Here is a 57671-nt window from a genome sequence, read left to right as displayed (position 1 = left end):
TCGCCGAGCGGTTCGGCTCCTCGGTGATCACGGCCGACGGCGCGCTCGACCGTCCCGCGCTCGGAGCGATCGTGTTCTCCGACCCCGCGGCACGCAAGGACCTCGAGGCGATAACCCACCCCGAGGTCTGGCGGCTCGCCCAGCGTGCCTTCGACGCGGCTGAGGCCGTCGACCCGGACGCGGTCGTCGTGTACGACGTGCCCCTGCTCGCCGAGGCCCGCGGATCCCGCCCGCTCCGGTTCGATGCGGTCGTGGTCGTGGACGCCCCCGCTGCGCAGCGCATCGAGCGGCTGGTGGAGCACCGTGCCATGGAACGCGACGAGGCCGAGCGCCGGGTGGCCGCACAGGCGAGCGACGCCGACCGACTCGCACTCGCCAACCACGTCGTCGACGCGACGGGCACCCTCGACCAGACGATCCGATCGGCCGACGAGGTGTGGTCGCGGATCACCTCGTGAAGCACCGTCTGCTGCTCGTCCTCGCCGCGATCGTGCTCGTCGCGATCGGCGGCGGTGCGCTGGTGGCAGCGAACCTGCTCGGTGCGCAGCGCATCGAGGACGAGGGCCGCGTCCCCACGATCGACCGCTCGCACGCCGACGAGCCACCGTCGGGCGACGAGCGCGGACCCGAGGGGGAGTTCCACCGCTTCCGGCTCGGCACCGTGGGCGGCGAGCGGCTCACCCCGAACCGCGACGACTTCGCCGCCCGCACCTCGGCGGACGGCCCCCTGCTGCTGTTCCTGCCCGCGACGAGGTCGCGCCCGGCGGAGTACCAGCGGTTCCTCGGGCAGGCCCTGGCGGACGGGTACCACGTGCTCGGGCTGGACTACTGGAACCTCGGTCGCACCCTGTCCGGCACGTGCGAGTCCGACGCCCGCTGCTACGGCATGGTGCAGCGCAACCGGTTCGACGGCACCCGTCAGTCCGAGCTCAGTTCGGTGACGCCCGCCGGGTCGATCGTGTCGCGCTTCCGTGACGCGGTGGCCTACCTCGACGACCACGACCCCGACGGCGGGTGGGGCCGCTTCGTGCAGGGTGACGACGACATCGCCTGGCAGGACATCGTCGTGGCCGGACACTCCCAGGGCGGCGGCGAGGCGGCGTACATCGCGCACATCCGGTCCGTCCGCGGCGCGCTGATGTTCTCGTCGCCCGTCGAGTCACGGGGGCCGTCGCACGCGGCGTGGATGAACCGTCCCGGCAAGACCCCCGTGGCCCGGATGTACGCCGTCGACGACGTCCGCGACACCTTCGGCCCGCGGATCACCGGGTCGTGGCGGGTCCTCGGGCTCGACGGCGTCGACGGCCCGTTCCGGACGGACACCGATCCACCGCTCGCCGGCGCGGACCCGCACGCGATCCTGACCGACGTCCGGGGCCGGGGGAAGGCGCACTCGTTCATCATCAAGGACTCCACGCCGCTCGGACCGGATGGGGAACCCCGGATGACCGCGCTCTGGCAGTGGATGCTGCACCGGTTCCCCTCTGACGGCTCATAGGCTCGCGCAATAGCCTCTGCTGGTGCAGCCCGTCGACGGAGAACCCGACCTGCGCTCGCTCATCCGCGACCGCGCGGCGGAGAGCCCCGAGCGCCCCTACCTGGAGGACGCCCGTTCCGCGCGCGTCCTGACCTACCGAGCGCTCGAGGACGCCGTGACCGCCTGGTCCGCGACGTTCGACGCGATCGGCGTACCCGCCTCCGGAGCCGTCCTCGTCGACGTCGGCGATCCCCTCGCGTTCGCCGTGGTGCACCTGACCGCCGTGGCGACCGGGCGCCGTGCCGTCCCGGTGGACACCGGACAGCCGGCGACCGAGCCGGGCCGTCTCGCCGACCTGATCGGCGGGGCCTCGATCGTGGTGTCGGACCGCGCCGTGGACGGGACCGTCCCCGGAGTGCCCGCCAGCGGGATCGACGCGGCCACGTTCCTCCCGGCCGCCGTCCGTGACGGTGACGTGCCCACGCAGAGCCCGGACGCACCGGGCGAGGGGTCCGTGGTGCTCTTCACCTCCGGGTCGACCGGCGCTCCGAAGGGCGTCGAGCTGCCGGAGTCGCAGCTGCTGTTCGTCGCGCGGGCGGTCGCGCGGCACAACGGGTTGACCGGCCGCGACCGCGGGTTCAACTCGCTGCCGCTGTTCCACGTCAACGCCGAGGTCGTCGGCCTGCTGGCGACGCTCGTCGCCGGGGCGACGCTCGTGCTCGACGTGCGCTTCCGGCGGACCGGGTTCTGGGAACTGCTCGCCGAGCGGCGCATCACCTGGCTGAACGCGGTGCCGGCGATCCTCGCCGTGCTCGCGAAGACCGGGCCACTGGACTTCCCGGAGGGCCTCCGGTTCGTCCGGAGCGCTTCGGCACCGCTGCCGGACCCGGTGCGCACGGCACTCGGTGACGTCCCGCTCGTCGTGAGCTGGGGGATGACCGAAGGTGCGTCGCAGATCACCGCGACACCGCTGGACGCGCCTGCTCGCACCGGGACCGTCGGCGTGCCCGTCGGGTCCGAGGTGCAGGCACGCGACGAGGACGGCGCAGCCCTGCCCGCCGACGAGGTCGGTGCGCTGTGGGTGCGCGGCCCGGGGATCGTCGGGCGCTACCTGTTCGGGCGCGCGCCCGACCGCTTCGACGCCGACAACTGGCTGAGCACGGGAGATGTGGGGTCCGTCGCTGCGGACGGCTGGGTCTCGCTCGCCGGACGCTCCGACGACGTCATCAACCGCGGCGGCGAGAAGGTCTACCCCTCCGAGGTCGAGGACGTCCTGCTCGGCGACCCCCGGGTGCTCGAGGCCGTCGTGGTCGGGCGGCCGGACGACGTGCTCGGGGCCGTCCCGGTGGCGTACGTGATCCTGCAGCAAGACGCAGCCGACGCCGCTGGGCTCGTCGCCGACCTGACCGCGCGCGCCGAGGCCCACCTGACCCGCTTCCGCCGCCCCGTCGAGATCATCGTGGTCCCCGACCTGCCGCGCGCGCCCACCGGCAAGGTGCAGCGGGCGAAGGTGCGGACGATGGCGCAGCCGTCGTGACCGGCGCCCAGCCGCAGTCGCAGTCGCAGCCGCAGGCCCAGCCGCAGCCACAGCCACAGGTCCAGACCCCGACCCGCACCGCGGCGGGCAAGCCACGCCACCTGTACGAGGTCGACGTCCTCCGGATCCTGACCTTCGCCTGCGTCATCGGCGTGCACACCACCAGCCACACCGCCGCGTCCGACGACGTCGGCCTGAACGCGCTGCTCGCCCTGCTGCACTTCACCCGGCTCGTCTTCTTCTCGCTGACGGCGTTCGTGCTCGTCTACAGCTACACGCTGCGACCGCGGCCGATGGCGCAGTTCTGGCCGAAGCGGTTCCTGCTCGTCGGGGTGCCGTACCTGGCGTGGTCGTTCGTGTACGTCGGCTCGAGCTGGCTCCTCAGCAGCACCCGTCGGGGCGACGTGCCCGACCTGGTGCGCACCCTCGCCGAGGGCATCGTCACCGGCTCGTCCTGGTACCACCTGTACTTCCTGCTCGTGACCATGCAGGTGTACCTGTTGTTGCCGGTCATCGTGTGGCTGGTCCGGAAGACCCGCGGGCACCACGTCACGACGCTCGTCGTGGCGCTGGTGGTGCAGCTCGTCGTGTTCGCCGGGTACAAGTACTTCCCGGCGAGCGACGCCTGGCTGCACGGCTACCAGAAGCAGTTCTTCTTCTCGTACGTGTTCTTCATCGTCTCCGGGGCGATCGCCGCCGACCACGCCGACGCGTTCCTCCGGTTCATCCGGGTGCACCGCCGGGCCGTGCTCTGGGCCTTCGCCGGCGTCGGCGCACTGACGCTCGGCGTCTGGGCGCTCCAGGTCGCCCTCGGCCAGTCGCTCTACGCTGCCGGGACTCCGCTGCAACCGATCGAGGCCGTGTGGAGCACCGCGGTCTTCGTCGGCTTCCTGGCGATCGGTGCGCGCTGGGCGGATCGTCGGCGTCCTGGCAGCCCGGTCGCGCGCTTCGTCGACTACGCCTCGGACCGGTCGTTCGGGATCTTCCTGAGCCACCCGTTCCTCATCTGGATCCTGCTGTACGGCGACAGCTGGCTCGAGGCCGTGGTGCCGCGGCCGTGGCTGACGCTCGTCACGTACCTGCTCGTGGTGGCGCTGTCCGTGGCGGTCACCGAGGCGTTCCGGTGGACCCCGCTGAGCGTGCCGCTCACCGGCCGGCCGTCGCTCGCGTCCCGCGCCCAGCGTCAGGCGCGCGCCACCCGGCGCTGACCTGTCCGTTCCGGGCGTACCTGGTCGGTTCTCCCGACCAGGTACGCCCGTTCCTGCTCGCTGTGCGCGGCGGCGGATGCGCGTCGCGGCGGTGGACGCGCTGCGCGGCGGACGGGAGGCGCGGGTCGGCCTGGACCCGGGCCTCCCGTCCGGCGGTCGGGGACCACCAGGGCCGCGCGCACGCCCGCGGGTTCCGTTGCGGACAGCGGGATCGGGCGTACCTGGTCGTTCCTCTCGACCAGGTACGCCCGATCCGGCACGGCGTGCCGCTGACAGCGCGCGTCGCGGGTCAGACGGCGCGCTGCTCGGCGGCGGGGGTGCCGACCTCGAGGACGCCGTTCGTCGACGTGAGCCGCTGCGGCTTCATGAACCACGCGACGACCGCCGCGGCGCCGAGCAGCACGCACGACAGGGCGAACGGCAGCTGCCAGCCGGACGCGTCGATGAGCAGCCCGAAGACGATCGGGGAGACCACGCCGGCGATGCCGAAGCCGGTGTTCATGAAGCCGGACGCGGTGCCGGACCACTGCGGGGCGACGTCCATCGGGATCGCCCAGAGGTTCGCGTTGCAGAGCTCCAGGAAGAAGAACGACAGCGCGAGCGAGATCGTCGCGACGAGCAGGCCCTGCCCGATGACGAGCGGGATGAGGCAGACGAGCGACCCGCCGAGTCCGATCACCAGGACGGTCCGGCGGGCGTTCCGGGTGTTGCCGCCGCGGTGGATGATCCGGTCGCTGAGCATGCCGCCGACCGTGTCGCCGATGACGCCGGCGAGCAGGATGAGCGTGGTGAACAGCGCGAAGTCGCCGATCTCGAGCCCGTAGGTCGAGCTGAGGAACGTCGGCAGCCACGTGAGGAACACCCAGAGGGTCCAGCCGTAGCCGAAGTCGACGAAGGTCACCGGCAGGATCTGCCGCGCCATCTGCCGCCACGGCACCGGCGGGCGGGTCGCACGGGTCTCGACGGGCGGGAGCTCGTCGATCTCGACCTGCGTGATGCCCTTCGTGGACTCGGGCTTGTCGCGGAACCAGACGAACCAGACGATGCCCCAGGCGAAGGACAGGACCGCCGTGGCGAAGAACGCCCACCGCCAGCTGCCCGTCGAACCGATCACCCAGGCGACGAGCAGCGGGGCCAGCGCGTTGCCGAGCCGGGCCGCGGAGTGCACGACGCCCTGCGCGAAGCCGTTGCGGTCGCGGGGGATCCAGCGGGTCATGGCCTGGGTCGCGGTCGGGAACGCCGCGGCCTCGCTGAGCCCGAGGAGCGCCCGGGCCGCGAACAGGGTCCAGAAGCCGACCGCGAAGCCGGTCCACAGTGTCGCGACGCCCCACACCACGGTGATGACGAAGAGGGCCTTGCGCGGTCCGAACTTCTCGCTGATCGTGCCGCCGAAGACCTGCAGCAGCGCGTAGGGCAGTGAGAACGCGGACACGATCAGGCCCGCGGTGGCCTCGTTGAAGCCGAACTCCTCGGTGATGTGCGGCAGCGCCGTCGAGATGTTCGTCCGGTCGATGTACGAGATCGCGTACATGAAGCAGAGCAGGAGGAGCACTCGTCCGCGGATGCGACCGCGGAACGGGGTGCCCTTCGTCGGTGCGGCGGGGGTCGCCGTCGTCATGGGGCCTCTTCGGGTGTGGCTCGTGCTGGCTCGTCGGGGACGTGCGGAGCGATCGGGTTGCTGAACGGACCGGACGCTATGCCCGCTGGTTATCAGCGGACTTGGAGGCTGCTTGGCGAGGACAATACGCCGAGGGCGAGCAGGGGCGCTGGTGTCAGGGGTGCCGACTACCGTTGATGCCATGGGTGTTGCGATCGAACCGACCCGAGCGGTACGTCCGTTCGAGGTCATCAGCGAGTACACGCCGAGTGGCGACCAGCCAGCGGCCATCGCCGAGCTCGCCGGGCGCATCAACGCCGGTGAGACCGACGTCGTGCTGCTCGGTGCGACCGGTACGGGCAAGTCGGCGACGACCGCGTGGCTCATCGAGCAGGTGCAGCGGCCGACGCTCGTGCTCGCGCACAACAAGACCCTCGCCGCGCAGTTGGCGAACGAGTTCCGCAGTCTGATGCCGAACAACGCGGTCGAGTACTTCGTGTCGTACTACGACTACTACCAGCCCGAGGCGTACGTCCCGCAGACGGACACCTTCATCGAGAAGGACTCCTCGGTCAACGCCGAGGTCGAGCGGCTCCGGCACTCGACGACCAACTCGCTGCTCAGCCGGCGCGACGTCGTCGTGGTGTCGACGGTGTCCTGCATCTACGGCCTCGGCACACCCGAGCAGTACATGAACGCCTCGGTGGCCCTGCACGTCGGGCAGACGATCTCGCGCGACCAGCTCGTGCGCAAGTTCGTCTCGATGCAGTACCAGCGCAACGACGTCGACTTCGCCCGCGGTACCTTCCGCGTGCGCGGCGACACCATCGAGATCATCCCGATGTACGAAGAGCACGCCATCCGGATCGAGATGTTCGGCGACGAGGTCGAAGCGCTCTCGTCCCTGCACCCGCTCACCGGCAACGTGATCAACGACCTGCCCGCCGTGTCGATCTTCCCGGCGTCGCACTACGTCGCCGACACCGACGTCATGCACCGCGCCATCGTCGACATCAAGGCGGAGCTCGCCGAGCGCCTGGCCGAGCTCGAGGGACAGGGCAAGCTGCTCGAGGCCCAGCGGCTCCGCATGCGCACCACGTTCGACATCGAGATGATGGAGCAGATCGGCTTCTGCTCCGGCATCGAGAACTACTCGCGGCACATGGACGGCCGCGTCGCTGGCGAGGCACCGCACTGCCTCATCGACTACTTCCCCGACGACTTCCTCATCGTCATCGACGAGTCGCACGTCACCGTGCCGCAGATCGGTGCGATGTACGAAGGCGACGCCTCGCGCAAGCGCACCCTGGTCGACCACGGGTTCCGGCTGCCGAGCGCCCTCGACAACCGTCCACTGCGGTTCGAGGAGTTCCTCGACCGCGTCGGGCAGAAGGTCTTCCTGTCGGCGACGCCCGGTCGGTACGAGCTCGGCATCACTGACAGCGTCGTCGAGCAGATCATCCGTCCGACCGGCCTGGTCGACCCCGAGATCGTGGTGAAGCCGAGCGACGGCCAGATCGACGACCTGCTCGAGGAGATCAAGCAGCGCGTCGACAAGGACGAGCGCGTGCTCGTCACGACCCTGACGAAGCGCATGGCGGAAGAGTTGACCGACTTCCTCGGCAACGCCGGTGTGCGGGTGCGGTACCTGCACTCCGACGTCGACACGCTCAAGCGCGTCGAGCTCCTGACCGAACTGCGACAGGGCGTCTACGACGTGCTCGTCGGCATCAACCTGCTGCGAGAAGGCCTCGACCTACCCGAGGTGTCCCTGGTGGCCATCCTCGACGCCGACAAGGAAGGCTTCCTGCGGTCGTCCACGTCGCTCATCCAGACGATCGGTCGCGCGGCCCGCAACGTGTCGGGCCAGGTGCTCATGTACGCCGACAAGATGACCGACTCGATGAAGACCGCGATCGAGGAGACCGATCGTCGTCGCGAGAAGCAGGTCGCGTACAACCTGGAGCGCGGCATCGACCCGCAGCCGCTCCGCAAGAAGATCGCCGACATCACCGAGGTGCTGCAGCGCGAGAACGACGACACCAAGGCGCTGCTGCAGGGTCGTCCCGGTGCCGACGGTCGCCGCTCGCCCACGCCCAACCTGAAGCGCGGCGGCATCGCGGGCGAGGGCGCGACCCAGCTCGAGGCGACGATCGGCGACCTCAACGACCAGATGCTGCAGGCCGCGGCCGAGCTGAAGTTCGAGCTCGCCGCGCGACTCCGCGACGAGGTGCAGGACCTGAAGAAGGCGCTGCGGCAGATGGAGTCGGCCGGGCATGTCAGCTGACGGTCGTCGCACGGTCGTCGTAACCGGGGCGAGCGCGGGCCTCGGGTACCACGCGGCAGAGCAGCTGGCCGCGTCGGGGCACCGGGTCGTGCTCGCCACCCGCGACCGGGGTCGGGCCGCAGCGGCGGAGCAGAGCATCCGGCGGCACGTGGACGGGGCGTCGTTGGCGCACGTCCACCTCGATCTCGCCGACCTCGACTCCGTCCGTGTCGCCGCCGACGAGCTCGCGGCCCTCGAACCGGACGGCGTCGACGCGATCGTGAACAACGCCGGCGTCGTCGGGGCCTCGACCCCGAGCGCCACCGCACAGGGCACCGAGCTGCAGATCGGCACGAACCACCTGGGGCACTTCGCCTGGACGGCGCTGACGATGCCGCTGCTCGAACAGCGTGGCGGTCGCGTCGTGCACCTCGGGTCGATCGCACACCGGTGGGCCAGCCTCGACACGGGCGACCCGTTCCGCGTCGGCCACTACTCCAGCTACCGGCAGTACGGCCGCAGCAAGCTCGCGGTGATGCTGTTCGGCTTCGAACTCGCCCAGCGGTTGGCGGATGCGGGTTCGTCCGTCGCCAGCGTGGTCGCGCACCCCGGGCTGTCGCTCGACGCGCTCTCGCCGGAGCGCCCGGACGTCGCACCGTCGCGCCCGGAACCCGCGTGGACTCGTCCGGCGCAGCGGCTGTACGCCCAGGGCAAGGACGCCGGTGCCGAGCCCCTCGTGCACGCTGCGGTCGCCGCGGACGTGCGCTCGGGGGAGTACTGGGGACCGGCCGGGTGGATGCAGCTGCGCGGACCCGCAGCCGTGGTCCGTGCCGAGCCGCGCGCCCACGACCGGACCGCCGCTGCGCGTCTCTGGACGGCCAGCGAGCGTCGTTCCGGGGCCGCGTTCGCTCTCGACGCACTCGTCTGACCACCGACTCGCGGGCGGATGTCGGACCCCTTTCGTAGAATCGACGGCGATGACAATCACCTCTGACCGCGGCACCGCGACCTCGGGCCGGAACGCCTTCGGCGAGCCGACCGACCCCCACCTCCCCGGCGTGACCGTCCCGACCGGCTCCTCGACGCTCAGCGTCCGCGGGGCCCGGGTGCACAACCTCCGGAACGTCGACCTCGAGATCCCCCGTGACTCCCTCGTGGTGTTCACCGGCCTGTCCGGATCCGGCAAGTCGTCGCTGGCCTTCGACACGATCTTCGCCGAGGGCCAGCGACGCTACGTCGAGTCCCTGTCCGCGTACGCCAGGCAGTTCCTCGGCCAGGTCGACCGGCCCGACGTCGACTTCATCGAAGGGCTGTCGCCCGCGGTGTCGATCGACCAGAAGTCGACGAACCGCAACCCGCGGTCGACGGTGGGCACGATCACCGAGGTCTACGACTACATGCGTCTGCTCTGGGCGCGCATCGGGGTGCCGCACTGCCCGACGTGCGGCGAGGTCATCAGCAAGCAGACCGTGCAGCAGATCGCCGACCAGCTCATGGAGTTCGAGTCCGGCACGCGCTTCCAGGTGCTCGCCCCGGTCATCTCCAAGAAGAAGGGCGAGTTCGTCGACCTCTTCCAGGAACTCGCGGCGTCCGGCTACGCCCGCGCGATCGTCGACGGTGAGCGCATCCAGCTCAGCGAACCGCCGAAGCTCAAGAAGCAGGTCAAGCACGACATCTCGGTGATCGTCGACCGTCTGGTGTCGAACGAGGACATCCTCGGTCGGCTCACCGACTCGCTCGAGACGGCACTGCGCCTGACCGGTGGCACCGTCGGCATCGACCTGGTCGACCACGACGGACCCGGCGCCGTGCGCACCTACTCCGAGAACCTGTCCTGCCCGAACAACCACCCGCTCGCGCTGACCGAGATCGAGCCCCGCACGTTCTCGTTCAACGCGCCGTTCGGCGCCTGCCCGGAGTGCTCCGGGCTCGGCACGCGCATGTCGGTGGACCCGGACCTGGTGCTCGGCGACCCCGATGCCTCGCTGCGCGACGGCGTCCTGCTGCCCTGGACCGGAGCGAGCGGGCTGTACTCGTACTTCGAGAAGCTCCTCGCCGGCCTCGGCAAGGACCTCGGGTTCACGCTCGACACCCCGTGGAGCCAGCTCGACGCCTCGGTGCAGGCCGCGATCCTGACGGGCAAGGACTTCCAGGTGTCGGTCTCCTGGCGCAACCGCTTCGGCCGCGAGATGCGCTACACCAGCGGGTTCGAGGGCGTCATGCCCTACATCGAGCGCAAGTTCGCCGAGGCCGAGTCGGACTCGCAGCGCCAGCGCTTCCAGGGCTACCTGCGCGAGGTCCCGTGCCCGGTGTGCGAGGGCACACGCCTCAAGCCCGAGGTCCTGGCGGTCACGGTCGACGGCCGCAGCATCGCCGACGTCACCGACATGTCCCTCGACAACGCGTACGCGTTCATGGACACCCTGACGCTCACCGACCGCGAAGCGCACATCGCCGCGGCGGTCCTGCGCGAGATCCGGGCGCGCCTCGAGTTCCTGCTCGAGGTCGGCCTGAACTACCTGACCCTGGCGCGCGGCGCCGGCGGGCTCTCCGGTGGCGAAGCACAGCGCATCCGTCTCGCGACGCAGATCGGGTCCGGCCTGACCGGCGTGCTGTACGTGCTCGACGAGCCGAGCATCGGGCTGCACCAGCGGGACAACCGCCGCCTCATCGACACCCTGGTCAAGCTCAAGGACCTCGGCAACACGTTGATCGTCGTCGAGCACGACGAGGACACCATCCGCACGGCCGACTGGGTCGTCGACATCGGCCCCGGGGCCGGTGTCAACGGCGGCAACGTCGTGCACTCGGGCTCGTACGAGGGCATCATCGCGAACCGCGAGTCGGTGACGGGGGACTACCTCGCCGGCCGTCGTGCGATCGAGGTCCCCGCCGAGCGTCGCAAGGTCAACCTGAAGCGCACCATCAGCGTGCAGGGCGCACGGGCGAACAACCTCAAGACGATCGACGCCGACTTCCCGCTCGGGGTGTTCACCGCGGTGACCGGCGTGAGCGGGTCGGGCAAGTCCACCCTGGTCAACGACATCCTGTACAAGGTGCTCGCGAACCAGCTCAACGGCGCCCGGCACATCGCCGGCAAGCACACCCGCGTCAAGGGCCTCGACCAGCTGGACAAGGTCGTGCACGTCGACCAGGCCCCGATCGGCCGCACACCGCGGTCGAACCCGGCGACCTACACGGGCGTGTTCGACCGGATCCGTCAGCTGTTCGCCGAGACACCCGAGGCGAAGACCCGTGGCTACCAGCCCGGTCGGTTCAGCTTCAACGTCAAGGGCGGCCGGTGCGAGAACTGCTCCGGCGACGGCACGATCAAGATCGAGATGAACTTCCTGCCCGACGTCTACGTCGCGTGCGAGGTCTGCGGCGGCGCGCGCTACAACCGCGAGACGCTCCAGGTCCACTACAAGGGCAAGAGCATCTCCGAGGTCCTGGACATGCCGATCAGCGAGGCGGCCGAGTTCTTCGAACCGATCTCCGCGATCCACCGGTACATGGCGACGCTCGTCGACGTGGGCCTCGGGTACGTCCGTCTCGGCCAGAGCGCGACCACGCTCTCCGGCGGCGAGGCACAGCGCGTGAAGCTCGCCACCGAGCTGCAGCGCCGCTCGAACGGCCGGACCGTCTACGTGCTCGACGAGCCGACGACGGGTCTGCACTTCGAGGACGTCCGCAAGCTGCTCATCGTGCTGCAGAGCCTGGTCGACAAGGGCAACACCGTCATCACGATCGAGCACAACCTCGACGTGATCAAGTCGGCCGACTGGGTCATCGACATGGGCCCAGAGGGTGGCGCCGGCGGTGGTACGGTGCTCGCCACCGGCACCCCGGAGCACGTGGCCGACGTGCCGGAGAGCTTCACGGGCGTCTTCCTGCGGGAGATCTTCGACGCACAGGACGCCCGGGTCGGCAAGCAGCAGGCGGTGGAGGCCCGCACGGCGAGCCGACCGGGCAAGTCGACCAAGCAGAAGGCGGGTGCACGGTAGGTGGCGGACACCGTTCCGTGGCGCCCGAAGGCGGGGGAGATCCCGACCGACCCGGGCGTCTACCGCTGGCGTGACGAGGCCGGCCGGGTGCTCTACGTCGGCAAGGCGAAGAACCTCCGCGCCCGGCTGAGCAACTACTTCGCACCGCTGCCGACGCTGCACGAACGCACCCGGCGCATGGTGCTGACGGCCCGCAGCGTGGAGTGGACGACGGTCGGCTCCGAGATCGAGGCACTGCAGCTCGAGTACACCTGGATCAAGGAGTTCGACCCGCCGTTCAACGTCAAGTTCCGTGACGACAAGTCGTACCCGTACATGGCGATCACCATGGCGGACGAAGCCCCACGGGTGATGGTCACGCGGAACCGGAAGATCAAGGGCGCGAAGTACTTCGGGCCGTACCCGAAGATCTGGGCGGTGCACGACACCATCGACCTGATGATCAAGGTGTTCCCGATCCGCACCTGCTCGGACTCCTCGTACAAGCGCGCGATGCAGACGGGCAAGCCCTGCTTCCCCGGGCAGATCGGCAAGTGCGGCGGTCCCTGCTCGCAGCGCGTCACCATCGAGGAGCACCGTGCGCTCGTCGAGGAGTTCGTGCGGTTCATGAACAGCTACGACCGCCGGGTGATCACCGAGCTGCGTCAGCGCATGGGCGCCTCGGCCGACGCCATGCAGTACGAACAGGCCGCGAAGTTCCGCGACCAGGTCGAGGCGCTCGAGGCCGTGCTCGAGAAGTCCGCCGTGGTGCTCCGCGACTCGGTCGACCTCGACCTGTTCGGCATCGCCGAGGACGAACTCGCTGCCGCCGTCCAGCTGTTCTCGGTCCGTGGCGGGCGCATCCGCGGTGTCCGCGGGTGGGTCGTCGACAAGGAGCTCGACATCTCGACCGGTGACCTGGTCGAGCAGATCGTGCAGGGCGTCTACGCCGACAACGAGCTCACGCCAGCCGCCGTCGCCGAGGAACCCCCGCGCGAGGTCGTGGTGCCGACCCTGCCCGAGGACGCCGACGCACTGCAGCAGTGGCTCAGCGAACGACGGGGTGGCCGCGGCACGAAGCTCAGCACCGCGCAGCGCGGTGACCGTGCCGGCCTGGCCCGCACGGCCGCGCAGAACGCCGCCCAGGCGCTGATGCTCTACAAGACGAAGCGGTCCGCCGACTACACGACCCGCTCCGCCGCGCTGGCCGACATCCAGGACGCCCTCGGCATGACCGAGGCCCCGCTCCGCATGGAGTGCTACGACATCTCGCACCTGCAGGGCACGAACGTCGTGGCGTCGATGGTGGTGTTCGAGGACGGCCTGCCCCGCAAGGACCAGTACCGCCGCTACACGATCGCCGAGACCACCGACGACACCGACAGCATGTACCAGGTGCTCACCCGGCGTCTGGCGCGCCTCGACGAGGACGCCGACCTGCCGGACGTCCCCGACGTGACGAGCGCCGAGGTGGTCGAGGGCTCCAAGCCCTCGAAGCGGTTCGCCTACCGCCCGCAACTGCTCATCGTCGACGGTGGACAACCCCAGGTGCAGGCCGCCAAGCGCGCGCTGGACCAAGCCGGGGTGCGTGACATCGCGTTGGTCGGCATCGCGAAGCGTCTCGAGGAGCTCTGGCTGCCCGACGACGACTTCCCGGTGATCATGCCGCGCAACTCCGAGGCGCTCTTCCTCATCCAGCGCATCCGCGACGAGGCGCACCGATTCGCGATCACGCACCAGCGCACCCGCCGCAAGCGCGACGTTCGGTCCCGGCTGTCCGAGATCCCCGGGCTCGGGCCGTCGCGGGTGAACGCGCTGCTCAAGCACTTCGGGTCCGTGGCACGGCTGCGCGAGGCCACGGCCGACGAGATCAGCGAGGTCAACGGCGTCGGTCCGGCGACTGCCGCGGCGGTCGTCACGAAGCTGCAGCAGACCCCGACGAGCGCGCCGGCCACCAGCACGGCGAGTCCGACGAGCGCGCCGGACGCCGAGACGGACCCGACGGACACCGCGGACCCAGCGGACCCTGCACCGCTCCCAGGAGGGCCGGTGCGGGTCCCCGACGTGACCCACGACGGTCCGCAGCTGCCCACGTGACGCATCCCGTGCCTCCCGACACCTGTCGGGCGATACCCTGGTCCCGCAGCCGAGACCTCCCCGGGCGACGCGCCCGGGCCGCCACGACGGAGCCCACTCCCAGATGACCGACAGCGCCACAGCGACCGCGCACGCGTCGCAGCACGACATCCTCATCGTCACCGGCATGTCCGGGGCCGGGCGTTCGACGGTCGGCAAGGCCCTCGAAGACCTCGGCTGGTACGTCGTCGACAACCTGCCGACGCAGATGCTGGCACCGCTCACCGAGCTGGCCGACCGCGCCGGCGAGAAGATCCCGAAGATCGCCACGGTCGTCGACGTCCGCGGCGGACGGTTCTTCACGGACCCGGAGCACGCGGTCGAACAGGTGCGGTCGACCACGTCCGCACGGGTCCGGGTGCTGTTCCTCGAAGCCACCGACGCCGTCCTGGTGCGGCGCTTCGAGCAGGTCCGACGACCCCACCCGCTCCAGGGCGAGGACACCCTGCTCGACGGCATCGCGCGCGAGCGGACACGGTTGGCCGGTCTGCGCGAGGCATCCGACATGGTGATCGACACCTCGGACCTCAACATCCACCAGCTCGCGAACACCGTCACCGAGCAGTTCGCCGACGATCACTTCGTGGGTGTTCAGGTGACGCTCATGAGCTTCGGGTTCAAGTACGGACTGCCCGCCGACGCCGACATGGTGGCCGACGTCCGGTTCCTGCCGAACCCCTACTGGGTCCCGGAACTCCGGGCCCACACGGGCCTCGACCAGCCCGTCTCGGACTACGTCCTGGCCCAGGCCGGAGCCCGTCCGTTCGTCGATCGGTACGTCTCCGTGCTCGAGCCGGTGCTCGAGGGGTACCAGCGCGAGAACAAAAGACACGCTACGATCGCCATCGGCTGTACCGGCGGGAAGCACCGCTCGGTCGCCATCGTCGCCGAGTTGGCGAACCTCCTCCGCGGGATGCCTGGCGTCGCCGTGCGTGTGAAGAACCGAGATCTCGGCCGGGAGTGACCGTCCCTCCGGCCGCTCCCCACGTACGTGCCGCCGGAATCGCGGGACCACCAGATGAACGTTAGGAATGATGCTGTGCCGTTGACTGCCGAGGTCAAGGACGAACTGGCCAGGGTCGCCGTGAACCGCAACACGGTCCGCGCCGCCGAACTGGCCACGATCCTCCGGTTCGCGGGTGGCCTGCACGTCATCTCGGGCCGCATCGCGGTCGAGGTGGAGCTCGACACCCGGATCATCGTGCACCGGGTCCGCAAGGACCTCGCCGAGCTGTACGGCGTCCGCAGCGAGGCGTCGGTGGGCTCGTCCGCGTCGTCCCGTCGTGGCACCCGCTACCTGGTCCGCGTGCTCGAGGCGGGGGAGACCCTCGCACGCCAGACCGGTCTGATGGACGCCCGTCGTCGCCCCGTCCGCGGGCTGCCGAACCGGCTCACCACGGGCAACCGCGAGGACCTCGCCGCGATCTGGCGCGGTGCGTTCCTCGCCTCCGGCACCCTGACCGACCCGGGCCGGGCCGCAGCGCTCGAGGTCACGTGCCCCGGCAACGAGGCCGCCATGGCCCTCGTCGGCGCCGCGTCGCGTCTCGGCGTCGCCGCGAAGGGCCGCGAGGTCCGTGGCGTCCACCGCGTCGTCATCCGCGACGGCGAGGCCATCGGCCAGATGCTCACGGTGATGGGCGCCGCCCGCACCACCGCCGACTGGGAGGAGATGCGGCAGCGTCGCGAGGTCCGTGCGACCGCGAACCGCCTCGTCAACTTCGACGACGCCAACCTCCGCCGTTCGGCGCAGGCCGCCGTCGCCGCCTGCGCCCGCGTCGAGCGCGCGCTCGAGATCCTCGGCGACGAGGTCCCCGACCACCTGCAGTACGCCGGCGCGCTGCGCCTGCAGCACCGCGACGCGTCGCTCGACGAGCTCGGCCAGCACGCCGACCCGCCCATGACGAAGGACGCCATCGCCGGTCGCATCCGCCGACTCCTCGCCATGGCCGACAAGCGCGCGTCCGACCTCGGCATCCCCGGGACGGAAGCGAGCGTCCCCGAGGAGCTCGAGGGCGTCTGAGACGGGTCGTCCGACCTGCGTGACGGGAGGCGCGGTGCCAGCTGGCACCGCGCCTCCCGTCCGTTCTGTGTGGGCGCCCACGGGCCGCACCGACGTCGTTCCGGACGTTGCGGACGACCGTCCGGACGGACCGTCACACCGCACTGCCTGGCAGGGTCCGACTGCTAGGGTCGTTACGGCGACGTTACGGGGCGTATCGTCCACCACACGCGGGCCCGACAGGGCCAGCGCCCTCCGAAAGCAGCGCCCCTCGGGCGCTCCACACCCACCAGGAGATCCATTGACCGTCAAGATCGGTATCAACGGCTTCGGCCGTATCGGCCGCAACTTCTTCCGGGCCGCCCTCGCGAAGGGCTCCGACCTCGAGATCGTGGCGGTGAACGACCTCACCGACAACGCCGCGCTGGCGAACCTGCTGAAGTTCGACTCCATCACGGGTCGTCTCGGCGTCTCCGTCGAGCTCGACGGCGACAACATCGTCGTCGACGGCAAGGCCATCAAGGTCCTCGCGGAGCGCGACCCCGCCAACCTCCCCTGGGGCGAGCTGGGCGTCGACATCGTCATCGAGTCGACCGGCTTCTTCACCAAGGCCGCCGATGCGCAGAAGCACATCGACGCGGGCGCCAAGAAGGTCATCATCTCCGCCCCGGCCACCGGTGACGACGTCACCATCGTCCTCGGCGTGAACGAGGACCAGTACGACCCGGCGAACCACAACATCATCTCGAACGCGTCCTGCACCACGAACAGCCTCGCGCCGCTCGCCAAGGTGTTCAACGACAAGTTCGGCATCGAGCGTGGCCTCATGACCACGATCCACGCCTACACCGCCGACCAGAACCTGCAGGACGGCCCGCACAAGGACCCCCGTCGTGCCCGTGCGGCCGCGCTGAACATCGTCCCGACCTCGACCGGTGCCGCCAAGGCCATCGGCCAGGTCATGCCGGAGCTCGCCGGCAAGCTCGACGGCTTCGCGCTCCGCGTCCCGGTCCCGACCGGCTCGATCACCGACCTCACCCTCGAGACCAAGTCCGAGGTCACCGTCGACGAGATCAACGCCGCGTACAAGGAGGCCGCAGAGGGCCCGCTCAAGGGCATCCTGCTCTACAGCGAGGACCCGCTGGTGTCGACCGACATCACGACGGACCCGCACTCCTCGATCTACGACTCCGGCCTGACCAAGGTCATCGGCGGTCTCGTGAAGATCACCTCGTGGTACGACAACGAGTGGGGCTACTCGAACCGTCTCGTCGACCTGACCGAGTACGTCGGCGAGCGTCTGTAACACATGGCCCTCCGCACCCTCGAGGACCTCGGCGACCTCGCCGGCAAGCGCGTCGTCGTCCGTTGTGACCTGAACGTCCCGCTCAAGGACGGCACGATCACGGACGACGGCCGCGTGCGGGCGTCCCTGACGACCCTCAACACCCTCATCACCGCCGGCGCGCGCGTCATCGTGATCTCCCACCTGGGCCGCCCCGACGGGGAACCCAAGCCGGAGTTCTCGCTCGCGCCGGTCGGCCAGCGGCTCTCCGAGCTGCTCGGCAAAGAGGTCACGTTCGTCGGCGAGACCGTCGGCGACGAGGCGACCGCAGCCGCCGAGGCCCTCGAGGACGGCGACGTCCTGCTGCTCGAGAACCTCCGGTTCAACCCGGAGGAGACCTCGAAGGACGCTGCCGCGCGCTCCGCGTTCGCGGACCGCATCGCGGCACTCGGTGACGCCTTCGTCTCCGACGGCTTCGGTGTCGTGCACCGCAAGCAGGCCTCGGTCTACGAACTCGCGTCCGCGCTGCCCAGCGCAGCCGGTTCGCTCATCGAGACCGAACTGCGGGTGCTCGAGCGCCTGACCTCCTCGCCGGAACGGCCGTACACGGTCGTGCTCGGTGGCTCGAAGGTCAGCGACAAGCTCGGCGTCATCGACCACATCCTGCCCAAGGTCGACACGCTGTGCATCGGCGGCGGCATGCTCTTCACCTTCCTCGCGGCCCAGGGCCACGGGGTGGCGAAGTCGCTGCTCGAAGCCGACCAGCTCGACGTCGTCCGCGAGTACCTCTCGCGGGCGAAGGAGCTCGGCGTGACGATCGACCTGCCGACCGACGTCGTGGTCGCCTCCGGGTTCTCCGCCGACGCGGCGCACGAGACGGTGGCGGCCGACGCGATCGAGTCGTCGTCGTTCGGCACCGACGGCATCGGCCTCGACATCGGGCCGGAGACGGCGGCGCGGTTCGCGTCGGCGGTGTCCGGTTCGAAGACGGTGTTCTGGAACGGCCCGATGGGCGTGTTCGAGTTCCCGGCCTTCGCCGCCGGCACGAAGACCGTCGCCAAGGCCCTGACCGAGGTCGACGGCCTCGGTGTGGTCGGCGGTGGCGACTCCGCCGCTGCGGTCCGCTCGCTCGGCTTCTCGGACGACCAGTTCGGGCACATCTCGACCGGTGGCGGTGCGAGCCTCGAGTTCCTCGAGGGCAAGTCGCTTCCCGGTCTCGAAGCACTGGGGTGGTCCGCATGACCCGTACGCCGTTGATCGCCGGCAACTGGAAGATGAATCTCGATCATCTCCAGGCCATCGCGACTGTACAGAAGCTCGCGTGGACCCTGAAGGACGCCCGCCACGACTTCGACGACGTCGAGGTCGCGGTCTTCCCGCCCTTCACCGACCTGCGGAGCGTGCAGACGCTCATCTCGGCCGACAAGCTGCCGATCCACTTCGGTGCGCAGGACCTGTCGCAGTACGACTCCGGTGCCTACACCGGCGACGTCTCCGGCGCGTTCCTGTCGGCGCTCGACGCGCAGTACGTCATCGTCGGACACTCCGAGCGGCGCACGCTGCACGGTGAGACCGACGAGGTCGTCGCGGCCAAGACCGCCGCGGCAGTCAAGCACGGCCTCGTGCCGGTCGTCTGCGTCGGCGAGACCGGTGAGCAGCGCGAACAGCGCGGCGCCGGCGTCGTGCCGGTCGAGCAGCTCCGCGTCGTGCTCGACGCCGTGCGGCCGTCCGACATCGTCGTCGCCTACGAGCCCGTCTGGGCGATCGGTTCCGGCCAGGCGGCCACCGCCGAGCAGGCGCAGGACGAGTGCGCCGCGATCCGTCGCGGCATCGCTGCTGCCTGGGGCGACCAGGCCGCTGCCGACACGCGCGTCCTGTACGGCGGTTCGGTCAAGTCCGGCAACATCGCCGGGTTCCTCCGTGAGCCCGACATCGACGGCGCCCTCGTCGGCGGCGCATCCCTCGACGTGCAGGAGTTCGCGGCGATCGCCCGGTTCCGCCAGCACGTCGGGCTGTAGCCACACCGGCTGTCGTCGGGCTGTAGTCCGCACCACTCCCGTCCGTGTACCGGCCGTGCCCTGCGCGGCCGGTACACTGGTACGGCTGACTGACACGAAAGGTACGTCGTGGCGATACTCTCCGTCGTGCTGCAGGTCCTGCTCGCAATCACGAGCCTCCTGCTCACGCTCCTCATCCTCCTGCACAAGGGCCGCGGTGGCGGCCTCTCCGACATGTTCGGTGGCGGCGTGACGAGCAACCTCGGGGCGTCCGGCGTCGCCGAGCGCAACCTCAACCGCATCACGGTGATCCTCGGTCTGGTCTGGATCGTCTCCATCATCGTGCTCGGTCTCATCAACAAGTTCACGGCGGGGGTCTGATCCATGGCTAGCGGAGGCAGTGCAATCCGAGGGTCCCGCGTCGGCGCAGGACCGATGGGCGAGCAGGACCGTGGGGTCCAGGCCGAGCGTGTGGCGATCTCGTACTGGGACGCCCTCGGCAACGAGGTCGTGCGGTACTTCGCCGCGAACCTGCCGGACGAAGAGATCCCGGAGACGGTCGATTCGCCGTCGAGTGGGCTCCCCGCCGGGCGCGACAAGGAGAACCCTCCCGTGGTCTCCAAGACGGAGCCCTACAAGACGCACCTCGCGTACGTGAAGGAACGTCGGACTGAGGAAGAGGCAGCGCAGCTCCTCGAGGACGCGCTCCAGCAGCTCCGCGAGCGTCGCGGTACCGCCGCCAAGAAGGCGTAGCGCACACACACTGACGAAGGCCCCCGCACCGCGATGGTGTGGGGGCCTTCGTGCGGCGCGGGGGCGGGTGGCAGTGCTCACCGCGCGGGGGCTTACTCGCCGAGTGGTCACGACGCGCCGTATGCGGCTCGCGGTGGTGGCACGTTCTGTCGCTTGCGGCGCCCGCAGCCGACAGTTCTTGACCGCTCGGCGTCGTGTCGGCGGGGTGTCGCAATCGTTCGGTTGCCGATTGCCGCGCGGAGAGTCGGCTCGCCGAGTGGTCACGACATGCCGCGTGCGGTTCGCTGCGGCGGCGGGTTCTGTCGCCCGGGCCCGCGTTCAGGCGACAGTTCTTGACCGCTCGGCGCCGGCCAGCGGGTGTGGGGAGGCGGTGGGAGCGGTGGGAGCGACCACAGACGGACGGGAGGCCCGGTGCCAACTGGCACCGGGCCTCCCGTCAGGCAGGTCGAGCGTCTAGTACGTCGACGCGATGAGGTTCTCGGGGACGTCGCGCGCGGCGTCCTGGTCCACGAAGAACACGGTGCGCTTGCGGCCCTGGACGCCGCCCACGGGGACGTCCTCGACGGAGGCGCCCGCCAGGGCGAGCCCGAGGACTGACGCCTTCTCGGCACCGGACAGGATGACCCACACGCGCTGCGAGGCGTTGATCACCGGGTAGGTGACCGTCAGGCGCTGCGGCGGCGGCTTGGGGGAGTCGTCGACCGACACGACGGCGCGGTCGGTCACCGTGAGCTGCGGGAACTCGGGGAAGAGCGACGCGGTGTGCCCGTCGGGGCCGACACCGAGCAGCGTGATGTCGAAGCGCGGAGCGACGGCACCCTCGTACGCGGCGTCCTGCAGTTCGCGCTCGTACTGCAGCGCGGCCGCTTCGATGTCGATGCCGGCGTCGGACGCGGGCATCGGGTGGATGTTCGACTCCGGGATGTCGACGTGGTCGAAGAAGTCGGTCTGCGTCCCCGTGGTGTTGCGGTCGGCGTCACCGGCCGGCACCCAGCGCTCGTCGACCCACCAGACGTGGACCTTCGACCAGTCGACGCTCTCGCGCGCCGGCGACTGGCCGATCGCGGCGAGGACGAGGGACGACACCGAGCCACCGCTGATCGCGATGTCGGCACGCTCCTGCTCGTCGAGCACGTCGATGATCTTGGTGATGAAGCGTGCGGCGACCGAAGCGCCGAGGGCCTGCTTGTCCGGGTGCACGAGCACCCGCCGTTCGTTGGTCACGTGACTCCCGTGTTCGTGGCGGCCGACCGGTCGTACGACCGCCTTCGGTCCGGTCGGGCCGCCTGCACCAGACAGGCGGCCCGACCGTTGTGGGGTGCTCAGCGGGCGATGGTCTCGCGCAGCTGGGGAACCCCGTGCTTGACGACGTCTCCGAAGAGGACGTCCGGGTCGAGTCTACGGAGTTCCTCGGCCAGGCAGTCACGCAGGTTGCGGCGTGGCAGCGACAGGTCGTGCGTGGGCTGACCGGGCATCGAGAGCGTCGCGACGTCCACCAGGGAACGCTCGAGGTCGATGGTGCCCGACTCGCGCACGAGCTTGACGCCGTGGATGCCGCTCGAGCCGGTCGCACGCGGCGACGTGGTGACCGTCACCGGCACCTCGAGCTGGAGCTGCAGCCACGCGGCGAGCAGGATCGTCGACGGGCTGTCCGACGCGCCCGTCACCTCGACGCCCGTGATGGGCTCGTACGGCGGCTGGTCGAGCGCCGCGGCGAGCTGGTTCCGCCACAGGGTAAGCCGGGTCCACGCGAAGTCGGTGTCGCCCGGAACGTACGAGGCACCGAGGGCCTCGATCGCGCCGTTCGGGTCCTTCTGCGCGGCGGCGTCGGTGATCCGGCGCTGGGCGATGCGGCCCAGTGCCGAGGCCGACGGCTGCGACGGCGCGGTCTGCGGCCACCAGGCCACGACCGGGGCGTCCGGCAGGAGCAGGCCCGTGACCAGGCTCTCCTCGTCGGTCGCGGTCTCGCCGTAGGCGCGGAGGACGATGACCTCACTGGCGCCCGCGTCGCTGCCCACGCGGATCTGTGCGTCGAGACGGCCGGGCGACTTCGTGTCGCCGTCGTTCTTCGACACGATGATCACGCGCATCGGGTGCTCGCGGGACGCCTCGTTCGCCGCCTCGATCGCCTCTTCCTCGTGGCCGAGGGCCGTCGAGATGATCAGCGTCAGGACACGACCGAGGGCGACGGCGCCGCCCTCCTCGCGGATGTGGACGAGCTTCTTCTGGATCTTCGAGACCGTGGTGTTCGGCAGGTCGATCTTCATGGACGCCTCCAGGTCCGGCCGTCGCGGGCGAGCAGGGCATCGGCGGACGCCGGACCCCACGTGCCGGGACGGTACTGCTCGGGCTGGCCCTGCGTGGCCCAGAACTCCTCGATCGGGTCGAGGATCTTCCAGGACAGCTCGACCTCCTGGTGCCGCGGGAACAGCGGCGGGTCACCGAGCAGCACGTCGAGGATGAGTCGCTCGTACGCCTCGGGGGATGCCTCGGTGAAGGCGTGGCCGTAGCCGAAGTCCATCGTCACGTCGCGCACCTGGGTGCCGACGCCGGGGACCTTCGAGCCGAACCGGAGCGTGACGCCCTCGTCCGGCTGGACCCGGATCACGAGCGCGTTCTGACCGAGGGGGGACTGCGAGTTGCCGTAGACGTCCTCGGGGACGCGCTTGAAGACGATCGCGATCTCGGTCACACGGCGCCCGAGCCGCTTGCCGGCGCGCAGGTAGAACGGGACGCCCTGCCAGCGGCGGGTCGCGATGTCGAGCTTGATCGCCGCGTACGTCTCGGTGCCGGACTCGGGGTTCATCCCGGCCTCGTCGAGGAATCCGAGCACCTTCTCGCCGCCCTGCCAGCCGCCGGCGTACTGTCCACGCGCCGTGGCGGTCGACAGGTCCTCGGGCAGCCGCACGGCGGACAGCACCTTCTCCTTCTCGGCGCGCAGGTCGGCGGCCTTGAACGAGACGGGCTCCTCCATCGCGGTGAGCGCGAGGAGCTGCAGCAGGTGGTTCTGGATGACGTCGCGCGCCGCGCCGATGCCGTCGTAGTACGCGGCACGTCCCGCGACGCCGATGTCCTCGGCCATCGTGATCTGCACGTGGTCGACGTAGTTCGAGTTCCAGATGGGTTCGTACATCTGGTTCGCGAACCGGAGCGTCAGCAGGTTCTGGACGGTCTCCTTGCCGAGGTAGTGGTCGATGCGGAACACGTCGTCGGGCGCGAAGACGCTCTCGACGATCGCGTTCAGCTCACGCGCGGTGCGGAGGTCGGAGCCGAACGGCTTCTCGACGACCACGCGGCTCCACGAGCCCTCGCGCTTCGCGGTGAGGCCGGACAGCTTCAGCTGCTCGGTCACCACCGGGAACATCTTCGGCGGGATGGACAGGTAGAACGCGTGGTTGCCCAGCGTCCCGCGCTCGGCGTCCAGGTCGTCGACGGTCTGCTTGAGCTGCAGGAACGCCTCGGGGTCGTCGAACGAGCCCTGGACGAAGCGGATGCCCTGTTCGAGCTGACGCCAGACGTCCTCGTCGAACGGGGTGCGGGAGTGCTCCTTGACGGCGTCGTGCACGAGCTGGGAGAAGTCTTGGTCCTCCCAGTCGCGACGGGCGAAGCCGACGAGCGCGAACCCCGGGGGCAGGAGCCCCCGGTTGGCCAGGTCGTAGACCGCCGGCATCAGCTTCTTGCGTGACAGGTCGCCCGTCACGCCGAAGATGATGAGCGTGCTCGGTCCCGCGATCCGGTTCAGTCGACGATCCGTCGGCAGCCGGAGCGGGTTGTGCTCCGGGGTGATTGCCACCGGTGACATGAGTCGGTGAACTCCTTACGAGTCAGTGGGAGACGGCGGAGGCGATGGCCGCGGTGGCGGCGCGCACGTCCGACGTCGTGAGGGTGAGGACCGGGCGGCCGTGCTGCGCGAGGACACTCGCGTCACCCGCTGCCTGGGCCTGGAGGAGCTGGCCGAACGTGAACGGCCGACCCGGGATCGCCAGGTCGTCCGGTTCGTCCGCCACGATCTGCAGGAACACTCCCGTGGCGGGTCCGCCCTTGTGGTACTGCCCGGTCGAGTGCAGGAACCGCGGGCCGTACCCGAAGGTGACCGGCCGACGCGTGCGCGCCGCCAGGGCGTCGCGGAGCGTCTCGAGGTCACGGTTCGTGGTGCGGTCGACGTACGCCTGCACCGCCACGTAGCCGGTGGCGTCCAGTTCGGACAGGAGGCCCGTCACGGCTTCTGCGAGCGTCGTCCCGACCGGCAGTCCGGGCGTCGCGGAGACGGCGATGCCGTCCTCGGTGAACGCGGGTTCCGCAGGCGCGGGACGGTCGTCGAGCAGCGCACGGGTCGCGACCTTGGCGGCCTCGACGTCGGGCTGGTCGAACGGGTCGATGCCGAGCAACCGCCCGGCGACCGCGACGGCGTACTCCCAGACGAGGATCTGACCACCGAGCGTCCCGGTGATCTCGACCTCGCCCTCGGCGACGTGGCGCTCGTCCTCGCGCGAACCGACCAGGCGGACGACCTGGACGTCCGGCAGGGCTGCGGAGACCTCGGGGGAGTCGGCATGCAGCACGACGGGGAGCAGGCCACGTCCGCTCTTGCCGGTCGACTCCGCGATCAGCTGCTCCACCCAGTCGCCGAACCCGACGATGTGGGTGCCGTCCGGCACGATCGCGATCTTGTCGCGCAGCGGGTCGGTACCGGCGAGGACCGCACCGAGCACGAGCCCGGGGTTCTCGTCGAGGTCGACCGACAGCAGCGCGGAGATGGCGTCGGCCTCGTCCAGCAGCTCGGCGATGTCCGCTCCGGCGAGACCGGAGGGCACCAGCCCGAACGCGGTGAGCGCTGAGTAGCGGCCGCCGACGGTCGGGTCGGCGGTGAAGACCCGGTAGCCGGCGTCGATCGCGGCGGCCTCGAGCGCGGAGCCCGGGTCGGTGACGACGACGATGCGGCCGCTGGGGTCGATGCCCGCGTCGCGGAACGCCTGCTCGTAGACGCGGCGCTGGGAGTCGGTCTCGAGCGTGGAGCCGGACTTCGACGAGACGACGAGCACGGTGCGCTCGAGGTCCGTCGTGACGGCGGCGCGGACCTGCGCGGGATCGGTCGAGTCGAGCACCGTCAGCGGGACGCCGGCGGTGCGCGTGATGACCTCCGGCGCGAGCGACGAGCCGCCCATGCCGGCGAGGACGACGTGGTCGACCCCTTCGGCACGGAGCGACTCGCGCAGCGCAGTGATCTGGGCGACGAGCGGGCGGGAGACCGAGACGGCCTCCACCCAGCCGAGGCGCTTGGACGCCTCGGCCTCGGCGTCCGGTCCCCACAGCTCGGGGTCCTGGGCGGTGATGCCCGAGGCCACCAGGTCAGCGACGAGCCGCGGGACCACCGAGTCGATGGCCCGCGCGGCATCGCCGCTGGCAGCGATGGAAACCGTCACTACTTGGCGCCCTCGAGCGCGGTCTTCACGGTGTCGACGAGCTCGCCCCACGAGACGTTGAACTTGTCCACGCCCTCCTTCTCGAGCAGCGCCACGACGTCGTCGTAGTCGATGCCCTGCGCGGCGAGCTGGTCGAGGACCTGCTGCGCGGCGTCGAAGGTGCCGGCGATGGCGTCGCCGTGGATCTCACCGTGGTCGAACGTGGCGTCGAGCGTCTTGCCCGGCATCGTGTTCACGGTGTTCGGGGCGGCGAGCTCGGTCACGTAGAGCGTGTCGGGCAGCGACGGGTCCTTGACGCCGGTCGAGGCCCAGAGCGGACGCTGCGTGTTCGCACCGGCCTCGAGCAGGCCGAGGGCGCGCTCGGAGGCGAACGCCTCGGTCCAGACCTGGTAGGCGAGCTGCGCGTTGGCGATGCCGGCCTTCGACTTCAGGGCCTTGGCCTCGTCGGTGCCGACGGCGTCCAGGCGCTTGTCGATCTCGGAGTCGACGCGCGACACGAAGAACGAGGCGACCGAGTGGATCTTCGACAGGTCGTGACCGGCGGCCTTGGCCTTCTCGAGCCCACCGAGGTAGGCGTCGATGACGGCGCGGTAGCGCTCGAGCGAGAAGATCAGGGTGACGTTGACGGAGATGCCGGCGCCGATGACCTCGGTGATGGCCTCGAGACCCTCGACCGTTGCGGGGATCTTGATGAGGACGTTCTCGCGGCCGACCTTCTCGAACAGGAACTTGGCCTGCTCGATGGTCTTGGCGGTCTCGTGGGCGAGGCCCGGCTCGACCTCGATCGAGACGCGGCCGTCGAAGCCCTTGGTCTCGTCGTAGATCGGCTTGAAGACGTCGGACGCGTTGGCGACGTCCTGCGTGGTGATCTCGAAGATCGCCTCGGTCACGTCGGTACCGGCAGCGGCCAGCTCCTTGACCTGAGCGTCGTAGCGCTCGCCCTTGGCGAGGGCCGACGCGAAGATCGTCGGGTTGGTGGTCACGCCGACGACGTTCTTCTGCGCGATGAGGTCGGTGAGCTTGCCGGTCTCGAGGAGCTCGCGGGACAGGTCGTCGAGCCAGATGCTCACGCCGACCGCGGAGAGGGCGGCAGTGGGGGTGTTCTCAGCCATGTGTTTCTCTTCTTTCCTTCATCGGCCTGATGGCCGGGGTCTGGGGGACCGGGGGCGCGTGGCGGAGCCGAACCGCGCCTCCCGGCAGAAGGGCCGGATCCGGCGAACCGGACCCGGCCCCTGCGGGTCAGGAAGCCGCGATGGATTCCTTCGCGGCGGCCACGACGTGTTCCGTCGTGAAGCCGAACTCCTTGAAGAGCGTCTGGTAGTCGGCCGAGGCACCGAAGTGCTCGATCGAGACGCTGCGGCCCTTGTCGCCGACGATGTCGCGCCAGCTCATGGCGATGCCGGCCTCGACCGACACGCGAGCGGTGACGTCCTTCGGGAGCACCTGGTCCTGGTAGTTCTCGGACTGGGCGCGGAACCACTCGATGGACGGTGCGCTCACGACGCGGGCGTTGATGCCCTCGCCCTTGAGCTGCTCACGGGCCTCGACGGCGATCTGGACCTCGGAACCGGTCGCGATGAGGATCACGTCCGGGGTGCCGTTCGGCGCCTCGGCCAGGATGTACGCACCCTTGGCGACGTTCTTCGCCGAGGCGAAGACCTCACCGGAGGCGTCGCCCTCGCCACGCTCGAACACCGGCAGGTTCTGACGGCTCAGCGCGATGCCGGCCGGGCGGTCGGTGTGCTTGAGCATCTCGAGCCAGGCGTACGCGACCTCGTTGGCGTCGGCGGGGCGGACCACGTCGAGACCCGGGATCGCACGGAGCGACGAGACCTGCTCGATCGGCTGGTGCGTCGGGCCGTCCTCGCCGAGGGCGACGGAGTCGTGGGTCCAGACGTAGATCGCCGGGGCGCCCATGAGCGCGGCGAGACGGACCGCCGGACGCATGTAGTCGCTGAAGATCAGGAACGTGCCGCCGAAGGGGCGGGTGTTCCCGTGCAGGACGATGCCGTTGAGGATCGAGCCCATGGCGTGCTCGCGGATGCCGAAGTGCAGCACGCGGCCGTACGGGTCGGTGCTCCACGTCGACGTCGAGGCCTCGGCCGGACCGAAGGACTTGGCGCCCTCGATCGTGGTGAGGTTCGACTCGGCGAGGTCGGCCGAGCCACCCCAGAACTCGGGCATCAGCGGCGCGATGGCGTTGATGACCTTGCCGGAGGCGGCACGGGTCGAGACGGCCTTGTCGGTCGGGAAGACCGGCAGTGCTGCCTCGAGGTCCGCGGGGAGCTCCTTGGCGTTGACGCGGTCGAACAGCGCCTTCTTGTCGGCGTTGGCAGCAGCCCACGCGTCGAAGGTCTTCTGCCACTCGGCGTGCTGCGCCTGGCCCTTGGCGACGGCGCCGCGGGTGTACTCGAGGACCTCGGGGGCGACCTCGAAGGTCTTCGCGGTGTCGAAGCCGAGGACCTCCTTGAGGCCCTTGATCTCGTCGGCGCCGAGCGCCGAACCGTGGATCTTGCCGGAGTTCTGCTTGGTCGGCGACGGCCAGCCGATGATCGTCTTGAGGACGATGAGCGACGGCTTGTCGGTGACCTGCTGGGCGGCCTCGATCGCGGCGTGGAGCTCCACGGCGTCTTCGGAGTACTCGCCGGTCTTCTTCCAGTCGACGATCTGAACGTGCCATCCGAGCGCCTCGTAGCGCTCGGGGACGCTCTCCGAGAACGCGATGTCGGTGTTGTCCTCGATCGAGATCTGGTTCGAGTCGTAGAACGCGATCAGGTTGCCGAGCTGCTGACGGCCGGCGAGCGAGCCCGCCTCGTTCGTCACGCCCTCCTGCATGTCACCGTCACCGGCGATCACGTAGGTGAAGTGGTCGAACGGCGACTGGCCGGCCGGGGTCTCCGGGTCGAACAGGCCGCGCTCGAAGCGCTGGGCGTAGGCGAAGCCGACCGAGGACGCGAGGCCCTGGCCGAGCGGGCCGGTGGTGATCTCGACACCGTCGGTGTGGCCGTACTCCGGGTGACCCGGGGTCTTCGAGCCCCACTTGCGCAGGTGCTGCAGGTCGTCGAGCTCGAGGCCGTAGCCGTGCAGGTAGAACTGCACGTACTGCAGGATCGAGGCGTGACCGGCGGAGAGGATGAAGCGGTCGCGGCCGATCCAGGTGGAGTCGCTCGGGTCGCGACGCATCACCTTCTGGAAGAGCAGGTGTGCGAGCGGCGCGAGGCTCATCGCGGTGCCGGGGTGACCGTTGCCGGCGGCCTCGACCGAGTCGGCGGCGAGAACGCGGGCCGTGTCGACGGCCTTCCGGTCGATGGCGTCCCAGGTGAATTCAGCCACTTGGATGTTGACCCTTCTTGATGCGACATGTGCGAGGGCTCGTGCCATCGCACGGACATGTGGCCATCCCGGGGCCGAGTCGTGTCGCCGTCTAGCGGCGGCCGACCGGCTCATCGCGGCCGACGTCATCGGGGCGCGCACTGCGGGAGGGCAGGTCCAGCATAGTGACCAGCCACTCAGAAGGGGTTCAGGTGACGCCCGATGTTCACGAGTCGGGTCACCCGGGCCCTCGTCCGCCGGGCGTGTCGTGCTCCGCGGCTCGTCGTTCTGCACGGGATGGGGGAGCGGGGCATCATCGCGGCGCTTCCATCACGTAAACTGTCGACGACCCGTCGGACATTCCGGGTCAGCGCATGCCCGGACGCCGCCGCAGTCGTCCACCGAGTGTGCGAGCTGATGCGAACAGACTGAGGTTCCCTTGCCGACTGCCACCGTGACCAGGCCCGACACCGATCGACCCCGATCGACGCTGTCCCGCAAGGTCCGTGCGTACGTCTCGTTGACCAAGCCGCGCGTCATGGAGCTGCTGCTCGTGACCACCGCGCCGACCATGTTCCTGGCCGAGCGTGGCGTGCCGGACCTCTGGCTCGTGTTCTGGACGATGCTCGGCGGGGCGATGTCCGCCGGCTCGGCGTCGGCCTTCAACTGCTACATCGACCGTGACATCGACCGCCTGATGAAGCGGACCAGCACCCGCCCGCTGGTGACCGGTGAGCTCTCGGACCGCGAAGCCCTCGTGTTCTCGTGGATCCTCGGCGTCCTGTCGACGGCGGTGCTCGGGTTCCTGGTGAACTGGCTCGCCGCAGCCCTGAGTGTCATCGCGATCCTCATCTACGTGTTCGTCTACACGCTGTGGCTCAAGCGCCGCACCCCGCAGAACATCGTGTGGGGCGGCTCGGCCGGCTGCATGCCCGTGCTCATCGGCTGGGCGGGCGTCACCGGCTCGCTCACCTGGGCCCCGGTCATCCTCTTCATGGTGATCTTCCTCTGGACGCCGCCGCACTACTGGCCGCTGTCGATGAAGTACCGCGACGACTACGACGCCGCCGACGTCCCGATGCTCGCCGTGGTCCGCGGTCGCACCGTCGTCGGCCTGCAGGTCGTGCTGTACGCCTGGGCGACGCTCGTCTGCTCGCTCCTGCTCATCCCCGTTGCGCACATGGGGCCGCTGTACACCGTGGTCGCACTGGCCGGTGGCATCTGGTTCGTCGTCGAGTCGCACCGGCTGTACTCGCGGGCGATCCAGCACGTCGAGCACGTGCAGCCGATGCGTGTGTTCCACAGCTCGATCACGTACCTGACGCTGCTCTTCATCGCCGTGGGCATCGACCCGCTGCTGCCGCAGGTCTTCACCTTCTAGGCACTGCGGGCCGCCACTGGGCGACGTCGTACGACGAACTCGATGTCGTACGACGTCCTTCGTCGTCGGTGCGCGTGCGCGACGGTTGCGCGCGCGGGGATGCGACGTCCTCGACGTCGTGCGACGTCGAGGACGTCGTTCCGGGTCAGCGCGCGATCTGGCGCGGCTGTGGACGTGCGCACGGGGCAGACGGGAGGCGCGGGGCGGCGCCGCCACGGGCCTCCTGGCCGCCGGGGGCGTACGTGGGCGCGGGGCGCACGCGTGTGGTTGCGCCCCGCGTGACCCTGCGCACCGCGAACACGACACCCCGCGAGTCGATCGACTCGTGGGGTGTCGCAGAACGGGTGTTGCGCGTGCGACGCGCCCGGGCGTCAGGCGGCGTCGAGTGGTTCGCGCACGGCTTCGCGACCGGCGCTGGCGCGCGTGGCGAGCACGACCGCCGTGGTGGCCCCGACGAGCAGCCCGGCGAGCACCATGTGCGTGCCCACCAGCCCGACGGGCAGGCCGGTGCGGGCCTGGGTCAGACCGACGGCGATCTGCAGGAACTCGACGACGAGCAGCAACAGCGCCCACTTGCTCGAGATCCGGAGCCGGACGGCGCCGACGACGAGCACGAGGGTCAGCGCGAACAGGGCGTACGCGGGCCAGGCGTGCACGTGCTCCATGACCGCGGGGTCGAAGCCCGTGCGGTGCAGTATCCCGCCGTCGACGGCCTCGTCGGCACCGGCGTGCGGGCCGCTGCCGGTCGTCAGGATGCCGACGAGCACGGTGACCACGACGGCGGCGACCGTGCCGCGGACGACGCCGGTGTACCAGCCGGGAACGAGGCGGTGGCTGGTGCGGGGGCCGTGCATCGTCCGGTAGACCAGGGCCGCGGTGACCGAGGTCAGGGCGGCGGACACGACGAAGTGCAGCCCGACGACGAACGGGTTGAGGTTCGTGAGCACGCTGAGCCCGCCGATGACGGCCTGGACCGGGATCGCGACGCCCTGAGCGAACGCGAGCCAGAACAGTTCGGGGCGCGTGCGGAGCATCCGGACGACCGCCAGGAACATCGCGATCGCCACGATGACGAGCACGAAGGTGAGCAGTCGGTTGCCGAACTCGATGATCCCGTGGATGCCCATCTCGGGCGTGGAGACGAGCGAATCGGCCGTGCACTTGGGCCAGGTGGGGCATCCGAGGCCCGACGCGGTCAGGCGGACGAGGCCGCCGGTGCCGATCAACACGACCTCGACCACGAACGAGGCCCACGCCAGCGCGATGACCCGGCGGTCGACGACCCGGGGGAGCGACCACCACCGTGCGGTCCGGAGATCCTGGTCGACGGGGGGTCCGACGCGAGTCACGAGGGTGGTGCCTTCCTGTTGTTCCGTGCAGTGAACCTGTAGGATTCGAGGGTTCAGCAGCAGTCAAGTCTAGGCAGGCGCCGGCTCCGAATGGGCCGAGATCGCCGATCGATCCAGGGACTGCGTGGAACCATTGTCGTTGCGAGGGAGCAGCACCGTGTCCGCCTGTCGGCGGTCTGCGGTGGAATGGCGTCCAGACGCCACGGGTTCACACCTGAAGACGCTGCCCCGCGAGAAGGAAACGAGGAGACCATGTCCGACGTGCTCATCGACCGTCCCGAGCTCGAAGGGCTCGGGCAATACGAGTTCGGCTGGTCCGACTCCGACTCGGCCGGGGCCTCGGCCCGCCGTGGGGTCTCGGACGAGGTCGTCACCGACATCTCGAACCTCAAGCACGAGCCCGAGTGGATGCTCAAGAACCGGCTCAAGGGCCTGCAGCTCTTCGGCCGCAAGCCGATGCCGACGTGGGGTGCCGACCTGACGGGCATCGACTTCGACAACATCAAGTACTTCGTGCGCTCGACCGAGAAGCAGGCGCAGTCGTGGGAGGACCTCCCCGAGGACATCCGCGCGACCTACGAGAAGCTCGGCATCCCCGAGGCCGAGCGCCAGCGCCTCGTCGCCGGTGTCGCCGCGCAGTACGAGTCCGAGGTCGTGTACCACCAGATCCGCGAGGACCTGGAGCAGCAGGGTGTCATCTTCATGGACACCGACACCGCGCTCCGCGAGCACCCCGAGCTCTTCCAGGAGTACTTCGGCACCGTGATCCCGGCCGGCGACAACAAGTTCGCCGCGCTGAACACGGCCGTGTGGTCCGGCGGCTCGTTCGTCTACGTCCCCAAGGGCGTCCACGTCGAGATCCCGCTCCAGGCCTACTTCCGGATCAACACCGAGAACATGGGCCAGTTCGAGCGGACGCTGATCATCGCGGACGAGGACTCCTACGTCCACTACATCGAGGGCTGCACCGCCCCGATCTACAAGTCGGACTCGCTGCACTCGGCCGTCGTCGAGATCATCGTGAAGAAGAACGCCCGCGTTCGGTACACGACGATCCAGAACTGGTCGAACAACGTCTACAACCTCGTGACCAAGCGTGCGATCGCGCACGAGGGCGCCACGATGGAGTGGATCGACGGCAACATCGGCTCCAAGGTGACGATGAAGTACCCGTCGATCTACCTCGCCGGTGAGCACGCCAAGGGCGAGACCCTGTCCGTCGCGTTCGCTGGCCCCGGCCAGCACCAGGACGCCGGCGCGAAGATGATCCACATGGCGCCGTACACGACGTCGTCGATCGTCTCGAAGTCGATCGCCCGTGGCGGCGGTCGCGCGGGGTACCGCGGCGAGGTCCGGGTGGACCCGGCGGCGCACCACGCGGCGAACACCGTGCGGTGTGACGCGCTGCTGGTCGACACGATCAGCCGGAGCGACACGTACCCGGCGATCGACATCCGCGTCGACGACGTCCAGCTCGGGCACGAGGCCACGGTCTCGCGCGTGAGCGAGGAGCAGCTCTTCTACCTGATGTCCCGCGGCATGGCCGAGGACGAAGCGATGGCGATGATCGTCCGTGGCTTCATCGAGCCGATCGCCCGCGAGCTCCCGATGGAGTACGCGCTCGAACTCAACAAGCTCATCGAGATGAGCATGGAAGGATCCGTCGGCTAGATGTCCAGCACCACCCCTCCCCACATCGACCAGCCGATCGAGCCCGCGGCACCCGCCCAGGGTGCCGAACAGCACGGCGCCGGAGCCCACTCCGACGGCGGCTGGGACGCCCCGGACAAGAAGATCCCGGTCCAGACCCGCTCCGAGCGGTTCCAGTCCGGCGACCTCGACGCGTTCCCGACCGTCACCGGCCGCGAGGTGAACTGGAAGTTCGCGCCATTGGCGAAGCTCCAGCCGCTCCTCGACGGTGGTCTCGACGGATCCGCCTACCGGTTCCTCGCCCGCCAGTCCGACGGTGCCGACGTCGAGTGGGGTCGCAGCGACGACCCCCGCGTCGGGACCGCCGGTCTGCCCGAGGACCGTGCAGCGGCCGCTGCGTGGTCCGCGCGCGACGCCGTCCTCGCCGTCACCGTCAAGGCAACCGAGGCGCACGAGTTCATCACCATCACGCGTTCCGACTTCGGCACGCAGCCCCGAGCGGCGCACACGGTCATCACGGCCGAGCCGCACGCCCAGGGCATCGTCGTGCTCGACAACCGCGGCAGCGCACTGCTCAGCGAGAACATCGAGATCGTCGTGCAGGACGGCGCACGCCTGACCGTCGTCAGCCTGCAGGACTGGGACGACGACGCGGTGCACGTCTCGACGCACTTCGCCGAGGTCGGCCGAGACGCCTTCCTGAAGCACGTCGTGGTCTCGCTCGGCGGCGACGTCATCCGGGTCAACCCCTCGACGCACCTCGGTGCGCAGGGCGCCGACACCGAGATGTACGGCGTGTACTTCGCCGACGCCGGTCAGTACATCGAGCAGCAGGTCTACGTGAACCACGACGCGCCGAACACGCGCGGTCGGGTCAACTACAAGGGCGCGCTGCAGGGCAAGGGCGCGCACACCGTGTGGATCGGTGACGTGCTCATCGGTCGCGCCGGTGACGGCACCGACTCGTACGAGCAGAACCGCAACCTCGTGCTGACCGACGGCACCCGTGCCGACAGCATCCCGAACCTCGAGATCGAGACGGGCAACATCGAGGGTGCCGGCCACGCGAGTGCGACCGGTCGCTTCGACGACGAGCAGCTGTTCTACCTGCAGGCCCGCGGCATCCCCGAGGAAGAAGCGCGTCGTCTCGTCGTGCTCGGCTTCCTGGTCGAGGTCATCCAGAAGATCGGTGCGCCCGAGCTCGAGGAACGACTCATCGCCGCGGTCGAGCAGGAGCTCGCCGAGGGCCGCTCGGTGATCGTCGCGCCGGCGGAGGCCGACGCCTGATGCCCACGAAGGTCTGCGCGGAGTCCGAGATCGCGGTGGACAGCCCCATGCGCGCCGTCGTCGACGGCACCGCGGTGGCCATCGTGAAGGACTCGTCCGGCACCGTGCACGCCATCGGCGACACGTGCACCCACGGGGACATCTCGCTGGCCGAGGGGTTCATCGAGGGCGACACGCTCGAGTGCTGGGCCCACGGCTCCCGCTTCTCGCTCGCCACGGGGAAGCCGCAGAACTTCCCGGCGTACGAGCCCGTCCCGGTGTTCCGGGTCGAGGTGCGCGAGGGCGACGTCTACGTCGACGTGCACGACCCCGTGCCCGTCGACTGACACCGCCTCCCGGCCCCCACACTTTCCGCGGCCCGTCCGCGACACGACAGAAAACCGAAGGAACCCACGCAATGTCCACTCTGGAAATCCGCGACCTCCAGGTCTCGATCGACACCGATCAGGGCACCAAGGAGATCCTCAAGGGTGTCGACCTCACGATCAACGAGGGCGAGATCCACGCGATCATGGGGCCGAACGGCTCCGGCAAGTCCACGCTGGCGTACACGATCGCCGGTCACCCCCGGTACAACGTCGTCGGTGGCTCGATCACCCTCGACGGCGAGGACGTCCTCGCGATGAGCGTCGACGAGCGCGCCCGTGCCGGCATGTTCCTGGCGATGCAGTACCCGGTCGAGATCCCCGGCGTGACGGTGTCGAACTTCCTCCGCACCGCCAAGACGGCGATCGACGGCGAGGCCCCGGCCCTGCGCGGCTGGATCAAGGAACTCCGCCAGTCGATGGCCGACCTCAAGATGGACTCGTCGTTCGCCGAGCGCAACGTCAACGAGGGCTTCTCCGGTGGCGAGAAGAAGCGCCACGAGATCATGCAGCTCGAGCTCCTCAAGCCCCGCTTCGCCGTGCTCGACGAGACCGACTCCGGCCTCGACGTCGACGCGCTGAAGATCGTGTCCGAGGGCGTGAACCGCGCCAAGGCCGCGACCGGCCTGGGCGTGCTGCTCATCACGCACTACACGCGCATCCTCCGCTACATCAAGCCGGACTTCGTGCACGTGTTCGTCGCGGGCAAGGTCGCCGAGCAGGGTGGCCCCGAGCTCGCCGACCGCCTGGAGAACGAGGGCTACGACCGCTACGTGCAGGCCGCGGCGGCGTCCGCCGCAGAGGCGCAGGCCTGATGATCGCGGCACTCGCCCCGGAGAAGTTCGACGAGGTCGTCGAGGGCCTGAAGGAGGTCCAGGACCCGGAGCTCGGCGTCAACATCGTCGACCTCGGCCTGATCTACGACCTGGCCTGGGACGACGAGGCCTCGGCGCTCGTGATCAGCATGACGCTGACGAGTGCCGGCTGCCCGCTGACAGACGTCATCGAGGGCGACACCGCGAACGCCCTCGACGGCATCGTGGACGCCTTCCGCATCAACTGGGTCTGGATGCCGCCGTGGGGTCCGGAACGGATCACCGACGACGGGCGCGAGATGATGCGCGCGCTCGGGTTCGCGATCTAGTCGCGACCACACCGCAGACGGGAGGCCCGGCGCCAGCTGGCACCGGGCCTCCCGTCTGTCCGTGGTCGCGCCACGCGCGGGGCGCGCCGCCGAGTGGTCGCAACCGCCCGCTCGCGTTCGCCGAGTGGTCACGTTCTGTCGGCCGACCGCGCTCCGGGCGACGGAAGGTGACCACTCGGCGTCCGGCTGGCGGGGAGTCGTGACCGACCCACGGCCCGCCGCCCCGCACGCAGCGGACGCAGAACGGCCCCGCACCGATCGGTGCGGGGCCGTTGTCGTGCGCAGCGTCAGCGGCGGCCGAGCGCCTTCCACGCGAGCGGCACGATGCCCGCGGCGATGAGCGCCTTCGCGATCCCACCGACGATGAACGGGTACAGGCCGGCGGCGAGCACCGACTGCAGGTCGTTCGGTGCGCCGAGCTGCCCGAGCACGACCGCCAGGTACGGCAGGCCGGTCACGAACGGGATGGCACTCGCGAGCAGCATCGCGACGGCTGCGCGCCCGAAGTGTCGGTCCCAGTTGCGGCGGGCCAGCCAACCGACGACGCCCGCGGCGGGGATGAACCCGATGACGTAGCCGAAGCTCGGCACGGCCAGGGCCTGCAGGCCGCCGGTCATGTCGGCGAAGAACGGTGCGCCCGCGAGGCCGGCGACGGCGTAGACGAGCAGCGAGAGCATGCCGCGTCGGGCACCCAGGGTCGCGCCGACGAGCACGACGGCGAGCGTCTGCCCGGTGATCGGGACCGGCCACATCGGGACCTCGAGCTGTGCCATCGCAGCGGTGAACAGGGCTCCGCCGGCGACGAGGGCGGCGTTCGTGGCCAGCCCGTGCGTCCGCAGACGGTCGGCGAGGACTGCGCGGGGAGCGAACCCGGTGGCGTTCGTCATGGATTCTCCTAGAATGGACTGCTGGTCCCGTTCGGAACCATCGGTCCCGTCAGCGTAGCGGTGCACCTCACGCACACGTCGTTGTGCAAACCCACCAACTGATTGGACGTCCACTGTGCTTGCCGTGCACGAACTCGAGATCCGCGTCGGAGCTCGTCTCCTCATGGAAGACGTGTCCTTCCGTGTCGAGAAGGGCGAGAAGATCGGACTCGTCGGCCGCAACGGCGCGGGGAAGACGACGATGACCAAGGCCCTCGCGGGCGAGACGCAGCCGAACGGCGGCACGATCGACCGCGGTGGTGAGATCGGCTACCTGCCGCAGGACCCCCGCTCCGGCGACCCGGAGGAGACCGCGCGGAAGCGCATCCTCGACGCCCGCGGGCTCGGTGAGCTCGTGGAGGGCATCCGCCTCGCCACGCTCGACATGGCGAGCGAGGACACCGCCGTCGCCGAGAAGGCGATGCGCCGGTACAGCCGGCTCGACGACCAGTTCAACGCGCTCGGCGGCTACGCGGCCGAGGCCGAGGCGGCGTCGATCGCGTCGAACCTCAAGCTGCCGGACCGCATCCTCGACCAGCAGCTCAAGACGCTGTCCGGTGGTCAGCGTCGTCGCATCGAGCTCGCGCGGATCCTGTTCTCGGATGCCGAGACGATGATCCTCGACGAGCCCACGAACCACCTCGACGCCGACTCGGTCGTGTGGCTGCGCGAGCACCTGAAGACCTACCCCGGCGGCGTCATCATCATCTCCCACGACGTCGAGCTCGTGGAAGAGGTCGTCAACCGCGTGTTCTACCTCGACGCCAACCGTCAGACCATCGACATCTACAACATGGGCTGGAAGCTCTACCAGCGGCAGCGCGTCGCCGACGAGGAGCGTCGTCGCAAGGAGCGCGCCGGCGCCGAGAAGAAGGCCGCGACCTTGAAGGACCAGGCCGCTCGGTTCGGTGCGAAGGCCTCGAAGGCCGCCGCGGCGCACCAGATGGTCGCGCGTGCCGACAAGCTGCTCGCGGGCCTGGAGGACGAGCGCGTCGCCGACCGGGTCGCCAAGATCCGCTTCCCCACGCCGGCCCCGTGCGGCCGCACGCCGCTCATGGCCGAGGGGCTGTCGAAGTCCTACGGGTCGCTCGAGATCTTCGCGGGCGTCGACCTGGCGATCGACCGCGGTTCGCGCGTCGTCATCCTCGGGTTCAACGGTGCCGGCAAGACGACGCTGCTCCGGATCCTCGCGGGTGCTGACCTGCCCGACACAGGTGAGATCCAGCCCGGCCACGGTCTGCGCATCGGGTACTACGCGCAGGAGCACGAGAACATCGACATCAACCGCACCGTGATCGAGAACATGGTGTCGGCGTCGACTGACCTCAACGAGACCGAGGCCCGTCGCGTGCTCGGTTCGTTCCTGTTCACCGGGGACGACGGCTACAAGAAGGCCGGGGTCCTGTCCGGCGGTGAGAAGACGCGTCTGTCGCTCGCGATGATCGTCGTCTCGGGCGCGAACGTGCTGCTGCTCGACGAACCGACGAACAACCTGGACCCGGCGTCGCGCGAGGAGATCCTCAACGCCCTCGCTGGGTTCGAGGGCGCCGTCGTCCTGGTGTCGCACGACGCCGGTGCCGTCGAGGCGCTCAACCCCGAGCGCGTGCTGCTCCTGCCGGACGGCACCGAGGACCACTGGAACAAGGACTACGCGGAGCTCATCGAGCTCGCCTAGCGGGCGGTCACGACACCCCGCTCAGGTTCGCCGAGTGGTCACCATGTGTCGTCGCCGTCGCCGGCGAGCGACGGTTCGTGACCGCTCCGCGGCACGCGTGCGAGCGCGTCGTGACCAGCGGCCGGGCGGCGTGCGGTGGTCGACGTGACCGTAGGACGGACGGGAGGCCCGTGGCGACGCCGCCACGGGCCTCCCGTCCGCTGTCCCGTCGGTCAAGGCAACCCGCTCACGTCCGCCGAGTGGTCACCACGTGGCGTCACCGGCGTCGACGGGCGACGGTTCGTGACCGCTCGGCGGCGCGCCCGCGGCGAGCGGCCCGGCGCAGCGCGTCAGCGGCGGGACGCGATCAGGTCGTCCTCGATCTCGGCGTCGGTCTTCGGCTTGGCGTCCTTGCGGCGCTGCCGCTCCTGGGCGCGCTCGCGTTCCTCTGGGTCGTCCTGGTTGAGGTTCCGGTACTCCTGCACCATCACGTACGCCAGGAACCCGAAGCCGCCGGCCGCGAACAGGAACCACTGGATGAAGTAGCTCAGGTGCAGGCCGGTGTCGGCGGTGGGACGCTCCCAGCCGAGCGGGCGCGCCTCGGTCGGGGCGGGGGACTCGGAGGCGAGCTCGCCGTACGCACCGGTCCAGATGGGGGTGTCGACCTTCTTCGCGACGTCGGCCAGGGTCACCGACTGCACCTGGTCCGTGTGCGCGGGGTCGGTGCGGCCGGGGATCCGGGGCTCGCTCTGCTGCAGGCGGACGATCGCCGTGACCTCGCCCGACGGGGGAGCGGGCACGTGGTCGGGGGCGTCCTGCGCGTTGCCGGTCGGGACCCAGCCGCGGTCGACGATGAACGCCCGGCCGTCGTCGGTGACCAGGGGGGTCAGGACCTCGAAGCCGGGCTGGCCGTTGTGCACGCGGTTGCGGACGAGCAGCTGTGCGTCGATGTCGTAGCGGCCGGTCACGGAGACGCGGAGCCACTCCTGCTCGTCCTGCCAGCTCGACGCCGTCGGCAGCGCCTGGTCGAGGGGGACCGGGGTGTGGTCGTAGTTCTGGGCGACCTGCTCGTTCTGACGCACGGCCTCGTTGCGGCGGTCCCACTGCCACATGCCGAACAGGGCGCAGACGATCGCGAAGGCCACGGCGATCGCGAAGTACCCGAGCCAGCGGCGACTGCGGACGAAGTGCCAGCCGACGAAGGGCTCGTCCGGGTCCTGGGTGGGGCGTTCGTCGTCCGGCACGGAGCGACGGGCGTGGTCGGCGGCGCGTTGCAGCTTGGCAGCGTGCTTCCGGCCGTACCGGGAGTGCGGGTCGAAGTCGTCGGTCATCGACCGGTGCCGGTGGAGCGCACCCCGACGTCGTTCTTCGGCGACGAGGCGGGGTCGCGTTCGTCGTCGAGCCGGTCGACGTCCTCGTGCATGCCGGTGACGCGCACCGGGAAGGTGCGGGACCGCAGGTAGTCGGCGAGGAAGTCGCGGTGCTCCTCGCACGCGGCCCAGATCTTCACGCGGTCGGCGGAGTGGATCCGGGGGTTGCGCCAGTTCACCCGCCACGCTGCCGTGTTGGAGCAGCCGGCTCGGGAGCAGACCGGGGTCGAGCCCGGTTCGGTGTGCAGGTCGAAGGTCGCGCCCATCAGCGGGGTCCCCACATCTTCGAGCGGTCGCCGTTGCGCTGCCACTCGTCCTGCGCGTGCTGAGCCTGCTGCCGGAGGCGGTCCTGCTCGTCGCGGTAGGCCTGGGCCCGGTCCTCTTCCTGCTGCTCGCGGAGGCCGGGGTCGACGGCGTCGTAGAGCTGCATCGCACCGGCGGGCGAGATCATGTCGCTCTCGGTCCGGCTGCCGGCGTTCGCGACGATCACGGCGACCCAGGGGATCACGGCGGCGAGGACGATCGGCACGACGGCGATCCAGGAGTGCCAGATGGAGTAGACGAGCACGGCCACGACGAAGAGGACGACGCGGATGGCCATCTGCCACACGTAGCGGGACAGGCGGTGCGCCCGGTCCAGCTCCGGCGAATCCGGGAGCGTGGTGATGCTCGTGTGCGTGCTCTTCATACAGATGGTCTCCGTCTACCCGTGGTCCAGCCTAAGCCTCCGGGGCCGATCGTGGGTGCGCCGCGCGCGAACGGGCTGCGGTGCTGGCTCCGCTACGCTCGTCCGGGCGTGTCCGCCGACCCGTCGGCACGACACGACCGCACACCACCACCGAACGGAGCGACCATGAGCACCCCCCGTACCGTCCTGATCACCGGCGGAAACCGCGGCATCGGCCACGCCCTCGCCGAGCGTTTCGTCGCCGCCGGGCACCGCGTCGCGGTCACGTCGCGCAGCGGACAGGGCGGACCCGAAGGGGCCCTCACCGTGCAGGCCGACATCACCGACACGGCCTCGGTGGACGCCGCCTTCACGCAGGTCGAGGCCGAGCTCGGACCGATCGAGGTGCTCGTGGCCAACGCCGGTATCACGAACGACCAGCTGCTGCTCCGCATGTCCGAGGACGACTTCACGAGCGTCGTCGACACCAACCTGACCGGCACGTTCCGGGTCGTGAAGCGCGCCACCAAGGGCATGATGAAGGCCAAGTTCGGCCGCATCGTGCTCATGTCGAGCGTCGTCGGCGCCTACGGCCAGATCGGCCAGGTCAACTACGCGTCGTCGAAGGCCGCCCTGGTCGGCATGGCCCGGTCGATCACCCGTGAGCTCGGCTCGCGCGGAATCACCGCCAACGTCGTCGCGCCCGGGTTCATCCAGACCGACATGACGGCCGCGCTGTCCGACGAGCTGCAGACCGAGTTCAAGAAGGCGATCCCGGCGGCCCGGTACGGCACGGTCGACGACGTCGCCGACGCCACGCTGTTCCTGGCGAGCGACGGGGCCGGCTACGTCTCCGGCGCGATCATCCCGGTCGACGGCGGCCTCGGCATGGGCCACTAGCCAGCGCCTGCGCGTCGTTTCGTGCTCAGCGACAGTTCACGGGTGCTCGCGCGCGTGACGTGTCGCTGAGCGCGAAGAACCGGACGGTCCGCTCAGCCGCGCAGGCCGAGCGTCGCGAGCACAGCGGACAGGTCGCGGTCCACGACGGCGACGTCCGCCTGCTCCCGCACGCGCGGCTTCGCGTCGAACGCCACCGACAGGGCGGCGACGCGCATCATCTCGAGGTCGTTCGCCCCGTCGCCGATCGCGACGGTGCGGACCGCGTCCACGCCGTCGGCCTCGGCCCACTCGCGCAGGGCGACGGCCTTGGCGTGCGCGTCCACGACGTCGCCGAGCACACGTCCCGTCAGCACGCCGTCAGCGACCTCGAGCCGGTTCGCGCGGCAGTGGTCGAGACCGAGTCGCTCGGCGAACGGGTCGAGGACCTCGTGGAACCCGCCGGACACGACACCGACGGTCCCACCGGCGGCGTGCACGCCGCGGACGAGTTGGTCGGCACCCCGCGTCACGCGGACCGCCTGCTGTGCGCGTCGGAAGACGTCGACCGGGAGGCCCGCAAGGGTCGCGACTCGCTCCCGGAGGCTCTCGGCGAAGTCGATCTCCCCGCGCATGGCGCGCTCCGTGATCGCCGCGACCTGTGGCCGGGTCCCGGCGGTGTCGGCGAGGAGTTCGATCACCTCGTCCTCGAGGAGGGTGGAATCGGCATCGAGGACGACGAGGAAGCGGGGCACGGACCAACGGTACCGACGGTCAGGAGGCACGGCCCGCGTCCGAGACGCGAGCCGTGCCTCCTGACCGTCCGTTCGTCGGTGTCGACGTAACCGGCCGACGCTACGCGTCGACGCGGACGCCCTTGCCGACCACGGTGATGCCGGACTCGGTCACGGTGAAGCCGCGGGCCTCGTCGGCCTCACGGTCGATGCCGACCTGCGCACCCGGCGCGATGACGACGTCCTTGTCCAGGATCGCCCGGTTCACGACCGAACCGGCGCCGATCGTCGCCCGCTCGAACACGATCGAGTCGAGGACCTTCGCGCCGGAGTCGATCCCGCACCACGGGCCGATCATGCTGCGTTCGACCTGTGCGCCCGACACCAGGCATCCGAGCGACACGAGCGAGTCGACCGTCGAGCCGGTGTTGCCGTTGGCGTCCCGCACGAACTTCGCCGGCGGCAGGTTCGTCTGCTGGTTGAAGATCGGCCAGTCCTGGTTGTACAGGTTGAACACCGGCACCGGGGCGATGAGGTCCATGTGGGCGTCGAAGAACGAGTCGATCGTCCCCACGTCGCGCCAGTAGTACTTGTCACGGTCGGTGGACCCGGGGACCTCGTTGCGCTGCAGGTCGTAGACCCCGGCGTCGCCGCGGTCCACGAAGTCGGGGACGATGTCGCCGCCCATGTCGTGCGCGGACGACTCGACCTGGCCGTCGCGGAGCACCGCGTCGACGAGGGCGTCCGCGTTGAACACGTAGTTGCCCATCGAGGCGAGGACCTCGCCAGGGGAGTCAGCGAGCCCGACCGGGTTCTTCGGCTTCTCGAGGAAGGCGTCGATCTTCGTCGGGTCGTCGGCGTCCACCTGGATGACGCCGAACTGGTCGGCGAGCTCGATGGGCTGACGGATCGCCGCGACGGTGGCGCTGCGACCCGAGGCGATGTGCGCCTCGACCATCTGGTGGAAGTCCATCCGGTACACGTGGTCGGCGCCGACCACGACGACGATGTCGGGACGCTCGTCGCGGAGCAGGTTGAGCGACTGCAGGATCGCGTCGGCCGAGCCGGCGAACCAGCGCTTGCCGAGTCGCTGCTGCGCGGGGACCGACGCCACGTAGGACCCGAGCAGGCCCTCCATGCGCCAGGTCTCGGCGACGTGCCGGTCGAGACTGTGCGACTTGTACTGGGTGAGGACGACGATCTTCTGCAGACCGGAGTTCACCAGGTTCGACAGCGCGAAGTCGATGAGACGGAAGTTCCCGCCGAACGGGACTGCGGGCTTCGCCCGGTCGGCCGTGAGCGGCATGAGCCGTTTCCCCTCGCCGCCAGCGAGCACGATGCCGAAGACCTTCTTTGGTGCCATGCCGCTCACAGTAGGCGTCAGCACTGGGAACCGGTTACCTTGAACCCGTGCGAGTCGATCTACTGACCAGGGAGTATCCGCCGGAGGTCTACGGCGGAGCGGGTGTCCACGTGGCCGAACTGACTGCTGCGTTGCGGTCGGGGACCGACACCGACGTCCGGGTCCGGGCCTTCGGGGCCTTCCGCGACGAAGCCGACGTCTGGGGGTACCGCACGCCGGCCGGCCTCGAACAGGCGAACGGTGCACTGCAGGCGCTCGGCACCGACGTGGCCATCGCCGCCGACGTCGAGGGCGCCGATCTCGTGCACTCGCACACCTGGTACGCGAACTCGGCGGGCCGGATCGCGCAGTTGACCTACGGGATCCCCCACGTCGTCACGGCGCACAGCCTCGAGCCGCTCCGCCCGTGGAAGGCCGAGCAGCTCGGCGGCGGCTACCGCCTGTCGAGCTGGATGGAACGCGAGGCGTTCGAGAACGCCGACGGTGTCATCGCGGTGTCGAAGGCCATGCGCGCCGACATCCTGCGCTCGTACCCGTCGATCGACCCGTCGAAGGTGCACGTCGTCTACAACGGCATCGACATCGACGCCTGGAAGCCGCAGGTCGACGAGGACGCCGTCCGCGCCCTCGGCATCGACCCGTCGCGCCCCAGCGTCGTCTTCGTCGGTCGCATCACCCGGCAGAAGGGACTGCCCTACCTGCTCCGCGCCGTGGCGTCGCTCCCCGAGGACGTCCAGATCGTGCTGTGCGCCGGTGCCCCGGACACCCCGGAGATCCTCGCCGAGGTCACCGGGCTGGTCGAGGGCCTGCGTGAGCAGCGCGAGGGCGTCGTCTGGATCGACCGGATGCTCGCGCACGAGGAGATCGTGAACGTGCTGTCCTCGGGCACGGTGTTCGTGTGCCCGTCGATCTACGAACCGCTCGGCATCGTGAACCTCGAGGCCATGGCGTGCGGCATCCCCGTCGTCGGCACCGGCACCGGGGGCATCCCCGAGGTCGTCGCGGACGGCTTCACCGGTCGCATCGTGCCGATCGACCAGGCGCAGGACGGCACGGGCACCCCGACCGACCCCGACAAGTACGTGGCGGACCTGGCCGCGACCCTCAACGAGGTGCTCGCCGACGAGGGGCTCGCGAAGCTCATGGGCCGCGCCGGACGCCTGCGCGTCGAGTCCGAGTTCACCTGGGACGCGATCGCCACGAGGACACGGCAGGTCTACGACGAGGTGCTCGGCCGGACCCCGTAGGCTGGTCGCATGCCCTCGGTCGTGCGCTTGTCAGACGTCTCCGTGGTCCGCAACGGGGCCACCATCCTCGACTCGATCTCGTGGGGGGTGCAGGACGACGAACGCTGGGTCGTGCTCGGCGCGAACGGCGCCGGCAAGACCACGCTGCTGCAGGTCGCCGGTGCCCAGACGTTCCCGACCTCGGGTGACGTCGAGGTGCTCGGCACCGAGCTGGGCGGCGCCGACCTGTTCGAGCTCCGCCCGCGCATCGGCTTCGCGTCGACCGCCCTGGCCCGTCGCATCCCGGTGACCGAGAAGGTCATCGACGTCGTGCTGACGGCCGCGTACTCGGTCACGGGTCGCTGGAACGAGGAGTACGAGGAGCTCGACGTCCGCCGTGCCCAGCGCGTGCTCGAGGAGTGGGGCCTGGGGTCGTTCACCGACCGCACCTTCGGCGAGCTGAGCGACGGCGAGCAGAAGCGCGTCCAGATCGCCCGCGCCGTGATGACCGACCCGGAGATCCTGTTCCTGGACGAACCGGCCGCCTCGCTCGACCTCGGCGCCCGTGAGAGCCTCGTCCGCACCCTCGGCGGCTACGCCCAGAGCGCCGACTCGCCAGCCATCGTGATCGTGACCCACCACGTCGAGGAGATCCCCGCCGGGTTCACCCACGCGCTGGTGCTCGCCGACGGCCACGTCCAGGCCGCCGGGCCCATCGACGAGGTCCTGACCGACCAGACCCTGACCGAGGCGTTCGGCATCGCGCTGTCCGTCACGAAGGACGCCGGTCGGTACACGGCGCGCGCGTCCTAGCGCTGCGATCGCGCCGTCCGTCTGGTAACGTTGACGGCTGGCGCAAGCCGATGACTTCCCGCGCATCTCGCGCAATCCCACCACCGCTACCGCTATCGAGGAAACTCCATGAAGACCGACACCCACCCCGAGTACCGCGCCATCGTCTTCCGTGACCTGGCCTCCGGTGAGACCTTCCTGACGCGTTCGACCGCGAACAGCGACAAGACGATCGAGCTCGACGGTGCCACCTACCCGGTGATCGACGTCGAGATCTCGTCCGCCTCGCACCCGTTCTACACGGGCAAGCAGCGCATCCTCGACTCGGCCGGTCGCGTCGAGAAGTTCAACCAGCGCTTCAAGGGCTTCTCCAAGTAAGCAGCCCCACAGCACGTCGGAACGGGCGGTCCTCCTTCGGGAGGACCGCCCGTTCTGCGTCGTGCGGCCGGTGCGCGGGTCAGGCGCCGTTGCGGTGCGGCCAGCGACCGTCGGCGGTGAAGGACGGGTCGCGCTTCTTGCGCATGTACTCCTGGAACGAGGTCGCCTGCTCGGCGCACCACCCGACCTGCTTGCGGTGGAGCTCTTCCGCCGAGATGCCGAGCTCGTCCTGGTACTTGCCGGCGATGGCCTGGGCGACGCGACCGGCCGCGATGGCGTCGGCACCGGCGTCGTGCGCGTCGTCGAGGGTGACGCCGTACAGCTCGGACGCCGCCTCGAGCGTGCGCTTGCCCTTGCGGAAGGTGTCGAGTGCCTTGTCGATCACGAGCGGGTCGACGACGTTGCCGATGACGGGGGAGGCGAACCCGTGCCGCTTTGCCTCGCGGTCGAGGACCGTCAGGTCGTACGGGGCGTTGTAGATCACCAGCGGGATGCCGCGGGCGAACACCGCCTCGATCGCGGCGATGATCTCGGCGACGACCTCGGCCGCGGGACGCCCCTCGGCCTGGGCGCGCTCGGTGGTGTAGCCGTGCACGGCCGCGGCGCCCTCGGGGATCGCGATGCCCGGGTCGGCGATCCACGCGCCCTCGGCGATGGAGGCACCCGTCATGTCGATGAGGCCGACGTGCGCCGTGACGATCCGCGCCGTCTCGACGTCGACACCGGTGGTCTCGAGGTCGAAGACGCCGAGGGCGTGCCACCAGGGGCGTCCGGAGAGGTCCTGCGCCGGGACGGGCGTGTCGAGCTGTGCTGTCGGATCCAGCTGTGCTGTGGGGAACGTCACGCGGTCAGGCTAACGGGACGCACCGACACGACCGGTGCTACCCGACCGGCGCGCCGACGTGCAGCCAGTAGAACGACTGCGTCCCGAGGGTCAGCGTGACGGTGCCGTCCTCGTCGAACGCGGGGAACGAACCGCCGCCGAACAGGTCGTAGAGCGGCCGACCGGCGAACTCGGGAGCCGAGACCGTGACCGACGTCGGGTTCGTGGCGAACGAGAACACGCACAGCACGTCCTCCGCCGACGGCCCGAACTGCTGGCCGGAGCCCTCCCACGAGCGCACGAACGCGAGCACCGACTCGTTCGAGGTCTCCTGCACGTGCAGGGTCCCGAGCCCGAAGACCGGGTGGGCCTTCCGCACGTGGATGACGTTGCGCACCCAGTGCAGCAGGGAGCGGGACTGGGCGAGCTGCGCCTCGACGTTGACCTGCGCGTAGTTGTACACGAGCGACTGCACCACGGGCAGGTAGAGCTTGCCCGGGTCTGCCGTGGAGAACCCGGCGTTTCGGTCGGGGGTCCACTGCATCGGCGTGCGGGACGAGTCGCGGTCGGGCAGCCAGATGTTGTCGCCCATCCCGATCTCGTCGCCGTAGTACAGGAACGGCGAGCCCGGCAGCGAGAACAGCAGCGCGTGGATGAGTTCGAGTTCGGCTCGCGAGTTGTCGAGCAGGGGAGCGAGCCGGCGCCGGATGCCGATGTTCGAGCGCATCCGGGGGTCGTAGCCGTACCAGCCGTACATGGCCTGCCGGTACTCCTCGCTGACCATCTCGAGCGTGAGCTCGTCGTGGTTGCGGAGGAACACGCCCCAGGCTGCCGCGGACGGTACGTCGAGCGTCTCGGACAGGATCGCCGACAGCTCCTTGGCGTGCTGGGCACGGAGCGAGTAGAAGATACGGGGCATCACCGGGAAGTCGAACGCCATGTGGCACTCGGGCTCCTCGTCGGTGCCGAAGAAGGCGGCGGTCTCGCGCGGCCACTGGTTCGCCTCGGCGAGCAGGACACGGCCGGGGTACTCGTCGTCCACCATCGCGCGCATCTTCTTGATGAACTCGTGGGTCTCCGGTTCGCCCTCGCCGTTGCCCTCTTCCGACTCGAACAGGTACGGGATCGCGTCGAGCCGCAGACCGTCGACACCGAGGTCGAGCCAGTGCCGCACGACGTCGTACACGGCCTCGACCACCGCGGGGTTCTCGAAGTTCAGGTCGGGCTGGTGCGAGAAGAACCGGTGGAAGAAGAACTGCCGGCGGACCGGGTCGAACGTCCAGTTCGACTCCTCGGTGTCGACGAAGATGACCCGGATGTTCGGGTACTCCTCGTCGGTGTCCCGCCAGACGTAGAAGTCACCGAAGGGGCCGTCGGGGTCCTCGCGCGACTGCTGGAACCACTCGTGCTGGTCGCTGGTGTGGTTGATCACCATGTCGATGACGATGCGCATGTTGCGCTCGTGCGACTTCGTGACGAGCTCGCGGAAGTCGTCGAGCGTGCCGAACTCCGGCAGGATCGCCTTGTAGTCGGCGATGTCGTACCCGCCGTCGCGCATCGGCGACTGGAAGAACGGCGGCAGCCACAGGGCGTCGACGCCGAGCCACTGCAGGTAGTCGAGCTTGCCGATCACGCCCTGCAGGTCACCGATCCCGTCGCCGTTCGAATCGACGAACGAGCGGATCATGCACTCGTAGAAGACCGAGCGCTTGTACCACTGCGGGTCGAGCGTCAGGCCGGGCAGCTGGATCGGGGCTGTGAAGGTCACCGTGCTCCTCGTCGTCATCGACGGGCCGGTCGACGGCCCGCCCCGGACACGATAGGCGCGCGATGCTGCGGGTGTCCGGGGTTTCGTGCGGTTGTCTTCGTAGACTGGCGCCGATGCAACCGCCCGTGCTCTCCCCGTACCAGTCGCTCATGGCCGCCACACCGGTGGTCCACCGGTCCGTGCAGGTCGACGGCCGCACCACGCACTACTGGGAGTACGGGCCGTCCGACTCGACGCAGACCGTCCTGGCGGTGCACGGGTTCCGCGGCGACCACCACGGCCTCGAGACGATCGCCGCGCACCTGCAGGACGTCCGCGTGATCGTCCCCGACCTGCCCGGCTTCGGCGTGTCCGACCCGCTGCCGGTGTCCGACATCGAGTCGTACGTCGGCTGGCTGCGCGCGTTCCACGAGGCGCTCGGGCTCGGCCGCGACGCCGTCGTCCTCGGCCACTCGTTCGGGTCGATCGTGGTGTCCGCCACCGTGGCCGCCGGGCTCGACACCCGGCTGCTCGTCCTCGTGAACCCGATCGCCGCGCCGGCGCTGCAGGGGCCCCGCGCGGTGGGCACCGGGATCGCGATCGGCTACTACAGGGCCGGCGCGGTGCTGCCGAAGCCGATCGGGCTCGGGATCCTGCGGAACGCCGCCATCGTCCGCGTGATGAGCATCGCGATGCTCAAGTCGCACGACCGCGGGATGCGCCGCTGGGTGCACGACCAGCACGACCGGTACTTCTCGGCCTTCGCGAACCGCACGAGCGTGCTCGAGGCGTTCCGCACCTCGGTCACCCACGACGTGTCCGAGTACGCGGACCGCATCGACGTGCCGGTGCTGATGATCGCCGCGGAGCACGACGACATCACGGCCGTCCCCCAGCAACGCGCCCTGGCCGCCCGCCTGCGCGATGCCGAAGTCGTGGTCATCCCCGGGGTCGGGCACCTGGTGCACTACGAGACACCGGCGCCGGCCGCTGCGGCGGTGCTGCGCCGGATGGCGGACACGGCCGCGCGCCCTGGACGGGGCCGCGGCACCAAGGCGGGCCGATCGTCGGGCGCGGGACGGGCCTCCCGGACGACCGCGACGAAGACGACGACGAGCGACGCGAAGGAGACCGACGCGTGACGCGCCTGCGGATCGGCCTCGATTGCCGCTACGTCCGGATCGGCCGCCACGACGGCATCAGCCGGTTCACCGCCGGGGTCGCCTGGAACCTGCCCGACCGGCACGACGTCGTGCTGCTCGTCCACGACGAGCGCCAGCTCGAGTCCCTGCCGCGCGACCTGCCGTGGGAGCTGCTGCCGGCGCCCACCGACGCGGGGGAGCCGCTCGTCGCACGACGGGTGAACCGGCTCGGCCTCGACGCGGTGTTCTCGCCGATGCAGACGATGGGCTCGCGGGGGCGCGACTACGCGCTCGTGCTCACACTGCACGACCTGATCTACTACCGGAACCGGACGCCTCCGCGCGAGTTCTCGTGGCCGCTCCGGCTCGGGTGGCGCGCGTTCCACCTGTCGTGGGTGCCGCAGCGCGTCCTGCTGAACGGCGCCGACGGGGTGGTCACGGTGTCCGAGACCACCGCGGGGCTCATCGCCGAGCACCGGCTGACGAAGCGTCCCGTGACGGTGGCGTACAACGCTGCCGACCCGGCGGCTCCGCGTGCGGCGGGTGCGCCGCGGGAGCGCTCGCTCGTCTACATGGGGTCGTTCATGCCGTACAAGAACGTCGAGACGCTGGCGGCCGCGCTGCCGCTGCTCGGAGCGGACTGGACCCTGCACTGCATGTCGCGGGTGTCCGACGCCGACCGCGCACGGATCGAGGGGCTCGCGCCGACCGGCTCGATCGTGTTCCACGACGGTGCGACCGACGAGGAGTACCTGTCGGTGCTCCGATCCGCCACGGCCCTGGCGACGGCGTCGTACGACGAGGGCTTCGGCATCCCGCTGGTCGAGGCGATGGGCGTCGGGACCCCGGTCGTCGTGAGCGACATCCCGATCTTCCGCGAGATCGGGGGCGATGCGGCCGAGTACTTCGACCCGGCGTCGCCGTCGGCGGTGGCGGCTGCGGTGCGGCGGGTCGAGGAGCGGTGGGACGAGGCGTCGGCGCAGTCGGTCGAGCGGGCCGCGCGGTTCCGGTGGCAGGACTCGGCGGAGCAGGTCGTGCGGGCGGTCGAGCGGGCCGTGGCCGACCGGCGCGCGCGGTAGCGGGGCGCGGGGGCGGGGGGCGCGTCGGTCGATGCGATACGACATGGTCGACGTCGTACGACATCGGATTCGTCGTTCCGCGTCGGCCACACGACCGGCGACCGCTACTTCGCCGCGACCACCTCGACGCTCGCCCCGGGGAACACCTTGTGCGTCTCCTCGGTCACCCGCGCCACGATCGGCGGGACGGCGGCCCCTCGCCCCGGGGTCTCGACGACGATCGACTGGTCGGCGGCGCGGTCCGACGGCGTGCCACCGCGTTCCCACGAGCAGCGGACGGCCGTGACCCCGCCGATGTGGTCGAGCGTGTCCGCCAGCACCAGGCGCTTCGCGGTCACCGTGCGCGAGTCGGAGACACCCACCTCGAGGGTGCCGAGGTCGGCGATCGCGACGACCCGGACGCCGTTGCCACCGGCCGAGTCGGTCGCGCGGCTCAGCGTCTCGACCAGGTCGGTGCGCGCGGCAGGGTCGAGCGACGGGTCGGCCGTGATCGTCGCGGTGGCGTCGTAGCTCGCGAAGCCGGTCTTCTCGGCCGGGTGGTGGCGGACCTCGGTGACGCCCGGCACGTCGGCGAGCCGGTCGTCGAGGCGGTCGAGTGCCAGGTCCGGCCGGGGGAACACGCCGCCGATGCCGGTCTGCACGCTGCCGATGATGGTACCGAGCACGAGGGCGATCACCCCGGCGACGACGACGGTGCTGCCGCCGATGACGAGCCAGGTGCGTGCCCGTTGCCCGATCGTGCGGGTCTGCACGCTGGCGGTCTCGGGGCCGAAGGCACGGTCGAGGTCGTCGTCCTGCTGGTCAGTGGCTTGCCAGCCACCCGGGTCGGTTCCGTCGGTCACCATGTCGCCCCCTGGTTCGGGTGCGTCGGAGCCTAGTCGCAGGACGGCCGCCCCGTCCGCGCAGGGCGCTCGTCAGCGCCGGCGTTCCAGCGGGTTCTGGTAGTCGAACGCGTACCGCCCGGGCCCGTCCGAGACGTCGTCGATCGGGTCGTCGAACCGGACGAGCTCCGCGTGGAAGCGTTCGGGGTCCCAGCGGAACGAGTGGATCGAGCCGTTGCGGATCGGAGTGGCGTGCCGGTCGGCGGTACCGGGCGCCGCCTCGTTGACCACGCTCCGGATCACCGCGCCGTGGGTGGCGACGACCACGACCCCGCCGTCGAAGCGCACCGCGATCTCACCGAGCGTCTCCGTGATGCGGGCGAGCAGCGCGGACCGGGACTCGCGGCCCGGGATGTCGTCGTGCGGGTACTCCGCCGTGACCTCGGTGTCGGTGAGCCCCTCGGCTTCGCCGTAGGACCGTTCGGCCAGCCCGGCGTACGTCACGGGTGCCGCGAGCCCGAGCCGGTCGGCGATGATCGCCCCGGTCTCGGCGGCACGGGACAGCGGCGAGGCGACGACGGCGTCGAACTGCCGGCGGGTGAGCAGTTCGGCGGCCTCGGCGGCCTGTCGCCGTCCGGTGTCGTTGAGCGGGATGTCGGTGGAACCCTGGATGCGGCGCTGCGCGTTCCAGTCGGTCTCACCGTGCCGGACCAGGTACAGGAGCGTCGTCACCCGTCGATCATCCCAGACGCCGCGGGACCGGCTGCCGCGGGACCGGCTGCCGGGCGACCCGACCCCAGCCGCTCGGCCAGGTGCACCAGCGTCTCGGTCGTCCCGCCGTCGAGCTTCACGGCGGCACGGCGGTCGCTGCGGGTCGCACCGCGGTTCACGATGGCCACCGGGTTCTTGCGGCGGGCAGCGTGGTCGACGAGCCGCACGCCGGAGTTCACCGTCAGCGACGACCCCACCACGAGCAGCGCCTCGGCGTCGGCGACGATCGACACCGCCTCGTGGAACTTCTCGGTGGGCACGAACTCGCCGAAGAAGACGACGTCGGGCTTGAGCATCCCGCCGCACACCGAGCAGTCCGGCACCACGAAGCGCTCGACGTCGGTGATCTCGACGTCGCCGTCGGGCTGCAGCTGCACCGAGCCGGGCTCGTCGATCCACGGGTTGGCGCGGTCGATGGTCGTGGCGAGGTCGGCGCGCGAGAACACCTGCCCGCACGTCAGGCAGAGGGCGCGGTCCATCGACCCGTGGATCTCGACCACGCGCCGGGATCCGGCGCGCAGGTGCAGGCCGTCGACGTTCTGCGTGATGACGCCCGTGACGACACCGGCGTCCTCGAGGGCGGCGAGCGCCCGGTGCCCCTCGTTCGGTCGGGCGGCGGCGAAGCTCCGCCAGCCGAGGTGCGAGCCGGCCCAGTACCGCTGCCGTTTGGCGGCGTCGGCGCGGAACTCCTGGAAGGTCATCGGCTTGCGCACGACCCGCCCGGCGCCGCGGTAGTCGGGAATGCCGGAGTCGGTGCTCAGGCCGGCTCCGGAGAGCACGGCGACGCGCTTGCCGGCGAGCACCTCGAGCACGCGGTCGAGGTCCGCCGCGGTCGGCAGACCGGTCGGCTGACCGGTCGTCGCCCCGGTGGGCGGTCCGGTCGTCGACGCAGCATCATCCAGCACCCTGTTCACGGTACCCTCAACAGCCGACCGTCCCGGTCGCTTCCCCTTCGGCGAGACGCGGCGAGACACCGGCTGGCCCACCACCTGCACCACACCGAAACGAGCCCCGTGCACCCCGTCCGCATCGACTCCCTCGACGACCCCCGCCTCGACGACTTCGCCCGTCTGACCGACGTGGCGCTCCGCCGGGTGAGCGAACCGGAGGGCGGCCTGTACATCGCCGAGTCGAACACGGTCATCGAGCGCGCGGTCCGTGCCGGGCACACCCCGCGGAGCATCCTGGTGCAGGAGAAGTGGCTCGACAGCGTGCTGCCCCTGGTCGCCGACCACGACGGTCCGGTCTTCGTGGGCCCGGACGCCCTGCTGGAGGAGCTCACCGGTTTCCGCATGCACCGTGGCGCGATCGCCGCCGTGCAGCGCCCCGAGCTGCCGACGGTCGCCGACGTGGTGCGGGACGCGAAGCTCGTCGTCGTGCTCGAGGACATCGTCGACCACACGAACGTCGGTGCCGTCTTCCGCAGCGTCGCCGGCCTGGGCGCGGACGCGGTCCTCGTGAGCCCGCGCTGCGCCGACCCGCTGTACCGCCGGAGCGTTCGGGTGAGCATGGGCACGGTCCTGCAGATCCCGTGGACCCGCATCGGCGAGTGGCCGGCGGCGGGCGAGGAACTGCGCGCGCAGGGCTTCCACCTCGCCGCGATGGCGCTCACCGACGAGTCGGTCGACCTCGCTGAGTTCACCCGGGACGTCCCCGGCAAGGTCGCGCTCGTAATGGGTACCGAGGGGCAGGGGCTGACGCCCGCCGCGATCGCGTCGGCGGACACCACGGTGCGGATCCCGATGGCGCACGGTGTCGACTCGCTCAACATCGCCGCGGCGAGCGCCGTCGGACTGTGGGCGGTCACCCAGGCCCAGCGGCTCGCTTCCTAGCCACGCCACGGGCGGACCGGGAGGCCCGACTCGCCTCAGTGCTGCAGCATCCGTCCGGCGCGGATCACCAGGGCACGGTCGGTGCCCGGTTCCCCGACCAGGCACACGCCGACGGGGGCTCCGTCGACGGTGAGCGCCGGTGCGCTGACCGCCGGTGTGCCGCCGACGCTCGCGAGGCTCGTCATCGCCGTCGTCGCGGTCCGGGTGCGTTCGAGTGCCGCCGTGTCGGCGGCGATGAGCGGTGCCGGCCCGGGGACCGTCGGGAACAGCAGGGTCCGGCCGGCGAGGGCCGTGCGGATCGTCGCCCGGACGCCGTCGAGTCGCGCGACGGCGTCGGCGGTGGCTGCGGGGTCGTTCGCCCGGGCTGCGGCGAACCGGTCGCCGACGACGGCGCTCAGGCCGCCGGGGTGGGCGTCGATCCAGGCACCGTGGGCGGCGACGGCCTCGGCGGCCTGCACGAGGCGCAGCAGTTCACGCAGGTCGTCGAGGGGCGGGATCCCGAGGTCGGCGAGCCGCACGGTGCCGATCGGGTGGCCGTGCCCTGCGACGAACGCGGTGAAGGCCTCGGCGACGGCCGGCTCGACGAGGTCCAGGAGCTCGGCGGGGACGAAGAGCTCCGGCTCCGCAGGAGCGACCGGATCCGACGGCACCGTGGCGTCGAGCGCCGCGAGCAGGACGTCGGCGCTCCGGGTGAGCCACCCCACCGTGTCGAACGACGGCGCGAGGGGGAGCAGTCCCTGCCGGGAGACCGCGCCGTGGGTCGTCCGGAGGCCCCAGAGTCCCTGGTACGAGGCGGGGACCCGCACCGATCCCGCGGTGTCCGTGCCGATCCCGATCTCGGCCGTGCCGAGACGGACGGCCGATGCGGATCCGCTGGACGAGCCTCCTGGCAGTCGGGTCGGGACCGCCCCGTTGGGCGGGGTGCCGTGGTGTTCGTTGCGTCCGGTCAGGTTGTAGGCGAACTCGTCGGTGCGCGCGATGCCGCGGATCGCGGCGCCGGCGTCGAGGAGCGCCGCGACGGCCGCTGCCGGCGTCGCCTGGACGGGGGACTCGCGCAGGTAGGTCGGGTTGCCGGCGCCGACGGGCTGGCCGGGGACGGCGTAGAGGTCCTTCACCGCGACGGTGAGCCCGTCGAGCGGTCCGGACGCGGTGGGGGCGACGAGCGGGTCGCCGACGGCGCGCCAGACGGTGGTGTCGAAGGCCTTCGGGCGGCCGGTGACGTGGGCTGCCTCGATGCGCCAGCGCGGACCGGCGTCGCCGTGGTCGCTGTTGCTGTTGCTGTTGCTGTTGCTGTTGCTGTTGCTGTTGGTGTCGCTGTCGCGTCGCCACAGCTGCGTCTGGAGGCCCTGCCCGCCCGCCGCGAACTCGGACACCGACACGACGAGGGCGAGTCCCTCGGCCAGGGGGCGGACCTCGACGCGCGTCAGCGACCGGGTCTGGACCCCACCCCGTGCCCCGCGGAACGCGCTGATCGCGTCGTGCCCGACGAGCAGGCCGCGGTCGTCACCGCGCATCGTGCCGGGGGCGTCGACGAATGCGGCGTCGAGCGCGTCGAGGTCGTTCGCGGCGAGGGCGGCCTCGTACGCGTCGAGCGCGTCGAGCAAGCCCTCCGGTGCCGCGGTGCTGGTCTCGTGCGTGCTCGTCTCGTGCGGGCTCATCGTGCGGGCTCCTCGAAGTCGGCCTTGCGGATGCGGGCGTGCGCGCCGGTGACCAGGTCGACCACCTGCGAGATGTTGAAGTCCGTCGCCGCCGACAGGTAGGCGTACGCCAGGTGCGGCTCCATGCCCCAGCGGGCGCCGAGGATCGCGACCGCGTGCCGGACACAGGCGCGGACGGCCTCGTCGAGGTCCGGGTCCATGCCCGTCGGCACGAGGAACTCGTGGGTCTCGACGAGCGGCCAGACCAGGTCGCCGAACTGCTGCGCTGCCTCGGCGGCGGGTGTCACGTCGAACCGGACGGTCGCGCGGAGCGACGCCTCCATCGCGGTGAGCGCGACCTCGCCGTCCCCCTGCGCGAAGTGCGGGTCACCGACGTACGCGAGCACCCCGGGGACCAGGACCGGCAGGTGCAGCTGCGCGCCGACCTGCAGCAGGTTCACGTCGACGTTGCCGCCGTGCCGGCCCGGCGGCACCGAGTGCAGCCGCTCGCCGGGGGTGGCGACGCCCATGATCCCGAGGAAGGGGGCGAGCGGGAAGTGCGCGAAGCGGTCGCGGGCGCCGGTCAGGGGGATGCGGCCCCGCTGACCCGCGGCCGTCTCGACCAGGTCGGCGAAGACGCTGACCGTGGTGCCGTCGACCGGGTACTCGCCGTGCAGGGCGCCGCGGCCGTGCCGGTTCGACACGACGCCGTAGTGCACCCGTGGCAGTGTCTCGAGCACCGTCATGGTCAGGACGTCGCCCGGCTCGGCGCCCGCGATGGCGATCGGACCGGAGACCACGTGCGGGCCGTCGGTGGCAGGGTCCCGGTGGCCGCTCCTGGCGATCGCGACGGCGTCGTCGAGGACGTGCTCCGCGGCGACGCCGTGCGACGCGAAGTACGCGCGGGGGTCACTGCCCTGGTCGGGCAGGATCCCCTCGTGGCTGACGGTGTCGATCGTGACGTCCTCACCGGACGCGATCGTGATGACCGGGCGGTCGTCGGCGTTCGGCAGCCGACCCCACAGGACCGTGTCCGGGTCGACGGGCAGGTACCGGGCCGACCGGATCGGGCCGGCGCCGGGCTGCAGGGTCGGGATCGCGGGGGTGTGTGTGGTCATCATCGGTCGGCCTTCCGTTCGACGAGGTGGGCGACGTCGGCGAGGTGGGCGGTCATCGCGTCACGGGCGCCGTCCTCGTCGTGCCGTCGGATGCAGTCGAGGATCCGTTCGTGCCAGACGAACGACGAGCGGCGACCTTCGCTGGTGCTGTGCGACCGGGCACGGACGTCCTGCACCCACCCGCTGCTGAGCTCGCACAGGGACACCAGCAACGGGTTGCCGGAGGTGCGCGCGACCTGCACGTGGAAGGCGACGTCCTGTGCCAGCGACTCCTCGGGACTGAGTCCCGCGTGCGTGGCGGCGAGGATGCGTTCGAGGGCGAGCAGGTCCGCTTCGCCGGCACGGACGGCGGCGAGACCGGCGACCCGGGGCTCGACCACCGTGCGGAACTCGGCGACGTGCTCGGCCCGCCGCGCCAGGTCGTCGCCGTGCGCTGCGCCCGTCTGCTGTTCGAGCAGGGCGGTCGCCTCCTCGGAGCGCGGCAGCACGACGGTGCCACGGCCGGGTGTCCGGGAGACGAGCCTGCGGCGCTCGAGCTCCTGCATGGCCTCACGCACCGTGGTGCG

At 70.4% G+C, this 57671-nt stretch carries 50 protein-coding genes and 1 pseudogene (2 of these 51 running past the window's edge); 29 read left to right on the top strand and 22 right to left on the bottom strand.

The genetic code is table 11. The annotated features are described in order from the left end of the window. The 4 genes in view from coaE to EDF48_RS12105 are tightly spaced (at most 22 nt apart) and all read left to right on the top strand, a layout consistent with a single transcriptional unit that may run on beyond the window. Positions 1-458: the 3' portion of a dephospho-CoA kinase gene (gene coaE, locus EDF48_RS12120; RefSeq protein ID WP_131880212.1), read on the top strand. The gene continues 145 nt to the left of window position 1, outside the view; only the last 458 of its 603 coding nucleotides appear in the window; its start codon lies off the left edge, out of view; the stop codon is at positions 456-458. After that, a complete protein-coding gene (locus EDF48_RS12115) occupies positions 455-1498 on the top strand; it encodes a hypothetical protein (RefSeq protein ID WP_131880210.1) in 1044 nt (347 codons plus the stop codon). Before coaE ends, EDF48_RS12115 begins: the two co-directional genes overlap by 4 nt. A 22-nt stretch (positions 1499-1520) precedes the next feature. Continuing rightward, the gene (locus EDF48_RS12110) at positions 1521-3014 is read left to right on the top strand and encodes an AMP-binding protein (RefSeq protein WP_131880208.1); all 1494 of its coding nucleotides are present in this window, start codon (positions 1521-1523) and stop codon (positions 3012-3014) included. Continuing rightward, positions 3011-4222 (top strand): acyltransferase, encoded by a 1212-nt coding sequence (locus EDF48_RS12105; RefSeq protein WP_131880206.1) that lies wholly within the window; start codon positions 3011-3013, stop codon positions 4220-4222. The genes EDF48_RS12110 and EDF48_RS12105 overlap by 4 nt, the downstream gene beginning before the upstream one ends. Positions 4223-4511: 289 nt before the next feature. On the opposite strand, the gene EDF48_RS12100 is transcribed toward EDF48_RS12105, so the two are convergent. Then, positions 4512-5840, bottom strand: a complete 1329-nt coding sequence (locus EDF48_RS12100; RefSeq protein ID WP_131880204.1) for an MFS transporter — start codon at positions 5838-5840, stop codon at positions 4512-4514. 193 nt (positions 5841-6033) lie between these two features. Here EDF48_RS12100 and uvrB point away from each other — a divergent pair, with 193 nt between their 5' ends. From uvrB to EDF48_RS12045, 11 genes are all read left to right on the top strand, one after another. Next, complete coding sequence (gene uvrB, locus EDF48_RS12095; RefSeq protein ID WP_111084166.1) at positions 6034-8106, top strand: excinuclease ABC subunit UvrB; 2073 nt, start codon at positions 6034-6036, stop codon at positions 8104-8106. Continuing rightward, the gene (locus tag EDF48_RS12090; protein WP_131880202.1) at positions 8096-9013 is read left to right on the top strand and encodes an SDR family NAD(P)-dependent oxidoreductase; all 918 of its coding nucleotides are present in this window, start codon (positions 8096-8098) and stop codon (positions 9011-9013) included. Before uvrB ends, EDF48_RS12090 begins: the two co-directional genes overlap by 11 nt. Positions 9014-9062: 49 nt before the next feature. Continuing rightward, the gene (uvrA, locus tag EDF48_RS12085) at positions 9063-12089 is read left to right on the top strand and encodes an excinuclease ABC subunit UvrA (RefSeq protein WP_243698094.1); all 3027 of its coding nucleotides are present in this window, start codon (positions 9063-9065) and stop codon (positions 12087-12089) included. Further along, on the top strand, positions 12090-14165 hold the full coding sequence (gene uvrC, locus EDF48_RS12080; RefSeq protein WP_131880200.1) for an excinuclease ABC subunit UvrC: 2076 nt from the start codon (positions 12090-12092) through the stop codon (positions 14163-14165). 103 nt (positions 14166-14268) lie between these two features. Beyond that, positions 14269-15168, top strand: coding sequence for an RNase adapter RapZ (gene rapZ / locus EDF48_RS12075; protein ID WP_111083956.1), 900 nt, complete (start codon positions 14269-14271; stop codon positions 15166-15168). A 75-nt stretch (positions 15169-15243) separates the two neighbouring features. Beyond that, the gene (gene whiA, locus EDF48_RS12070) at positions 15244-16224 is read left to right on the top strand and encodes a DNA-binding protein WhiA (protein WP_111083957.1); all 981 of its coding nucleotides are present in this window, start codon (positions 15244-15246) and stop codon (positions 16222-16224) included. Between the two features lie 280 nt (positions 16225-16504). Beyond that, the gene (gene gap, locus EDF48_RS12065) at positions 16505-17509 is read left to right on the top strand and encodes a type I glyceraldehyde-3-phosphate dehydrogenase (RefSeq protein ID WP_111083958.1); all 1005 of its coding nucleotides are present in this window, start codon (positions 16505-16507) and stop codon (positions 17507-17509) included. A gap of 3 nt (positions 17510-17512) precedes the next feature. Then, on the top strand, positions 17513-18730 hold the full coding sequence (locus EDF48_RS12060) for a phosphoglycerate kinase (protein WP_123294371.1): 1218 nt from the start codon (positions 17513-17515) through the stop codon (positions 18728-18730). Then, entirely contained in the window at positions 18727-19506 is a 780-nt protein-coding gene (gene tpiA / locus EDF48_RS12055; protein ID WP_131880198.1) for a triose-phosphate isomerase, read from the top strand. Before EDF48_RS12060 ends, tpiA begins: the two co-directional genes overlap by 4 nt. Positions 19507-19614: 108 nt before the next feature. After that, positions 19615-19866 carry a preprotein translocase subunit SecG gene (gene secG, locus EDF48_RS12050; protein WP_017887256.1) on the top strand — a complete coding sequence of 84 codons (252 nt, stop codon included), beginning with the start codon at positions 19615-19617 and terminating at the stop codon, positions 19864-19866. 3 nt (positions 19867-19869) lie between these two features. After that, a complete protein-coding gene (locus EDF48_RS12045; protein WP_027465686.1) occupies positions 19870-20238 on the top strand; it encodes an RNA polymerase-binding protein RbpA in 369 nt (122 codons plus the stop codon). A 453-nt stretch (positions 20239-20691) separates the two neighbouring features. Here EDF48_RS12045 and pgl read toward each other — a convergent pair whose 3' ends face one another. From pgl to tkt, 6 genes are all read right to left on the bottom strand, one after another. Beyond that, the gene (gene pgl, locus EDF48_RS12040; RefSeq protein WP_111083960.1) at positions 20692-21462 is read right to left on the bottom strand and encodes a 6-phosphogluconolactonase; all 771 of its coding nucleotides are present in this window, start codon (positions 21460-21462) and stop codon (positions 20692-20694) included. 98 nt (positions 21463-21560) lie between these two features. After that, positions 21561-22505 (bottom strand): glucose-6-phosphate dehydrogenase assembly protein OpcA, encoded by a 945-nt coding sequence (locus EDF48_RS12035; RefSeq protein ID WP_111083961.1) that lies wholly within the window; start codon positions 22503-22505, stop codon positions 21561-21563. After that, positions 22502-24040, bottom strand: a complete 1539-nt coding sequence (gene zwf / locus EDF48_RS12030; RefSeq protein ID WP_111083962.1) for a glucose-6-phosphate dehydrogenase — start codon at positions 24038-24040, stop codon at positions 22502-22504. The genes EDF48_RS12035 and zwf overlap by 4 nt, the downstream gene beginning before the upstream one ends. 22 nt (positions 24041-24062) lie before the next feature. Further along, a complete protein-coding gene (locus tag EDF48_RS12025; protein ID WP_123671735.1) occupies positions 24063-25661 on the bottom strand; it encodes a glucose-6-phosphate isomerase in 1599 nt (532 codons plus the stop codon). Further along, positions 25661-26773: a transaldolase gene (gene tal, locus EDF48_RS12020; protein ID WP_123294374.1), complete on the bottom strand. Its 1113-nt coding sequence runs from the start codon at positions 26771-26773 to the stop codon at positions 25661-25663. Before tal ends, EDF48_RS12025 begins: the two co-directional genes overlap by 1 nt. A gap of 127 nt (positions 26774-26900) precedes the next feature. Further along, entirely contained in the window at positions 26901-28994 is a 2094-nt protein-coding gene (gene tkt / locus EDF48_RS12015) for a transketolase (RefSeq protein ID WP_123671736.1), read from the bottom strand. A gap of 433 nt (positions 28995-29427) precedes the next feature. Here tkt and EDF48_RS12010 point away from each other — a divergent pair, with 433 nt between their 5' ends. Continuing rightward, positions 29428-30354, top strand: coding sequence for a heme o synthase (locus EDF48_RS12010; protein ID WP_111083966.1), 927 nt, complete (start codon positions 29428-29430; stop codon positions 30352-30354). A 371-nt stretch (positions 30355-30725) separates the two neighbouring features. Here the strand turns inward: EDF48_RS12010 and EDF48_RS12005 are convergent, their stop codons facing one another. Next, positions 30726-31703, bottom strand: coding sequence for a COX15/CtaA family protein (locus EDF48_RS12005; RefSeq protein WP_131880196.1), 978 nt, complete (start codon positions 31701-31703; stop codon positions 30726-30728). Between the two features lie 252 nt (positions 31704-31955). Between EDF48_RS12005 and sufB the strand changes: the two genes are divergently transcribed. The 5 genes from sufB (at position 31956) to EDF48_RS11980 (ending at position 36149) form a co-directional block, all read left to right on the top strand. Further along, positions 31956-33374 (top strand): Fe-S cluster assembly protein SufB, encoded by a 1419-nt coding sequence (sufB, locus tag EDF48_RS12000; RefSeq protein ID WP_111083968.1) that lies wholly within the window; start codon positions 31956-31958, stop codon positions 33372-33374. Further along, the gene (gene sufD / locus EDF48_RS11995) at positions 33375-34640 is read left to right on the top strand and encodes a Fe-S cluster assembly protein SufD (protein ID WP_131880194.1); all 1266 of its coding nucleotides are present in this window, start codon (positions 33375-33377) and stop codon (positions 34638-34640) included. Continuing rightward, complete coding sequence (locus EDF48_RS11990) at positions 34640-34966, top strand: non-heme iron oxygenase ferredoxin subunit (protein WP_111083970.1); 327 nt, start codon at positions 34640-34642, stop codon at positions 34964-34966. Before sufD ends, EDF48_RS11990 begins: the two co-directional genes overlap by 1 nt. 71 nt (positions 34967-35037) lie before the next feature. Further along, positions 35038-35820, top strand: coding sequence for a Fe-S cluster assembly ATPase SufC (sufC, locus tag EDF48_RS11985; RefSeq protein ID WP_111083971.1), 783 nt, complete (start codon positions 35038-35040; stop codon positions 35818-35820). Further along, complete coding sequence (locus EDF48_RS11980) at positions 35820-36149, top strand: metal-sulfur cluster assembly factor (protein WP_111083972.1); 330 nt, start codon at positions 35820-35822, stop codon at positions 36147-36149. Before sufC ends, EDF48_RS11980 begins: the two co-directional genes overlap by 1 nt. 287 nt (positions 36150-36436) lie before the next feature. Here EDF48_RS11980 and EDF48_RS11975 read toward each other — a convergent pair whose 3' ends face one another. Next, positions 36437-37036, bottom strand: coding sequence for a biotin transporter BioY (locus EDF48_RS11975; protein WP_123294377.1), 600 nt, complete (start codon positions 37034-37036; stop codon positions 36437-36439). 115 nt (positions 37037-37151) lie between these two features. Between EDF48_RS11975 and EDF48_RS11970 the strand changes: the two genes are divergently transcribed. Next, entirely contained in the window at positions 37152-38750 is a 1599-nt protein-coding gene (locus EDF48_RS11970; RefSeq protein ID WP_123294378.1) for an ABC-F family ATP-binding cassette domain-containing protein, read from the top strand. Between the two features lie 329 nt (positions 38751-39079). On the opposite strand, the gene EDF48_RS11965 is transcribed toward EDF48_RS11970, so the two are convergent. From EDF48_RS11965 to EDF48_RS11955, 3 genes and pseudogenes are all read right to left on the bottom strand, one after another. Continuing rightward, a complete protein-coding gene (locus EDF48_RS11965; RefSeq protein WP_131880192.1) occupies positions 39080-40060 on the bottom strand; it encodes an SURF1 family protein in 981 nt (326 codons plus the stop codon). A 98-nt stretch (positions 40061-40158) separates the two neighbouring features. Next, positions 40159-40365: pseudogene (locus EDF48_RS11960) on the bottom strand (hypothetical protein); the annotation flags it as partial. Beyond that, positions 40365-40787 (bottom strand): DUF3099 domain-containing protein, encoded by a 423-nt coding sequence (locus tag EDF48_RS11955; RefSeq protein WP_123294380.1) that lies wholly within the window; start codon positions 40785-40787, stop codon positions 40365-40367. The pseudogene EDF48_RS11960 and the gene EDF48_RS11955, both read right to left, overlap by 1 nt. Before the next feature lie 165 nt (positions 40788-40952). On the opposite strand from EDF48_RS11955, the gene fabG reads away from it, so the two are divergent. Beyond that, positions 40953-41666: a 3-oxoacyl-ACP reductase FabG gene (gene fabG / locus EDF48_RS11950; RefSeq protein ID WP_131880190.1), complete on the top strand. Its 714-nt coding sequence runs from the start codon at positions 40953-40955 to the stop codon at positions 41664-41666. A 92-nt stretch (positions 41667-41758) separates the two neighbouring features. Here fabG and serB read toward each other — a convergent pair whose 3' ends face one another. After that, complete coding sequence (gene serB, locus EDF48_RS11945) at positions 41759-42397, bottom strand: phosphoserine phosphatase SerB (RefSeq protein ID WP_131880188.1); 639 nt, start codon at positions 42395-42397, stop codon at positions 41759-41761. 100 nt (positions 42398-42497) lie between these two features. Beyond that, a complete protein-coding gene (gene glgC, locus EDF48_RS11940) occupies positions 42498-43739 on the bottom strand; it encodes a glucose-1-phosphate adenylyltransferase (RefSeq protein WP_123294454.1) in 1242 nt (413 codons plus the stop codon). Between the two features lie 47 nt (positions 43740-43786). Between glgC and glgA the strand changes: the two genes are divergently transcribed. The 3 genes from glgA (at position 43787) to EDF48_RS11925 (ending at position 46135) form a co-directional block, all read left to right on the top strand. Continuing rightward, entirely contained in the window at positions 43787-44986 is a 1200-nt protein-coding gene (gene glgA / locus EDF48_RS11935; protein WP_131880186.1) for a glycogen synthase, read from the top strand. A gap of 9 nt (positions 44987-44995) precedes the next feature. Further along, the gene (locus EDF48_RS11930; protein ID WP_111083979.1) at positions 44996-45778 is read left to right on the top strand and encodes an ABC transporter ATP-binding protein; all 783 of its coding nucleotides are present in this window, start codon (positions 44996-44998) and stop codon (positions 45776-45778) included. 108 nt (positions 45779-45886) lie between these two features. After that, positions 45887-46135, top strand: coding sequence for a type B 50S ribosomal protein L31 (locus EDF48_RS11925; RefSeq protein ID WP_017887280.1), 249 nt, complete (start codon positions 45887-45889; stop codon positions 46133-46135). Positions 46136-46214: 79 nt separating this feature from the next. Here the strand turns inward: EDF48_RS11925 and EDF48_RS11920 are convergent, their stop codons facing one another. After that, on the bottom strand, positions 46215-46979 hold the full coding sequence (locus EDF48_RS11920) for a 3'-5' exonuclease (protein WP_243648775.1): 765 nt from the start codon (positions 46977-46979) through the stop codon (positions 46215-46217). Between the two features lie 37 nt (positions 46980-47016). Next, the gene (gene treS, locus EDF48_RS11915; RefSeq protein ID WP_111084171.1) at positions 47017-48726 is read right to left on the bottom strand and encodes a maltose alpha-D-glucosyltransferase; all 1710 of its coding nucleotides are present in this window, start codon (positions 48724-48726) and stop codon (positions 47017-47019) included. A 113-nt stretch (positions 48727-48839) separates the two neighbouring features. Here treS and EDF48_RS11910 point away from each other — a divergent pair, with 113 nt between their 5' ends. Both EDF48_RS11910 and EDF48_RS11905 read left to right on the top strand, forming a co-directional pair. Then, entirely contained in the window at positions 48840-49847 is a 1008-nt protein-coding gene (locus EDF48_RS11910; RefSeq protein ID WP_131880184.1) for an alpha/beta hydrolase, read from the top strand. Positions 49848-49852: 5 nt separating this feature from the next. After that, entirely contained in the window at positions 49853-50926 is a 1074-nt protein-coding gene (locus tag EDF48_RS11905; protein WP_131880245.1) for a glycosyltransferase, read from the top strand. Between the two features lie 104 nt (positions 50927-51030). Here EDF48_RS11905 and EDF48_RS11900 read toward each other — a convergent pair whose 3' ends face one another. The 3 genes from EDF48_RS11900 to EDF48_RS11890 all read right to left on the bottom strand — a co-directional run bounded on the left by EDF48_RS11900 (position 51031) and on the right by EDF48_RS11890 (position 53357). Continuing rightward, the gene (locus EDF48_RS11900; RefSeq protein ID WP_131880182.1) at positions 51031-51771 is read right to left on the bottom strand and encodes a hypothetical protein; all 741 of its coding nucleotides are present in this window, start codon (positions 51769-51771) and stop codon (positions 51031-51033) included. Positions 51772-51840: 69 nt separating this feature from the next. After that, the gene (locus EDF48_RS11895) at positions 51841-52479 is read right to left on the bottom strand and encodes a histidine phosphatase family protein (RefSeq protein WP_131880180.1); all 639 of its coding nucleotides are present in this window, start codon (positions 52477-52479) and stop codon (positions 51841-51843) included. Further along, positions 52476-53357 (bottom strand): Sir2 family NAD-dependent protein deacetylase, encoded by an 882-nt coding sequence (locus EDF48_RS11890; RefSeq protein WP_165932380.1) that lies wholly within the window; start codon positions 53355-53357, stop codon positions 52476-52478. Before EDF48_RS11890 ends, EDF48_RS11895 begins: the two co-directional genes overlap by 4 nt. A gap of 174 nt (positions 53358-53531) precedes the next feature. On the opposite strand from EDF48_RS11890, the gene EDF48_RS11885 reads away from it, so the two are divergent. Beyond that, positions 53532-54350 (top strand): RNA methyltransferase, encoded by an 819-nt coding sequence (locus tag EDF48_RS11885; protein ID WP_131847417.1) that lies wholly within the window; start codon positions 53532-53534, stop codon positions 54348-54350. Between the two features lie 35 nt (positions 54351-54385). On the opposite strand, the gene EDF48_RS11880 is transcribed toward EDF48_RS11885, so the two are convergent. The 3 genes in view from EDF48_RS11880 to EDF48_RS11870 are tightly spaced (each overlapping or abutting the next) and all read right to left on the bottom strand, a layout consistent with a single transcriptional unit that may run on beyond the window. Then, positions 54386-56008, bottom strand: coding sequence for an AtzH-like domain-containing protein (locus EDF48_RS11880; protein WP_131880176.1), 1623 nt, complete (start codon positions 56006-56008; stop codon positions 54386-54388). After that, positions 56005-57105 (bottom strand): acetamidase/formamidase family protein, encoded by a 1101-nt coding sequence (locus EDF48_RS11875; protein ID WP_131880174.1) that lies wholly within the window; start codon positions 57103-57105, stop codon positions 56005-56007. The genes EDF48_RS11880 and EDF48_RS11875 overlap by 4 nt, the downstream gene beginning before the upstream one ends. After that, a protein-coding gene (locus EDF48_RS11870) for a FadR/GntR family transcriptional regulator (RefSeq protein ID WP_123294389.1) crosses the window boundary here: on the bottom strand, positions 57105-57671 show its 3' portion. It continues 126 nt past the right edge of the window; 567 of the gene's 693 nt are visible here — the last part of the coding sequence; its start codon lies off the right edge, out of view — the gene reads right to left on this strand; its stop codon occupies positions 57105-57107. The genes EDF48_RS11875 and EDF48_RS11870 overlap by 1 nt, the downstream gene beginning before the upstream one ends.

Origin of the sequence: Curtobacterium sp. PhB191 (genome assembly GCF_004346515.1) — a bacterium.
Taxonomy (GTDB): Bacteria; Actinomycetota; Actinomycetes; order Actinomycetales; family Microbacteriaceae; genus Curtobacterium.
This window is presented reverse-complemented; position numbering and strand designations above follow the sequence as displayed.

What these genes read in the sequence shown, in the direction of transcription:
- glgC (WP_123294454.1), bottom strand. Translation starts at nt 43,739, where the DNA reads ATGGCACCAAAGAAGGTCTTCGGCATCGTGCTCGCTGGCGGCGAGGGG.
- EDF48_RS11880 (WP_131880176.1), bottom strand. Translation starts at nt 56,008, where the DNA reads ATGAGCCCGCACGAGACGAGCACGCACGAGACCAGCACCGCGGCACCG.
- EDF48_RS12100 (WP_131880204.1), bottom strand. Translation starts at nt 5,840, where the DNA reads ATGACGACGGCGACCCCCGCCGCACCGACGAAGGGCACCCCGTTCCGC.
- EDF48_RS11975 (WP_123294377.1), bottom strand. Translation starts at nt 37,036, where the DNA reads ATGACGAACGCCACCGGGTTCGCTCCCCGCGCAGTCCTCGCCGACCGT.
- EDF48_RS11980 (WP_111083972.1), top strand. Translation starts at nt 35,820, where the DNA reads ATGATCGCGGCACTCGCCCCGGAGAAGTTCGACGAGGTCGTCGAGGGC.
- EDF48_RS11875 (WP_131880174.1), bottom strand. Translation starts at nt 57,105, where the DNA reads ATGACCACACACACCCCCGCGATCCCGACCCTGCAGCCCGGCGCCGGC.
- EDF48_RS12060 (WP_123294371.1), top strand. Translation starts at nt 17,513, where the DNA reads ATGGCCCTCCGCACCCTCGAGGACCTCGGCGACCTCGCCGGCAAGCGC.
- EDF48_RS12045 (WP_027465686.1), top strand. Translation starts at nt 19,870, where the DNA reads ATGGCTAGCGGAGGCAGTGCAATCCGAGGGTCCCGCGTCGGCGCAGGA.
- sufD (WP_131880194.1), top strand. Translation starts at nt 33,375, where the DNA reads ATGTCCAGCACCACCCCTCCCCACATCGACCAGCCGATCGAGCCCGCG.
- rapZ (WP_111083956.1), top strand. Translation starts at nt 14,269, where the DNA reads ATGACCGACAGCGCCACAGCGACCGCGCACGCGTCGCAGCACGACATC.
- sufB (WP_111083968.1), top strand. Translation starts at nt 31,956, where the DNA reads ATGTCCGACGTGCTCATCGACCGTCCCGAGCTCGAAGGGCTCGGGCAA.
- EDF48_RS12035 (WP_111083961.1), bottom strand. Translation starts at nt 22,505, where the DNA reads ATGAAGATCGACCTGCCGAACACCACGGTCTCGAAGATCCAGAAGAAG.
- tal (WP_123294374.1), bottom strand. Translation starts at nt 26,773, where the DNA reads ATGGCTGAGAACACCCCCACTGCCGCCCTCTCCGCGGTCGGCGTGAGC.
- tpiA (WP_131880198.1), top strand. Translation starts at nt 18,727, where the DNA reads ATGACCCGTACGCCGTTGATCGCCGGCAACTGGAAGATGAATCTCGAT.
- EDF48_RS12090 (WP_131880202.1), top strand. Translation starts at nt 8,096, where the DNA reads ATGTCAGCTGACGGTCGTCGCACGGTCGTCGTAACCGGGGCGAGCGCG.
- EDF48_RS11965 (WP_131880192.1), bottom strand. Translation starts at nt 40,060, where the DNA reads ATGACCGACGACTTCGACCCGCACTCCCGGTACGGCCGGAAGCACGCT.
- EDF48_RS11910 (WP_131880184.1), top strand. Translation starts at nt 48,840, where the DNA reads ATGCAACCGCCCGTGCTCTCCCCGTACCAGTCGCTCATGGCCGCCACA.
- EDF48_RS11925 (WP_017887280.1), top strand. Translation starts at nt 45,887, where the DNA reads ATGAAGACCGACACCCACCCCGAGTACCGCGCCATCGTCTTCCGTGAC.
- EDF48_RS11990 (WP_111083970.1), top strand. Translation starts at nt 34,640, where the DNA reads ATGCCCACGAAGGTCTGCGCGGAGTCCGAGATCGCGGTGGACAGCCCC.
- fabG (WP_131880190.1), top strand. Translation starts at nt 40,953, where the DNA reads ATGAGCACCCCCCGTACCGTCCTGATCACCGGCGGAAACCGCGGCATC.
- uvrA (WP_243698094.1), top strand. Translation starts at nt 9,063, where the DNA reads ATGACAATCACCTCTGACCGCGGCACCGCGACCTCGGGCCGGAACGCC.
- EDF48_RS11900 (WP_131880182.1), bottom strand. Translation starts at nt 51,771, where the DNA reads ATGGTGACCGACGGAACCGACCCGGGTGGCTGGCAAGCCACTGACCAG.
- zwf (WP_111083962.1), bottom strand. Translation starts at nt 24,040, where the DNA reads ATGTCACCGGTGGCAATCACCCCGGAGCACAACCCGCTCCGGCTGCCG.
- EDF48_RS11955 (WP_123294380.1), bottom strand. Translation starts at nt 40,787, where the DNA reads ATGAAGAGCACGCACACGAGCATCACCACGCTCCCGGATTCGCCGGAG.
- sufC (WP_111083971.1), top strand. Translation starts at nt 35,038, where the DNA reads ATGTCCACTCTGGAAATCCGCGACCTCCAGGTCTCGATCGACACCGAT.
- EDF48_RS11930 (WP_111083979.1), top strand. Translation starts at nt 44,996, where the DNA reads ATGCCCTCGGTCGTGCGCTTGTCAGACGTCTCCGTGGTCCGCAACGGG.